Origin of the sequence: Rothia sp. HMSC067H10 (assembly GCF_001810635.1) — a bacterium.
GTDB lineage: Bacteria > Actinomycetota > Actinomycetes > Actinomycetales > Micrococcaceae > Rothia > Rothia dentocariosa.
Genome location: NZ_KV802317.1, coordinates 654,337 through 701,065 on the forward strand (window position 1 = coordinate 654,337; position 46,729 = coordinate 701,065).

Consider the following 46,729-nt stretch of genomic DNA (forward strand, 5'->3'; position numbering starts at 1 on the left):
TTGCAACCACACGGCGCCAAGAAGGAACAAGCTCTTCCATCAGATTCTTGAAGGCGGGTGCGAGAAGCATATTGGCCGGTACCTCGCCCGCATAAGCCGCCATAATATCGCCCAGAAGCTCCGCGCGAATAATGCATCCAGCACGCCAAAGCGATGCGATAGTGTCAAGGTGCAGTTCCCAGCCGTATTCCTGCCCGGCACGAGCGATCATATCCATACCCTGTGCATACGCCACCAGTTTTGAGGCAAAGAGCGCACGGCGCACGTCTTCGACAAATTCGGGATCGCCTGCACCGACTCCGGTGGTCGCGATGAGACCAGCAGGAAGTTCCTGCTGAGCCTGTGCACGCGCCTTAACATCTGAAGAAGACAGGGCACGAGCGAAGACAGATTCAGCGATAGCGGATACTGGAGCTCCCAAGTCAAGAGCAGCCTGAACGGTCCAACGACCGGTACCCTTCTGACCGGCCTGGTCAAGAATAACGTCTACCAACGGTTTACCGGTCTTCGCATCAACCTGTGCCAAGACTTCCGAGGTAATCTCAATCAGATATGAGCTGAGATCGGTCTCATTCCATTTCTTGAAGATTTCAGCCTGCTCGGCGGGTTCAATACCTGCAACAGAACGTAGAATATCGTAGGCTTCGCCAATAACCTGCATATCGGCGTACTCAATTCCGTTATGCACCATTTTGACGAAATGTCCTGCGCCATCGGTAGAGATCCAGGCGCAACAGGGAGAACCATCCTGCGGCGCTTTTGCTGAAATTTTCTCTAACATAGGACCTATGTGCTTGTAGGATTCAGCCGAACCGCCCGGCATAATCGAAGGTCCCCAGAGGGCACCTTCTTCGCCGCCAGAAACGCCGACGCCCACAAAGTGCATACCTTTTTCTGCAAGAGATCGTTCACGGCGAATAGTATCGGGGAAATGAGAGTTACCGCCGTCAATAATAATGTCCCCCTCATCAAGAAGAGGAGTTAACTGCTCAATAACAGCGTCTACGGGGGCACCCGCCTTTACCATAATCAGGATGCGGCGGGGAGATTCGAGCGAGTCAACCAAACCTTGAAGTGACTCGGTGCGGATGAAGTCACCGTCTGCGCCGTGCTCAGAGAGCAAGGCATCAGTCTTCTCAACAGAACGGTTATGCAGTGCTACGGTGTACCCGTTACGTGCCAGGTTGCGCGCTAGGTTAGCGCCCATGACGGCAAGCCCGGTAACACCAATCTGTGCCTTCTTGTTTTCAGTCATGTATACAAGAATACGCTGTTTTACGTTTTATCCGCGTGTATCCAAGGAATTAAGCGTTTGGATTAGACAGGAATAACATTCGGCAGTCTTTGAATAATTATTGTGAGCATTCCACGATATAACCATGATGCGCGGAGAGAGTGGATATAAAGGAAAACCCCGTACCGCCTGTTACGGTACGGGATTTATATGTGGGTCCTACCGGGATCGAACCGATGACATCCACGGTGTAAACGTGGCGCTCTACCAGCTGAGCTAAAGACCCAATTTTCGCTATAAAAACCTTTGTTTTCCTGCGAACAAGGTAATACTATACGGGGTTTCTCATGTACTCGCAACTGAGATGTGCATGTTATATGTCACATCAGAATTAGATAGTGGTTACTACGCCCCCAAAGTCTTCACCCCATGACTATACCCCTCATAAAACCACATAAACACAAATAACAACATGCCTCAAGGTGTCAAATTTTAAGGGGGAAAGCCCCTATATCGGGAAATTTGCACATTTTAGGCAAAAATTCTTACCGCGGAATATCGCACCAACCTGCCCACTTTCATTCATAACCCAAAGCCTCCAACGAAAAAACCTCAAAAACAGTCATCGGAGATCAAAATAAGGTCTAAGATAGTAGAGAAAGAAGTATGCTCCTAGAACACTGTGCGCATGCTTACCAAAGGGTGCCTCGCACCAGCGCCACAAGCGCCTTCACAATTGGATAAGAAGAGAGGTTGGATTAGTTTGGCTAACGTACCGAACGAACACTCCCTGAGTACTCTACTTGACGGACTCAAGGACGTCGACGTTGAGGAGACTCAGGAGTGGACCGAGTCCCTTGAGGACCTCATCAAAACTCACGGCACCGAACGTGCCGAGTACATCCTGCGATCCCTAATTCAGGAAGCAGGCAAGAAAGGCGTTGAGGTACCGGTTCTAACCAAGACCGACTACATTAACACCATTGCAGTCGACCAGCAGCCTGAATACCCCGGCGATGCTGATCTTGAAGAACAATACCGTAACTGGATTCGCTGGAACGCTGCCATTATGGTGCAGCGCGCACAGAAACAGGGCATCGGTGTTGGTGGACACATCTCCACCTATGCAGGTATCGCTGATCTTTATGAAGTTGGGTTCAACAACTTCTTCCGCGGACGCAATCACCCCGGCGGCGGTGACCAGGTATTCTTCCAGGGCCACGCCTCTCCCGGTAACTATGCGCGCGCTTTCGTTGAGGGCCGCCTCAGCGAAGAGGACATGGATGGCTTCCGTCAGGAGAAGACCAAGGGCGAGCATGGCATTCCCTCTTACCCGCACCCCCGGTGCATGCCTGAGTTCTGGCAGTTCCCCACAGTATCGATGGGTCTAGGCCCCCTTAATGCTATTCACCAGGCTTCCTTTAACCGCTACTTGCAGAACCGCGGTATCAAGGACACTTCGCAGCAGCACGTCTGGGCATTCCTCGGCGATGGCGAGATGGATGAGCCCGAATCACGCGGTGCACTGCAGCTCGCGGCTAACGAAAAACTCGATAACCTGACCTTCGTGGTTAACTGCAACCTGCAGCGTCTTGACGGTCCTGTGCGTGGTAATGGCAAGATCATCCAGGAGCTCGAAGGGTTCTTCCGCGGTGCCGGATGGCATGTCATCAAGGTTGTCTGGGGCTCCGAGATGGACGAGCTTCTCGCTAAGGACAAGAGCGGTAAGCTCATCCAACTGCTGAACGAAACCTTGGACGGCGACTACCAGAACTTCCGCGGCGAAGACGGCGGTTACATCCGTGAGCACTTCTATGGCAAGTACCCCGAAACCAAGGAACTTGTTGCTGACCTAACCGATGACGAAATCTGGGCTATTCGCCGCGGCGGTCACGACTACAAGAAGATCTACGCTGCATACAAAGAAGCGCTGGAGACTAAGGGGCGTCCAACCGTTATTCTGGCACAGTCCATTAAGGGCTACGCTCTTGGTCCCTACTTCGAGTCCCGTAACTCGACCCACCAGATCAAGAAGTTCACCATGGAAGCGCTCAAGGGCTTCCGTGACCACCTAAATATCCCAATCTCTGATGAAGAGCTGGAGAAGGACCTCTACAACCCACCGTACTACCGTCCTGGTCAGGACAACCCGGCAATTCAGTACATGCTCAAGCGTCGCGAAGAACTCGGCGGTTTCCTCCCCGGTCGCCCCAATACTCAGCCTGAGATTCAGCTGCCGGACGACAAAGTCTACGCGGGTACCAAGAAGGGGTCAGGCAAGCAGCTTGCCGCATCCACGATGGCATTCGTGCGCCTTATGAAAGACCTAATGCGTGTCAAGGGCTTTGGCCACCGTATTGTGCCTATTACTCCCGATGAGGCACGTACCTTCGGTATGGACGCATTCTTCCCCTCAGCTAAGCTGTACAACCCGAACGGACAGAACTACGTTCCTGTTGACCACGAGCTTATGCTCTCCTACACGGAGTCGCCGCTGGGTCAGATTCTGCACGTGGGTATTAACGAGGCTGGTGCAACCGCAGCATTTATCGCGACCGGTACCTCCTTCGATACACACGGTGAGCCGATGATCCCGATTTACATCTTCTACTCGATGTTCGGCTTCCAGCGCACTGGCGACGCTTTCTGGGCTGCTGCCGACCAGTTGGCACGAGGCTTTATTATCGGCGCTACTGCGGGTCGTACCACGCTTTCCGGCGAGGGTCTGCAGCATATGGATGGTCACTCCCCCATCCTGGCAAGCACCAACCCTGCCGTGAAGTACTACGACCCTGCATACGGCTACGAGATCGGGCACATCGTCAAGCGTGGTCTTGAGCAGATGTACGGTAACCTCGATGAAGATCACGATGTCATGTACTACCTGACCGTGTACAACGAGCCGATCCACCAGCCTGCAGAACCCGAGAACCTGGATGTTGATGGTCTGCTCAAGGGCATCTACAAGCTCAAGGATTCTGAGCTTACCTCCGGACCCAAGACTCAGCTGCTCGCCTCCGGTGTTGCTGTACCGTGGGCTTTGGAAGCTCAGAAACTCTTGGCTGAGGACTGGGGCGTTTCGGCTGATGTATGGTCGGTAACCTCGTGGAACGAGTTGCGCCGCGAAGGTCTTGCTGCTGAGGAAGAAACCTTACTCAACCCCGATAAGCCTGCACGTGTACCCTACGTGACTCAGAAGCTTGCCGGTGCTGAAGGTCCTATTGTGGCGACCTCCGATTACATGTCGGCTATGCCTGACCAGATTCGCCAGTTCCTCCCGAACGATTTTGCAACTCTGGGAGCCGATGGCTTCGGTTTCGCGGATACCCGCCCCGGTGCACGTCGCTTCTTCCACATTGATGCTCAGTCAATGGTAGTTCGTGCCCTGCAGCTGTTGGCAAAGGACGGTAAGGTGCCCGCCGATGCGGCTGCCAAGGCGTTTGCCAAGTACGATCTGAATAACGTTAACGCAATTCAGGCAACACATACCGACGACTAGTTCCATTGTGTTCTAGCCAGGCTTTCAGCGGAAAGCCAAATTAACTGCTTCCCTCGCTCTTGTACGATGCAAGAGCGAGGGAAATTTTTACCCTTGAAAACCGTCCAGTACAACTTCCGAGGGGCTTCTATCACAGGTGGAACTTTATCAAATAAATATGTTTTGATGATATTTTTTACTCCATGTCTCGGTATATAATTGGAAGGTCAGAATCACCACAATCACCAAGGGACTTCAGTGTCTAACAACCTCCAGGCAAACTTTAAAAGTATAGATGCGGAGATTACATCGTCGTGGGCTTTTGGAGAAAGTATCCATGATTCCGAATTTGTATCTTTTTATACTTTTGTCGAGAAAATTAAATCCGCACAACAAAAGAATACTCAAATACTACCGAGTAAACCTTTTAATGGTAGCGTGCAGGTATATTACTCATTTAAATACAACGACACTATCGTTCAAACAGAACATGCTTTCTACGAGAATATTTGGCAAGGTTTTCGGGAAACTCTGCGCATGATCCTTGACGGCCATGACAACCTTCTTCCAGGTGGCATGAACCGTATTATCGATCGTCAAATTAAAGCTGCCGAGAATCAAAATCCTAATATTTCTGCACTCCAGCTTGTGGAGTGCATTCCTCTTTTTAATACCGCAGTACAGGAAGCCCATAAACGTTCACAAGATACCGTAAAAAAGTTTTCCATATACCGCGATATTCGTATTTGCATCTATTTTGGAAATTCTGCCGGAATGCCATATTCTCGAGTTCCTGTACAACTTCAGGATATCATTTCGCAGCATATTAAACCTTTAATCGAAAAACCGCCTACTCAACGAAAAAAACCCACGCCTAAAGATTTTGAGGATACTCTCAATGCTGTTGAAGAAGAAAACGGTAGGTTTTATCCCACTGGACCTGTTGCCAAATCTCTTTTCAAAAATAAATGTGTTGTTCTTGAGGGAGTCGCAGGGTGTGGAAAGTCTTACCAGATCAACACTCTCTCACGTGAGGATACTGGGTACGGCAAGGCCAACATTACAACGGTAGTCTTCCACCCGTCCACGAGTTACGAAGAGTTCGTGAGCGGTCTGCGTCCAAACTTTTCACGCCAAGAAGATGAGCCTGAATTTGTGTCTCACGAAGGTGTATTTCTTCAAGCCTGCCGAAAAGCTGTTGAGAACCCCACGACACCACATCTGCTTTTCATTGACGAGATTAACCGCGCCAATACCTCTCGTGTTTTTGGCGACCTTATGCTCGTTATTGAAACGTCAAAGCGTGTTTCCGGGAAAAAGCTTCAGGATCATCGTGAAAAACTTTACGGTTCAGTATTTGCAGCTGATGCGGATATTCCCCAGGGGTTCACCTATGCGACTTTGCAAACTCCGCTTTATTATCAGGGTAAAATATATAACCGTTTAGTAGTTCCAGATAACCTGCACATTCTGGGAACTATGAATTCTACTGACCGCTCTGTGGGTACCATTGATTTGGCTTTGCGCCGTCGCTTTATCTGGATGGAAATGAATCCTCACAATGAAACAGATTTGCGTACAGAACTTGAAGCTGAACGAGGTGCTATTTCTGAAGAATTAGACATCGTTATAGAACGGTATGCGGATATTAACGCCATTCTAGAATCCGAGGTTGGTCCCGATGCACGTCTGGGACATTCCTATTTCTTCTCTCGAAATTCAACCCCCGAAGACATTGCACGGGCTTTGTTAACCCAGCTTGCGGAAATTGCAGCGACTTTCAATATCAGTTCCGGCATTCTCGAAAAGATCGGTTCTATCAATGGGCTATCCGTCAAGATGGTGGGCCAGCGACTCGGCAGCCGCCCACGCGTGGTTGGTTCATGGAGCGGTCCCGGTCTGCCTTCTGCTCCTAAGCCCGCAGGTCAAATTCCCTGGTTGGAAGTAACGAGTGGTGAGTGAAGTTCGCTTCTTTCAAGCGAGCGCGCGCGGTAACGGTGTCGGCGTTACGATCCTAAAACACACGCATCCTCAGCCGGGTGCCGTGCATACTCTGGTTATCCACGTGTTGCCCAAGCTCTGGTGCAAACAATGGGTATCGGCTGAGCAGCCGGAGGTTATTGCGCCTTTTAATGTGAAAATCGCCTCTGAGGCAGGCGGACAGTTCGCCTCTGTGCAGGATCCTGAGTCTTTACTTTACGAGCATAGCGATGACGGTACGTTATCTCTCTATGTCTATGAGACTGAGATTCTGGCGCTTCCGAAGCCTTGGGCTGGGTATTTAGAGACGGTTTCGGGCTCTGCCCTGCCGCCGCATGATGATGATAATGAGGGCGGTGCCTCAGATCCATTGTGGACAGCGCTGGAGTACCCTGAAAAGCCTGTCTATGTAGTGGCTGCTACGGTTTGTGGACGGGTTTTAGGACCGGCTACGGCCCGTGAGAATATGGACTTTTCGGCAGGTGGTCAAGGTACTGGCTGGCAGAAGGTTTCTTTGTTATGGCGTATGCTGGCAGAGCATCATGAGGAACAGGCAATTATTCAGGGACATCGTGACATTACCCCGCAGGGTTCCGAACTTTTTCCGCATATTCCTTCGCTCAAAGAGGCTATGTACCGCGTTTTTGTTGATTCAAGCGGGCAGGCTTTGGCGCATCGTCGTCCGGTTTTTGAGCCTGAGGTGGATGAATTACTTTTTGTGCGTGGTCGTATGCTTCCGCGCGAGCTTGTAAACCGGCGGATTAACCGACGTATTGGGGTTGTTTGCGAGTTCGATTCTCTAACGACGGATACGCATTTATGGCAAATGATCCGCGCCGGATTACAGCAGGTGGCAACTCATGCCGCCGATAATGAGGTCGTCGACGATGCTTTAGGGTACGAGTCTGTGTTGCGTGATGTGAGCACGCAGAATATTCGTAGTCTGCTGACCGAAACGCTCTCCCCTGCTTTTGCTATGCGATTGCCGGCACAAACTCTGCGCGCTTACCACTATGCGCAATCTATTTTGTCGCAACAATATGGTTTTGGTTTAAGCGATAGCCCGTATGAGGCGGGTGTACTGGCAAATATTAAATTTGATACTTCGTCATTATGGCGAAAAATGTTGGTGCGTGCCCTCACGGATACCGGTTTAGAAGTGCGTGTGGAAAGACCCGTTGGTATGCTTTATCACCGCAATGCTGAGGGCCGCCAACAGGGTATGGCCTTTGCGAAACCAGATATGATGCTGTATTCCCGGGGCATTCTGGTAGCAACCCTTGATGGCAGGTACACCGCATATTGTGAAGATTTAACGCAGCTTCCCGAACATGAACGGTACCGGATGCTGGCGGTCGCGTACCGCACGGGCGCGGATGGTTATAAAGCATATCCAGTAGCTCACGGTCCTGGAACTCTAGGTAATCTCCTGGCGATAGGCGAGCCCGGGGCGTATCCCCAGGTCCCTGTGTCTTCGGAGCACCTTATGACCACCTGCGGGGTGCGTTTCCCTCAGCCTGAGGATGGACGCACTACCGCTGATGCCTCGCATTTGGCGAAGATACTGAGGAAGGTTCCTACTGAGCCTTCATAGAGCGCAAAAGGTCCGCAGGCGTGACTTATGCCGAACTCCTATCGCTTGTGGTGCTGTTGATGTCTCTGTTCTTCTCCCAATACCCATAGGGCGCTTTTAGAAGGCTTCTGCAATAATTTCAGGAATGCGCTCTGGATTCACCAGATCGGGGTGGGTACCGTTCTTCAACGTGACGGTACGGAACGAGCCCGCGTGAGGCTCCCAGCCGTGCGCATCCAGATAGGGTTGATCGTCATGGTTCACTCCAATCAATACGACTTTTCCGCCAAAGTTAAGGTGGTTCGAGCCGCGCATAAGGGCGGCAGAGGCGCGCATTGACTCCAGACACACCCCTAACTTATCTTCGGGTAGATATCCCATAGCCGATCCGGCATCTCGCAGTCGTTCGAGCGTCTGCGGCAGGTCAAGCACGGTCTGCGCCGATACCTCGGAAAGACCGCCCATACGTAAAAGGGCGCGGAAGCTCTCTTGCTCGTCAGGTTCGGGAATCCCCTGCCATTGTTCGGCGGGGTATGCATCCAGGAGCGTGACCTGGTGTACTTCATATTCGGCAGTCTCGGCAAGCGCGGCTACCTCGACGGCGGCAGTACCGCCAACGGACCAGCCCATCAGGGAAAATTGTGATGGAAGCTGACGTTCCTCAAGGGTTTCACGAATACGCGCAAGATACCCCTCGGCGAGTTCACGAAGGCTCTGGGCGTAGCCAGCATTTGGGTTCGTGAATGCCTCATGTTGCAGTGCGTAAACCGACGGATGCCCGGGCAGATAGGGCAGGTAGGCGGCATAGCACCATCCCAGGCCGCCGGCAGGCGGCAGGATAAAGAGCGGTACGGTATTTTTCGATGTTGCGGAGTCCGTCGAGTCCACCTCACGCAGAGGCAGAACCGGGGCAAACTCGATATCAGGAGAATCCTCGTTCAAGACCGCAGCGAGCCCCTTGACCGTGGGATTAGCGAAGAGGGCACCAATACTGAGCGTCTTTCCAAGGTTTTCTTCAATCTTGGCGATGACGGAGAGTGCCGCAAGGGAGTTACCACCCGCTGCGAAGAAGTCTTCGGTTACGCCGAATTGTGAGCGTCCCAGCACACCCGCGATAATCTCGCAAATTTGCTGTTCTAAAAGTCCATGGGGGCCGTCTGCGGTGTTGGTATCAAAGGTAAACTCGATCTGTGCCAGGTTTTTGCGATCTGTCTTGCCTGAGGGGCTAACCGGGAACTCAGCCATGGTGCGCCATAGGCGCGGTACCATATAGTCCGGCAAGGTGTTCTCACAATGTTGGAGAGCTTGAGCAACGATACGGTTGCGTTCTGTTTCAGAAACGTCACCTATCTCTAGGAACGCCGCGAGAGCAGGTTCGGGCATCTTCGTGTAGAGCAAAACGACGGCGCTATGGACTCCCTCAACGTGGGAGAGTGTAGTTTCGATATCGCCAAGCTCTAGACGTTGCCCATGTAATTTTACTTGGTGATCGGCACGACCACGGTAGAGGATGACTCCGCGAGGGTTTTTGTCCAGGGTGCCGGGTTCCTGGTTTGTGGCGGTGAGGTTCCACTCGGCAAGATCGCCAGTACGGTAAAGCCGCTCCCCCGTAGCGTTGTCCAAGATAAAGGCTTGTGCAGTTGCCTCGGGATTGTTCTGATACCCCACAGCAAGCTGTGCACCCGAAAGGTAGAGTTCCCCTACGAATCCGGGCGGTATCGGCTGTAAAGCCTGGTCGAGAATACGGGTTTGGGTGTTCCAAACAGGCTGGCCGATAGGAACAGTACTGCACTCTGGGTTTTGGGAGCTATCCCAGAAGGTAACATCGACGGCGGCTTCCGTAGGCCCATAAAGATTTAAAGGGTAAACACCCATAATATTATGCGCGCTGAGAATCTGATCCTTCTGAAGTGCCTCGCCCGAGCAGATAAGATAGCGCACATGGCGTTGCTGCTCCCCCGATCCAAAACCTGCTTCAGCTAAAGTACGTTGAGCGTAGGGAGACTCTAGGAAAGCGGTGAGCATCGTGGGTACGAAATGCAGACAGGTGACGTTCTGTTCGGCGATAACACGCGCCAGGTAGGCCGGATCTCGGTGCCCATCAGGAGCGGCAATAACGACGGCGGCCCCTTCCTGAAGCGGCCAATAAAGCTCCCACACATGAACATCAAACGAGATAGGCGTTTTATGTAAGATGCGGTCCCCTGTACGGTCTTGTGTGGATGCGCCGACCGGAATCTGTGACTGCTGCCAACGTAACCGGTTATCAATGGAACGATGACTAATCGCAACGCCTTTGGGTCGCCCTGTCGAACCCGAGGTAAACAAGATATACGCGGTATCATCCAGTGCTGTGCCGATACCCGGGAATGTTTTTGCCTCGGGCACATGTGTAAGGTTTAGAGGTTTTCCCACAGGGGCTGTTAGAGCGGTAAATTCAAGTTGCTGCAGCCCGCGCGAGCTCCCTGTATTCGCCGGTTTTAACTCGGCCTCTGCAATAGGGCTCAGCCCGGAACCATACACAAGCGCCGAACACTGCGCATCTTCTATCATGGAGCTCACACGTTCGGCGGGCAGATCCGGCAAAATCGGTACGTAGACAAACCCTGCATAGAGCGCTGCATATAAGGCGATATATTGTTCAAGTCCTCGATGAAAGCGTAGTCCTACAGCAGTTCCAGGGCACACGCCAGCTTCCAGCATCGCCTTTGCTAGGGCGCGGGCTCGCACATCCAGCTCGTGATACGTGAGCACCTGCGAAAACTCATAGGCCTGCGAAGATTGCGGGGACAGCGTACCGTCCTCATCTGGCACGCAGGCGTAGAGTGCGGGTTCGTTCGGGTAGCGTGTGAGCGCATCCTGAAAACGCTGAAGCAAAGTTTTATACTCTATCGGATGCGCGGTAGCGTTAAACGATTCCAGCAGCTCTACTTCATGCGATAACGCAGTCGTCAGGGTATCCATCGACCGCTCCTCAAGGGCAGCCTGGGCCCAAGATTCCAACCAATTTTGCAGATGCTGGGCATGAAATTCTACGCGCTCGCGGGTATAGAGGTTCGGGTTGGCATCGAACTCTACAGAAATTGTGTGACCGCGCCCGGGTATGCCTCGCAGGGTAATGGTCATATCCGCAACTGGCCCCGCAGATATGTTATGAATATATCCCACAGAAGCAGGCGCGTTTTCAGTGGGTGCACCTAGCGGTAAAGCGGCATCAAACGGTATAACATTGATCTGGGCGCCAAAGAGGCGGCTGTTATTGGACTGCACTAAACGTTCTAGGTCTTCTTGTCGAGCAAGCGGATGTGAGGAGTTTCGTGCATACTGGTTCTTTACGCTATCGAGTGCCTGTGCAATACTTCCAATACCTGAAACCTGTACCGGAAGCACGTTCACGGCGGTGGTTCCAGTCTGAGCGCTGGTCTTGCCGAGAGCACGGGTTTCTGCGGGAACCTGGGCCCCAAATATACGGTTCATCTGGGGTATACCAAAAGCAGCGCTTCTATGCCCACCAATACGGGTCAGATAAGACCCTACGGCACCGGTTACAGTAACGGGCCAGGAGGTTCCGTATATTTTGCCAATTTCCAGCATATCCCGCTGTAGTTTATCAGGCAGGGTCAGTACCTCACGCAAGGCCTGTGGCGCCGGTGATGCACTTCGTGCCGCCAGCGATGTATCAGGCTGGCTAAGTACTTCCGCTTGCTCAGAAGTCCACAGGGCCAGGTCCTCTTCTCGGGCATGTTCGGCTGCGTGGTCAGCCTGAAGAAGCTCCATTAGAGAGGCGCGTTTAACGGTAGGCAGAGGTTTTCCGGCGCTCAATGCACGATATATAGCCGCTACACGAGATAGACCATTAAATACTGCAAAGCCGTCTGCCACCACATGGCTAAAGCTGTGGTAAACCCAGAGTTTACCCCCATAGTATGTGGCAGCGGAACGTACCGTAACACCCGCATCGGTCCTCAACGGTTCTCTGATCAGCTCGGATGCCCAGCCACGCACCGCTGCCGGAATGGGATTCTGTTCTTCCGTTTCTTCCTGAGTCGGGAGGGAAATTACCGGAAGTACCTCAAGATTAGTCAAAAACTCATTAAGTGGCACGACTCGTTGCTCTGGACGCCCAGTCTGCACGCGCGTCTGCACCCGGAAACCTTCATTTTCACGATAGAGCTGAATAAAAGCCTCACGCAGGTAATCAAGATTCGTCTCGGGTGGGCATTCCATAATCTCTGCCGTGTTATAGCAGGGATTTTTGGGATCGATAATAGCGGCAAGATAAATACCTTGAGCGCTTTTGGTCAGGGGAATCCAGTCATGCTTGGACCCACTATGCTCGGTGATGCTCATATTCCGGTCTATTCTTTCAGGCGGTGTCGTGTGCTGGTTGGGTGAGTATCGGCCTTATACAGGTACCGATTTCGTCAAAGTTAGCTGATGCGATTGAGCAAAAATTCGACGGTCGGGTTTTCTACCAATTCAGTGAATTCGATAGTAATCCCCTTGCCCGCGAGGTCATCGAGCAGGGCAAAAGCGCCCATTGAGTCCATCCCCAGAGAAAAAAGGTCGGTCGTAGACTCGGAAAAGGCGGTATCCAGCGAATCCGCCTCGTGGATGTACTGAGCAAGCAGGGGGCGAAGAGTAGTCTCTGCGGACATTATGTTCCTCTCTGGCATCATGTCTTATGTATGCGAAAATTTATATACACATAAATTGTAGATTAGGTTACCCTATATGAAAACTATGTAAATCTTTACATAACCGTCATATAGCGGGTGTTGACTACCTATACGTGACTATTATTCTCTGCGCATGCCTCATAGAGCACCTGCTTTTGAGTTAAACTTCCGGGGTAAGAACCTCAAGATTCTTACCCCGGTATTATGGTATCCGCACGCTTATTTAGCCCGCGCTAATGCTTACCTTAGTTACTCTTACTCCTGAGCCAGCATCTCAACTAGTTTAACGCGAAGTTCACGGCGTGAGATCTTACCCACGTTTGTGGTTGGCAGAGAGCTCAATACCTCCACACGTTCGGGGATCTTAAAATCAGCCAGCTTCTTTTCAGTGAAATACTCATACATGGTACGGCGCGGATTCTCACCGAGCGATTTCCCAGCCTGAGGTACAACTATCAAGCAGACGCGCTCACCCACAGCTTCATCGGGCAGGCCAAGGGCTACTGCATCCAAAATATCCGGATGCTCTAACGCCAACTCCTCAATTTCATCCACCGAGATCTTCTCACCGTTACGGTTAATTTGATCTTTAGCGCGTCCAGTAACTTCAAGATACTTTCCAGCGACTATACGCACGATATCGCCCGTGCGGTAGAAACCGTCTTCAGTAAAGCTGAGCTGATTAGCGTTTTCTTCGCGATAATACCCGCGAATCGTATAGGGCCCGCGCGTGAGGAGGTGACCGCTCTGCCCTGGCTCGACCGGGTTATCCTGTTCATCCACTACGCGGATTTCATCAGCCGGGCTGATAGGGTATCCCTGAGTATTCATGCGTATATAGGGTTCATCACGCAGACGAGTGTAATTCACCAAGCCTTCCGCCATGCCGAAAACCTGTTGGATGCTCACACCTAGGGTTGTTTCGAGCTCCCCCGCCACCGTCGGAGCAAGTTTCGATCCGCCCACCTGAAGTACGCGGAGCGAAGGCAGCTGCACGTCACGTTTCTTTACAGACGCCAGCCAGGCCTGCGCCAAGGGCGGTACGAGTGAGGTGAAGGTAACGCCTTCCATCTGAATCAGATTAAGCGCCGTCTGAGGGCTAGGATCAGCAGCAAATACGAGCTTACCTTGCACACACATTACGCCCAGGATTCCGGGCGAACTCATCGTGAAATTATGTGCCGCAGGAAGCACCACCAACATAGTTGTGTTGTTATTCAGCTTGCAGATATCGGCGGAACCACGCACCGAGTACAAGTAGGCTGCGTGAGTGCGCGGAATTAGCTTTGACATACCGGTTGTACCGCCGGAAAGCTGCAAAAACGCGATCTGCTCGCTTGCCAGAATATTCTGGGTATTCTGCACAACACCGGGATGGAACGGCTCAGCCAGCTCCGCCTCGCTCAACGGAGTTACCGGGAGCGCAGCATCAAGGGCAATAGGCGGTTCTAGACCATCAGCACGCATCGTCTGTGCCACATCGTCGGCGAGCGCTGCAAAATCTGCTCCCGGAGTTTTCGAGGAAAATATATGCGCAGCGGCATCAGTGCGGGTTGCAAAATGGACAAGCTCACTCGTGCGGTGCTGTGGCAGACAAAAGACCGGTAAGGCACCTGCCCAAAAAATACCCATGAGATATATCAGGTATTCGGCGATATTTCCCAACTGTAAAAGCACACGATCGCCGGGTTGCACCCCGGCATTCTCTAGGCGACGTGCTGCGGCACGAGCAGCCGCCTCCAGCTCTCCATAGCTCAGTCGAATCTGCTGCGGTTTGCCCTCTGCGTCGCTCTGTGCATGCGAAAATGCTACTAACGCCGGAAAATGTGGTTTAGCACGGCAGGCATCAAGCAGAAACTCGGGTATGGTCTGATCGATCCAGTACCCTTCTTCACGGTAATGCCGTGCGAAATCCTCAGGAATCAGTGGGGTTTCGAGCAGTTCGGAGCGTTCCACAATCTGTTCGGTCATGTTTATGTCTTTCTCGGCTATAAGATTTTAGGGGTTGGGCATAAGAATGCGATTCAGCGCGGGTATGATAGCTCCACGCCAGCAGGCGTAGTCGTGGCCGCCGTTGAATACAGTGTAGTTCAGGTGTGTGTCCACGGATTCGAGTTCCTGAACAAAACGCTGATGCGGCGGCAGCAGAATCCATTCCTGCTCGCCTACCTCGACCTCAAGGTGAAGGTGGGACAACCGGTGCAGTTCATTGGCTTTACGCAGCTGTGAGAGTTTGTCGAAAACCTGGGGCTGCCACAGCGAAGACGACTGGGCAATTGCGGCTCCGAAGGATTCTGGGCGTGAGAAAACCGCCAGCAAAGAAGACAGTCCGCCTAAGGATTGTCCGTTGATGATAATATCCTGTGGCTCTGGCCGCAGCCCGTGATGACGCCTCAAATGAGGAAGCGCTTCTTCCACAATATAGTCGGCTATGGGGCTGTCTCCATTGAGCTCTTGCCAGCGGCGTTCTCGGCCGCCCGAGTGCAGAAAGAAGACATTCATATCTGGAATACGCCCGGCGGCACAGGCTCGGTTGAGCATATGCTCCATACCGTGCCTGTACCAGACTTCACCGTCGAAGAGGATAAAAAGCGGAGAATCGGGACTTGGGTTTCCTACCCGTCCCAACAAATATTGGTGTCCGTCCGCAGTAGTCATCCAGTGCGGTTCAGGAAGGCTGTCGAGTTCCTGCTGGGTGAGCAGAAACTCATGAACCGGCGCATCGGCAAGTTCAATCACACCCATACAACGGCCAATACGGTTGCAGACGGTCTTCGGGTTAAGCGGGTCGCCTTCACCAGAATCGAGAGCGGTGCGCAGTGTCACCTGATCGTCCTCCCCCAGCCAGATCGGGCGTTCTCCTGGCAGCGTGGGAATAAAGTTATAGGAAGCCCGCCAGTCGGTGCGCATCTGGAAGCTCAGCTCCCACCAATTGGTGCCTGGAATACGTTCCATCAGAGACAACGGCAGGTTTTTCTCATCTGTCAGTCTATTGACAAAAATGAGAACCTGCTCTGCCGTGGCATGCTGATACAGGAATGTGACAATGCGTTCGTTCTCATTCGCTGTTCCATCGTCATAGTAAGCCTGCTCGATAAGTGGAGTCCCATCCGCTACGATCTCTGTGATGCGGGCGTTAAGTTCTTGCGCGTCCACGGCTTCGTTTACGATGCGCGTCATAAGCGGGCTGGGTACGCGCGGGGCAGGTGTTGGGCGCGGGGTTTTAGGCGGCATAGGACACGCCATGATCTTTGACTTGAGATTCTGTGTGATTTTATGTGGAAGGGTCTCAAAATCACCCATAAAAGGCTCCTTAGTGACCTTCGCGGGCGGCGGCAATTGCGTCCGCGGCAATAGTAATCTCTTGGTGAGCTGCCGGAACTACCAGTGGTGTTCCGGTACAGGGGTCATCGCATATAACAGATTCTAGGTCGAAAACTTCCTGAATTAGCTCGGCAGTGACAATTTCCTGAGGGTCACCCTGAGCGATAATCCTACCTTCCTTCATGAGCACCGCATGAGTGGCGTATCGGAAAGCCAGGTTCAGATCGTGTAGCACAACCGCAACGGTATGCCCCTCAGAGTGGAGCTTCTTGGTAAGGTTTAGCACCTCAATCTGGTGGGTAATATCCAGGTAAGTGGTTGGCTCGTCCAGCAGAATCAAAGGCGTCTGCTGGGCAAGGGTCATGGCAATCCACACGCGCTGACGCTGACCGCCGGAAAGCGCCTCAATAGGACGTTCGGACAGTTCCAACACGTTCGCGGCTTCCATAGCCTCAACGCAGGCAGCCTCATCTTTCTCAGACCAGGAACGCAGAAGGGATTGATGCGGGTACCGGCCGCGTGCCACAACATCCGCCACGGTCAACCCGGTGGGTGCCTCCGGCGTTTGAGGAAGCATGGCGAGAATCTGCGCGATGGAGCGGGATTTCATCTTTGAAAGCGGCAGACCATCAAGAAAGACCTTTCCGCCTTTGAGAGGATTCACACGCGCCAGAGCTTTGAGCAAGGTAGATTTACCGCAGGCGTTAGGACCCAAAATAACGGTAAGCTCACCCTCAAGCACCTTGAAGTCTATACCACTGAGCACTGTGTGGTCGCCATAGGCTACGACCATGTCTTCGCCTGCGAGTCGGTTTTCGCTAATCTCTGCACGAGCCTTCACTAGCTCTTCTTCCTTTCAAGGTAAATCAGGTAAATCAGATATAAACCGCCCAGGGCTCCGGTAACCACACCGACCTGTAGGGTACGGCCGGGAATTGCAAACCTTCCAATAAGGTCTGAGGCCAGCACCATCAACGCACCCATGAGGGCAGATCCGAAAAGGGTAACGCCGCCGCTTCGCCCTAGGGTTTTCACGATATGCGGGGCAGCAAGTGCCACGAATGCGATGGGACCGGCGGTCGCGGTTGCGAGCGATACGAGAAGCACACCGAGAAAGAGCGCCCATATCCGATAAGCGTTGACATTCACGCCTAGTCCTGACGCCACGCTATCGCCAAACCGAATGGCCCCGAGAGGGCGTACCAGGGCGAGAAGCGCGGGAACTGTGACGATCAGAAAAATCATCAGTGTAATCGTACGCGGCCACGACATATCATCAAGAGAACCGGCAAGCCAGGATGCCGCCGTCTGCGCCTGAGTCAGTGATGCCCGAACTACCAACAACGAGTTGAACGCCGCAAGAGTCGATCCTACGCCAATACCCACAAGCACTAGGCGGAACCCGCGTAAACCTGTATGTCGAGTCAGTAACCACACCGTAATGGATGTTGCAATACCGCCAATGAGGGCACCGATAGCAACTTCTACCGGGCCAGAGTCAAAGACGATAATCTGCAGGAGTGCACCAGTTGCAGCACCGTGTGTAAAGCCGATAATATCTGGTGAGCCCAGCGGATTACCTGAGATTACCTGGAACAGCGCCCCTGAAAGCCCTAGAGCTGCGCCCACAAGCAGAGCCGCCACGATGCGCGCTTCACGCTTCTGTACTAAGACCACTGTGATGCGTTTACCCCGCCCAACGAGAGCATTGATGACGTCCATCGTCGTCACTTTGTAGTCGCCCTGTTGCAGCCCCCACAGGCTAAGTGCCACGATGAGAGCGATCAGCACAATGTACAGCGTCAAAACCCGCCAGGGAACCTGCGCCTGAATGAGTCCGCGTGAGTTAAGAACAAGCCTGCCAGCCAAGTCGTGACCGCGCCGTGCACCTCGAGGGCGCGAAGCTTCCTGCTTCTGAGTCTTGAGGTTCGTCGCCTTAGTCTGTATATCTGTCATCAGAGAGCCTCCACCTTACGACGAGTCATCAGGAATAGGAAGAGGGGTGCCCCTGCAAGGGTAGCGATAATTCCTACCTGAGTTTCCTGCGGGTGCTCCGGGGTCGCCATAATAACACGGGCTAAGACATCGGACATGAGCAGCCAGACAGGACCTAGAAGCGCGGAGCCATAGTTAACCCAACGTACGTCATTACCCATAATGGCACGCACGACGAAGGGAACTGCCAAACCGACGAAGGAGATTGGTCCGATGGCAGCGGTTGCTGCACCTGCAAGAAGCGTTACGGCAAGAAGTGTGAGGTTTTGGGTCCGATATACCCGTACGCCTAGGGATATAGCGGCTTCTTCACCCATACTTAGCGCGTTGATCGAGGGTGCTACAAAAAACGCTAAAAGGAGACCCACGAAGATCACGGGGGCAATAGCCTGTGCGACTGATATATCGCGCCCTTCTAAAGACCCGGTAACCCACACACGAAATTCGTCAAAAGCATCTTGGTTCGAGAGCATAAGTCCCTGTGCTACAGCAGCAAGGGCGGCAGAGATAGCCACACCGGCGAGAGCTAATTTAACAATTGAGCCGTCTCGACCACGCCCGAGGGTATAGACGACAGTGGCGGCTATAGCGCCCCCGATAGCGGCGGCAATCATATACTGCCAGATGCCGAGAACACCGAAAAGTACAACAGTGAGGATGACTGCAACGGCGGCACCGGCGTTGACACCCATCAGACCAGGTTCGGCGAGTGGGTTACGGGTGAGTGACTGCATGAGTGATCCGGCAACTGCGAGGGCCGCCCCGCAGGCTATCCCGATGAGTGTCCGCGGGATGCGCTGCTCAAAGATAATGGCATGACTTTCGGGGGTTGATTGCCCCGCTAAGGTTTCTACGATACTGTCGGGGGAGAGTGATTTTAGCCCAATAGTTAGCGAGGCAAGAATACTCACGCCGAGCAGAACCGCGAAAATAATAAGCCAGGTTATTCGTCGGCCGTTTTTTTCGTTGCGCCCACTTTTCATGGTTCGTGAGGCTCCTGTGCGTTCCAAGGTTACGCTCAACGAGACTCCTTTATTATGTGTGGTCTAAGATACAGTGCTATCAACAACGCTACCGTAAAGATAGCTAAGACTGCCTTATCTCGATACCGTGTCTTGGTCCCTATGGCGCTAGGGTACCTTTGGTTCTTCTCCTGAGCAAGAGTGCCAAACGCGCGTCGCAAAGGAGCGTTATCTCCCCTGCGGCGCGCGCTTATCACCATTGTCTATGGACGCTTCCGAATAATCAGTACAGCAATAGCACCGATAATAGCAACGCCAAGCACAGATACGCCCAGCCATGGGAATTCCTGCCCGTACGTTACTGTTGTGTTGCTGGTTTTATGGCTATCTGCCTGTGTCTTTGCGGAGCTAGAGGCCGACGCGCTGCTCTTCACACTGCTGGATGCAGAGGCGCTGGCGGTCTTCTTCTGTTCGCCCTTGTTAGCGTTCTGGTCGTTTTTCTGATCGGAGGAATCTTTATTCCCGCCCTCGTCAGCCTCAGCGTTCAAACGATCATACTCTTCTTTAGAGATAGGGTTGCCATCAGCATCAAGATAGACGGTCTCTTGCTCAGATGAACCACCGTTCTGTGCCGAGTTACCGCCATGATCTGCGGATCCGTTATTACCTGAATCTTCAGTACCGCCATTATTGCCGCCACCGTTATCAGGTTCTCCAACAGTAAATACAGGGCTCTTATTGGAATACCGTCCACCCGTATTACCTTTATTACGACCGTTGGTATCTTTACCTCCACCTTCTCCCGTTGCAAGGAAGCGAAGCGTATGATCACCGGAGCCTGCGTTAGAGAGCACAAATGAACCGTTTAGGTTCCCCTTGCTATCCGTTGTTTGTCTATGCACGACGCCGTCATCATCTAATTTGACGGTAACCTGGGTGTTTTCGGGGAAGCCTGTCAAAGTGAAGTTAACTACGCCTCCGGGAGTCACATGAGGACTTACAGTTGAGCTAGTTCCGGGAGTATTCTCTGATGCTCCTCCAGGCGGGAGCGCATTCGCAGTTCCCATCCCCAAGCCAAGACTAAGGGATATTGCCGCGCAGGCAGTGAGCGCCTTTGATACTGTCTTTGTGGTTCGCATGAGTTTCCTCTTCTGTGCGACTAGTGGTAGTTTATACCGGTTCCCTCCCCACCAATGGTGTGGGAGGGAACCCTAATGTTTGAGTGTGTATATTTCCTCAGGTGTGAGAGGTGATTACGCCCTCTTGCGGAAGGTTAGTGCAAGCACCAAGATAATCAGGCCCGCGATAGAGAGCAACACGTTATTTGCGTTGTTTGCAAACCAGCGCGAGAAGCCGCTAAGCTCAGCGCCAATGATATTGGGGGCGCTATTGCTGTCGGACTGTGTTGCCGCGGTAGTTGCATTGCCCTGGGTACCGTTTTTACCGGGCGCGGCCTTGGCCGTGCGGGTTTTCTTGGGTGCGCTCTTGGCTTGGGCACCGCTGTTACTACCGTTCTTTGCGGCAGCTTTAGCGCGTGCCTGCACACGGTTGATGAGCGTATCGTTTTCCAGTTCAGCAGCAGCCCCAAGAGAAGCCTGCTTCGTAATGCTGCCTTGACGGGCTGTAAAGTTGATTCCGGAGCTCTGGGTGGGAATAGGTGCCACAGAGCCATATCCTGATCCGTTGTTACCCAACCCTGCGTCATAGCCGCCTGAGCCAGCAATCTTAACGGACAACGTCACCGAATGCTGCTCGTCGCCCTTCTGTAAACTGCCGGTCAGGAACGTGATATCGTGAACGGTGCCCACGCCCCATTTATCGCTATTTGGGAACGGCAAAGTATAGGTAAACTTGCCATCAGCATCAGCCTGAATAATGGCCACAACGCCACGAGACGCATAGTCTTTACCCTTATAGTTCACGGCGTGGTCAAGTTTAATGTCACCGCTATCGTATTTAACGGCGATAACACTGTAGGGGCTCCATCCAGAACCGTTAACGACGATTCCCTGACCGTGGTTCACAGTCTTAGGACCGGTTATGGTAGCCTTACCGTCGGATACAGTCTGGGTCTCAACGACAGGAGCAGGTGCAGTAGGTTGAGGCTCTAGTTTCTTGGTGTCATTAGCTGAAGGGTTACCTGGCTGCTGACCGTTATCCTGCTGACCGTCATCCTTTGGGTCCTCGGCAGTGGCAGGAGCATCACCTATGGTCACGTTGAGAGTTACCGAATGCTTCGCAGCGTCGCCCTTTTGCAAACTGCCGCTTAGGAAGTTAATCTCGTGCTGTGAACCGTCCGTCCACTTCTCAAACCCGGTTGAATTCTCAGCGTTCGGGAACGGCAGCTTTGCGGTGAACGTACCATCAGAATTAGCCGTAACGACGGCTACAACGCCGCGTCCAGCCCAATCATTACCGTCATACGTTACGGGATTCGTAGACTTGACTTCACCGCCGTCGTACTTCACGGCGATCACAGAACCGGTACCGTCGGCATTCTTCCAGCCGGTACCGCTAACCTCGATTTCCTGACCATTTTTCGCGTATTTCACACCGGTCACGGTAACGCCCTTGGACTCAACAGTCTGCGAGTTCTCAGAAGCGGCAGGCGCAGGATTATTTTCTGCCGCTTGAGGATCTGGCTTCTCTTCTGCCTCAGGCTGCTGCTCTGCTTCGTTCTTAGCAGCGTCGTCAACTTTGGGCTGTACCGGAGTTTCCTTAGCTTTAGGGGTCTCTTCTGCCTTCGGAGTATCAGCAGGAGTCTCATTCTTAGCTACCTCATCAGTCTGAGGCTGCTGTGCGGGTGTTTCTTCAGCCTTCGGAGCTTCTGCAGGGGCCTCGTTCTTGGGGGTTTCTTTCACCTGAGGCTGCTCAGGAGTCTCCTCCTTTGGAGTCTCTTCCGCTTTCGGGGCTTCGGCTGCCGGAGCTTCTTCGCCCACGGCTACTGTATGAGTTGCTGAGTGCTGCTCATCGCCCTTCTGTAAGCTGCCGCTCAGAAAGTTAATCTTGTGTTCTGAACCGACGGTCCAGTTAGCTTCAGCAGGGAACGGGATAGTTGTGGTGAAGTTACCGTTCTCGTCTGCGCGAATAACCGCTACAACACCCTTTGCTGAAAGATCCTTACCGTCGTGCTTCACTGGACTTGTGGGTTTAACCTTACCGCCATCATATTTCACAGCGATAACGGCGTTGGCACCCCACCCCGAGCCACTAATCTTAAGGCCCTGACCGTTCTTAATAATTGTGGAGCCTGCAACGGTCGCAGTATTTGTTTTCGCGGCGGGTTGTTCTACCTTACCTTGAGGCATTCTCTCGTTACCTTCACCCGGAACCTTCACAGCAGGATCCTGTGCCTGCACATTATTACCGGCTTGGGTGGGGGTAGCGTCCGGAGTTTGACCCGGATCTTCAACAGCAGTTGCGGGGGTTGTTACGCCGGGTGCAAGCAAAGCACCCGCAAGCGCTACCACGGCACTGTAGCGGGCGGCATGATGTGCGTGCTGTGTCATCGTTATGTTCCGTTTCGTGTATAAGGTTTTCAAGCTCTTTCAAGACAGCCCCAGGGGCATGTTGCTGTCTTTCAAAAGCATTTTGTGTATCTTCAGCGTATTCGTCGTTGAGTATTCAAGAGCCTAGATGCGGCACCTCCTCAAGCGAGGTGCCGCGTCTAAAATCTAATCCTACTGTCCCTGATTATTGTTTTGATTTTCGAGTAGTTTGCTGCGAACATCCGCAACAATACCATTCATCAACAGGGGACCACCGGTCGAGGTCCATTTAGAACCCTCAACCGTAATAATATGTTCGTTCTGGTAGGCTTTCAAATTTGTGAAGCCAGATGTGGCCTCTGCCTTCTTCAAAACTTCTGATGCACCATTGGCGCTAGCATCACCTTGAGCATTCGGATTCTTCTGGCTTGCGCCGCCCAAAGTACCGATAAACATGTAGTCGGCGTCAATATCCGAGAGGTTCTCCAAAGAGACCGGCTCTGAGTGACCCTGCCCTTCACGATCCTGTGCCGGGGGACGCTGCAGCCCCAAATCTGAGAGCACCTGACCGGCTGGGAGTTCCTTCAAGATCAGTGCAGGACCGTTACCCGCCCAACGCACGATCGAGAAGGTTTTATCACCGTATAGAGGTTCTAGTTCCTTCTTGAGCTGCTCAGTAAGTTTTTCGTAGTCTTCCTCAACCTTCTTACCCTGGTCTACCAGGTTAAGAGCATCCGCTACCCGCTCAAAGTTGATGGTCCAGTCGCCGCCAGCGTATCCGGTGTACACCACGGGAGCAATATCCTGCAGAGTCTTGTACGCCTCTGAACGTTTATCCACGCCTGTAGAATCAGCCAGAATAAGGTCGGGCGTGAGGGAGGCAACCTTATCGTAGTTAACCTCAGATACAGAACCGACAAGTGTAACGTCGTCTCCTACCTTATCTTTGAGGTAGTTAGGCACAGTCTGCTGACCGCGACCAGAAATAGCGCCTACGGGCTTAACGCCAAGTGCGAGTACCGCATCCAAAGTAGGTTCTGAGAGAACTACAACGCGCTGCGGTTTAGTAGGTACCGTAATTTCTTCCTCATCTACATTCTTAACGACGCGAATCTCACTTTCAGGAGATTCCGAAGAGTCAGAAGTCGTAGATTCCTGGCTGCATGCTGCAAGTGTAAATGCGGTGCCCGAGGCAAGCGCCATGCCTAGAAAGTTACGGCGATTTACCATGAATTGAGCTAGTGACGCTGGGTGTTCAAAAGACATATTTCTCCTAAGACAAATAAACTCTACCTAACCTTACCGTCATATATGCCCTACTTCAAGGAAAAACTCTCATGGTTAACGTTAAGAATCGTCAATCTTTTTACCGATATGTGGTTTTTTCATTGGAAATACAGGTTTTTATAGTCATTACATAAAGCTATAAAGACATTATGTCATCAAAAATATTTCACGCTTTAACCGTTTACAGCGTCACAATACGCGCACAATGCACTCAAATTTTTAAGAACAACTGCATCCATCAGAGAGATTTATCCCGGTGTGAGGATGTGACCTCCACGTCTTTCGTGCACTCTCCCCTAGAGAACGCAAAGCAGCAATCGCGGCCTGCGGATCTTCTGCCCCATACACCGAGCTGCCTGCAACGAAACATTCCGCTCCGGCTTCCGCAGCTCGCACAATCGTTTCCTCCGTAATCCCGCCATCAACCTGAAGCCGCACCGGGATACCGGACCCTTCAAGCGCTGATGCGGCACGACGGATTTTAGGCAAAGTGACATCAAGGAATTTCTGCCCGCCGAAGCCTGGTTCCACCGTCATAATCAGGAGCATATCTATTTCTGTGAGTAGATCGAGGTATGGTTCTACGGCAGTTGCCGGGCGTAATGCCAACCCAGCTTTTGCCCCGGATTCTCGCAGAGTACGCGCTAGCTTAATAGGTGCGGTAGCCGCCTCCGCGTGAAAGGTTACCGATTCGCTGCCCACGTCGGCATACTGGGGAGCCCAACGATCAGGATCATCAATCATCAAGTGCACGTCAAAAGGGACGGGCGAAACTTCGCGCAGACGCTTAACAACCGGAGGTCCCCACGTCAGATTCGGTACAAAATGGTTATCCATCACGTCAATATGTGCCGCATCCGCAGTCGAAATGCGTTCCAACTCGTGCTGTAAATTTGCAAAGTCGGCAGAGAGTATAGACGGATTAATAGCAACAGACATGAGAAAACCTCCTCAACATGACATACGGATGTTCGGATAACAATAATCGCCGCACTAAAAATACGGTTGTATTGCGCGATTCTAATTCTTACGGAAAAGCGCGAGGAACATAGCATCAGTACCATGAGTATGCGGCCACAGCTGTGCAGTCGTTGATGCTTCATCAAGAATATCTTCCTGACGAACCGAGGAGGATTTTTTAAGGCGTACCTGTGGACGATAGCCGGGAGCCTTATCGCCCGCAAGAGTACTTTGTCCTTCAGCGCTCGGCAGGGCAACGCTTTGAAGTATCGACTGTGTATCCAGCAGACGCACTTTTCCAGTCTCCAGTATCTCCGCAACAATATTTTGAGTCTCAGCAGCATGCGGTGAGCAGGTTACGTACGCGATCACACCGCCAGGCCGCGTAACTTCACACGCAGCCTCCAGAAGCTGACGCTGCAGAGGAAGCAAATCGGCAATATCACGCGGGGATTTACGCCAGCGTGCCTCCGGACGCCTGCGAAGGGCACCTAGCCCCGAGCAGGGAACATCAACCAGCACACGGTCAAATTTCTGTTCCGGCTTGATGCCCTCGGGTAACCGCTCAGCATTTTGTGCAAGCGTTTGGGAGATCTCACGCCCGTCCCCGGTGAGAACAACATACTCGTTGTGAGAAAGCGGCCGTAAAGATTGTGAAACCAGTTTTGCACGATGCGCTGCCGACTCATTTGCCACCACCCGAGCACCACGCTGCGCGCCCAAAGCCGCCAACAGTGCAGCCTTACCGCCCGGACCGGCGCACAGGTCAAGCCACGCAGAGTCTTGCCCTTCAAGAGGAGCTGCAGCAAGCGCGCGAGTAACCAGCTGCGAACCTACATCCTGTGCACGCACGGTACCCTCGCGAACACTTTCCAACCTGCCCAAATCGCCAGCAGAATATAAAGCGGAGTCCTCCACCAGTTCGCCCTCTACCGCGCCTTTCTCGAAGGCTTCCTGCAGGTCGCCTATTCCGGGAAGCGCTATAAGGTTTACCACAGGTGCCTGGTTATCGGCGTCAAGAAGTTCCTGAATTTCGGCCGGAGACCTGCCATGAGCCGCAAGCGCTTGACGCATGGAACGCACAATCCAGGTTGGATGCGATTTTGCGAGCGCAAGTTTTTCGGTGTCGTCCTTAGCATCAGCTTCCAGACGGGCGTACCATTCCTCACGGCTGCGTTCGCTGACGCGACGCAGCACCGCATTCACAAAGTTCGCGGGACCGCCGCCGATCTGTGCGCGGGCTAATGCGACGCTTTGGTTAAGAGCTGCATGGGCGGGCACGCGCATGCTCAAGAGCTGATGAACGCCCATCCGAAGTACGATCAACGTAGTTGTACCGATTTTCTCTAGCGGACGATCCGCACAATGCGCCAAAATGGCGTCGTAGGTGCCTTGGCTACGCAGGGTTCCGTAGGTGAGTTCGGTAGCAAAGCCCGCATCCCGATGATCAAGATGATGGGCACGAATCATGCCGGGCAACACGAGATTTGCGTAGGAGTCGTTTTGCGCTACCGCATTGAGAACCTCAAATGCGACGAGGCGCGCGGGGTCTGCCGAGCGTGAGCGCTGCGAGGGCGCGGTTGCAGAGAAATCACGGGATGAAAGCTGCTTACGGTTGCGCTCATGTCCGCTCTTATTGCGCTTGGAAACACCGCCTCCGCCGCGTTTCATGCCATCGTGGGAGCGCTGGGCGCGTTCGTTTCGGCGTTGTTCGCTGGTCTTACCATCAAATCGTTTCGATGATGCCCCGCGATTTCGCGGATTCCGTGAGCCATTCTTGTCGTTATAACGTCGCTCTGTCATGAGAGCATTACCTTTCCTTCGGCGAGGTTATTACCGAGACCGCGTGCCCAGGCGAGTGCGTCCATCATTTTTTTACCGGCAGGTTGTACACGTACCAGTTCTAAAGCGCCATCCGCCGTACCCACATAGAGTTTTTTACCACGAAGTTCAAGCTGTCCAGGAGCCAGAGTACCGGCCTGATCGCTCAGACGCGCACCGCCGATCTTGAGTCGGTTCCGCGAAAATTCACACCAGGCGCCGGGTTCCGGGGTTACTGCGCGAACTTGAGCAAGAATTTTGTGGGCGCTTTGGGTGAAGTCTATGCGCGCATCGGCGTTGGTCACCTTTGCCGCGTAACTGACGGATTCGTCCTCGTTCTGTGCGGTTCCGTGCTCGCCTGCCTCAAGCCGTACAAAGGTATTCGCCAACAGCTCTCCCCCGCTTTGCGCCAAACGTGTGAGAATGCTCCCGGCAGTATCATCTTCCGTCACCAGCGTGGATTCTTCTTCGAAAACCGCGCCAGTATCCAACCCGGCTTCTAGAAGGAAGGTATTTGAGAAAATCTCGTTTTCTCCCGCCATAAGAGCACGCTGTACGGGTGCGGCCCCTCGCCACGCAGGCAGCTTCGAAAAGTGCAGATTAACCCAGCCGTAGGGAAGCATGTCTAGTGCTTGCTGGGGCAGAATTGCACCATATGCGACCACGGCAGCAGCTTCGGCTCCCAGAGGGGCTATCTGCTGTTGGGTCTCCGGCAACCACCGGTTCGCTTTAACGATAGGCAGCCCGAGCTCTTCAGCGCGTTGTGCTACGGGTGAGGGGGTCAAGATGCGCTTTCGACCTACCGGCGCATCCTCGCGCGTGAGCACTCCAACAACCTGAACCCGGGGGGACTGGACAAGCGTATCGAGAGGATACACGGCGATCTCAGGGGTTCCCGCGTAAAGAATTTTGAGGGTCATTGGTGCCTCCTTAAACCTAGTGGAGTACGGTACATCTATGCGCTGAAACTGCCTAGGGAAGCACCGAAGCTGCCGCCAACCCGCATTGCTCGTTCGGCAGAGGTCTGCGCGGTCACCTGGTTGTAGTCTACGGCTCGGATGGCGCGCATAACCCGTTTACGATCTTCGCCGATAAGGCGGTCAATAAAGAGCTTGCCGTGAAGATGATCGGTTTCGTGTTGGAGCATACGTGCGAATAGTCCTTCCCCTTCAAGCACTAGGGGCTTTCCCGTCTTGTCTACGCCTCTCACTCGTGCCCAGTTCATGCGCGGAGTATCCGATTTCATGCCGGGTACCGACAGGCATCCTTCCCCTCCCTCTTGAGGCTCCGTTCCGGTCTCAAGTACGGGGTTGATAATATATCCTTCGCGGTCGTCAATACCGCCAAAGGTAAAAATTTGTTTGGAGATACCAATCTGAGGCCCAGCCAGCCCGACTCCTTCAACGTCGTACATGGTGTCAAGCATATCGTCGATCAGTTTGGCAAGTTCCCGATCAAAAACGGTGATAGGTTCACATTCGCTGCGAAGAACGGGGTCGCCTACGGTGCGGATACTCAGAATTGTCATATGTCTCCCTGACGCGCTTGTTATGGTACGCAGATATGCTCCGATTAGGGTGAAGGGCTGTCAAATACCAGCATTCTATTGTACCGGCTGAGGTATTCGTCCAAATAGAACACTCGTGATTATTTTGTTTTTCTTCTACCGGGTTTACTAGGCTACCTGTGTGTGATCTCCCGAAGGTGGTTGACCTGCCACGGGAGGCGGAACTACCGGCATGAGCGCGTCGTCCGGGAATTCGTGAACTGTACGGTTATATTCCCAGACCCTCCGCAGTGCACAGAATTTATACCAGTTCTGTTCAAGAATCTTTGGATTTGCCTGATGCGGCACCACCTGCGTTTCGCCCAGCGCCACACCCATCAGGATGGGGGCATCACCGTATTTCCAGGGTTCCCAGGTTCCCGCGACAGGGTCTACCAGCGATTCTTCGGCTTTGAGCCCGGCAACCAGCTGCATAACCACCTTGTCGTCAAGGGGTTTAACACGCCCTCGCCGGTCGGTGCCTTTAGTTTTATAGTCAATAATGCAGGTTCGTCCGGCAATCTGGGCGACAAGGTCCAGCGTTCCGGCGTAACCTACGGACTTATTCCAGATAGTAATTTCTGCGGCGAGTGGTTGAGGGCGAAAAGCGTCCCACCATTCATCGAACCTATCCGCATAGGCTTGTTCGCCGTTGAGGATAAGCTGTTCTCGACATTCTTCGACATTGTGTTCCGCTCCCATGGCGCGTAACGCAATATTCTCGGCGTAATTATGTACCCTGTCACCGCGCTCGGCTGCAGCATCTCGGTACCGTTCGGATGCGGCCGCCGCGTCACGAATAATAGCGTACTTGAGCCCCGAGGATCCGGCAGCACGATAAGCTCTCTGGTCTTCGAGAGCAGCTTTTGCAGCCATATAGCCGTGCCATCCGCTCATATCGGTAGCGTGCTGACCGATAACGGTTGTGATGGAAGGAACTAGCAGCTCTCCGCCGCGTTTACGGGAGTACATGCGGCCGTAATCGGTTGGATTTGCTAGTTCTGGTGCTGTCACCGAGTACCTTCTTGATCTGCGGATAGTGATTGGGGCTGTATACAAAAACCCCCGTTGTGGATGTACAAACGGGGGTGGCTCGTGCGTGATACTGGGTTCGAACCAGTGACCTCTTCGGTGTGAACGAAGCGCGCTACCACTGCGCCAATCACGCCTACAGGTAAACACTATACCGAGTGGGAAGATAGCGCGTCAAATATGGGTTGTTGCCCTTGTTTGAGGTGTCAGAAGGGCATTTGGCGTCCCGTTAAAAGCAACAAAAAATCCCCAGATCTCCGTGATCTGAGGATTATTCCTAGTGTGACCCCAACCGGATTTGAACCGGTGTTGCCGCCGTGAGAGGGCGGAGTACTAGGCCGCTATACGATGGGGCCATAGCATCGAGTGATGCTCGCTGGGGTACCAGGACTCGAACCTAGAATGACGGTACCAGAAACCGTTGTGTTGCCAATTACACCATACCCCACTATTTCATTATGTTGTTCCGGTAAAACCTCAACGATTTTCGCCGCAACGAGTAATAACTATACCGGTGCTTTGTTGCATCATGCAACTTCGTACCTTGAGATGGTCGTCACAAAAGTTATACCCCGCTTCCAGAACCTCCGAATGCACGCCATTCGGGTGAAGGCATCCAAGAGATGCCTTCACCCGACGCATACATGTTATTCAAACGGCAATATAAACTTACCGACTAAGCAACGATAGTTATCTCACCTGCTATGCGCTATTTTGCGGGTGCGGGCACTGAAACCTTCACGGAATCGAAATTACCCATGTAACGCATCATATAGGCTGCCATAGCATCGCGCTTGACCGAGTCATGCGGACGGAACGTACTATCAGGCCAACCGGTGGAGAGCTTCGAGAACTGGAACCACGAAATTTCCTTGGCAAAGGGGTTTCCCGAAACATCCGTAAAGGTTGCTTTCTGCTGAACTTCCGGGGATCCTGCGGCACGATAGAAGAAGGCCGCCATAGCCTCGCGGTTTATTGAGTCTTCAGGACGGAAGGTACCGTCTTCCCAACCTGTCGTAATACCGGTTGCCTTCAGCCACGCAATTTCCTTATAGAAGGGGTGGGTTGTAGGAACATCGCTGAAAGGAGATTCCGCGGGTGCCTCAAATTCGGGAGAACCCGCCAGGCGATATAGGTACGCTGCCATTGCTCCACGTTCGATGCTCTCCAAGGGATGGAATCCGCCATCAGGGTAACCGGTTGTGATGCTCTTCTCCCCCAGCTTGATGATGTCGTTCTCAAAGAGATCGCCAGCAATATCGTTATACGACACGTTGGTCAGGGTCCTGTTGTCGCCGCCCGTCAGAGGGACGGGGTAACCCGCAAAGGTTTCCTGCTGCGGGGTGATCTGCTTGACCTCTACCTCTGGATTTTCCGCTGTCATATTCTCCGGGGTAACCTTCATCTTGGTAATAGAATCAGCAGTTTCTTCTTTGGAGGTTAGAGTTCCCTGGGCGTAATCCATGCCGAAGGGAATGGTCGTATCGGGAGCAAAACCATCCTTATTAGCGATATAGACCTCACCATCAGTACCCAAGGTAATATCGTTGGCGCCCTTAGACGCTGACTGCACTTCTCCAATAAGACGATCAGCGCGACCATCAATCACGCCAACCTTACCGGTAGCAAAATCCGTAACGTATACGAGGTCACGATCTTCATCGTTGACGAGCGAAAGTGCCTGCTTACCGAAAGGAATAGACTTCTTATATTCTCCAGTCTTGAGGTCATACACGGTTACCCCGGAATTACCCTTAGACTCGCCGCTTTGACGGTCATAACTTCCCTGCGCGGAAACGTAGATCTCCTGTTCAGAAACATCAATGGCAATATCGGAAGGAAGAACATCAACGCCTTCGACATCAGCGTGGGTCTGGATTTCCTGCAAAACCTTAAAAGTGCTCGTGTCAATCACATAGACTTTGCCGGTGGTACGCTCGGGAACGTAGAGTTTACCATTATGAATAGTGGTATTCATGCTGATGTAGCGTTTACCTTCTTCGTCTCCACCCACTTTGATCTTCTCGACCTTACGGGTCTTCAGATCAATGGCAGACACAAAGAAACGGCCCGTTACGAATGCTTTGCCGGAGGCAGCATCCACCTTTACCTCACGCGGATGCTCGATCCAATTTTCATCTCCCTCTTGAGCGCCGTAGTTGGTCCACAAGAGATTGAGATTATTTTGGTCGTACACAGACACAGCGTTATCACGAGTATTTGTAACCCAAATGCTGCCATTCTCATCATCCACATCAATACCAAAAGCACCCAAATTCTTATACCCAGCGTTGTATCCGGTACCGGCTCGGGTGATAGGCAGGGTAGCTATAGCTTCTATCTGGAGAGTCTTCTCATCCAGACGCGCAATAGTCGACGTGGACATATCACGGTTAGAGCCAGCAATGAAGATCTTGCCGTTCTTTGAACGGCGAATCTGATACTGCCCCGGAATCCCCTGCACCTGTTGAGCCTGAGCAGCGGTAATCTGTTGCGGAGCGGAAGGTTCTACCGCAAAGGACACGGGCACTGCAAAAGGTGCCCCCATGAGCGACATGGAAAGTGCCCCAACGGTAGCTGCTTTGAAAGGCTTACGCTGAGCTGTAGTTAGCAAAAGAACCATATAAACTCCCTGAGAGAATGACGGACACTAAAAATTAGTTATCCTATAGTTAAAACTTAGGGTAGGGGTACCTAAGAAGGTGTACCCCTATATTCACGTCTTTCCTCCCAAAAAGCAATAGAAATACCATCTATGACGTTTATTTTCTTAGAGACTTATCGTCATCAAAATCTTGGGAACGCAGCATATTCCCCGTTTTTTCTTCGAAGAAGCAGCAAACATATACGCCAGCACGCTTTCATGAGATATACAAAAAGCCCTGAAGATTACTTCAGGGCTTTCTCAGAGCGGTTGACGAGACTTGAACTCGCGACATCCACCTTGGCAAGGTGGTGCTCTACCAACTGAGCTACAACCGCAATATTCTGTTTTCACAAAATAACGAGCCGGAACCTTCATTCATTCCGACGCGCTCACAGGTAAATACTATACTGTACCGTTTGATAACCCGCAACTCTTACACGCATAATTCTTTTCATGATATTCTCCAGCTCACTATTTTCCTCAGACCTACATCATGCTGACTAGGGCTTATAGACATGAGAGCAAGCACGTATATTTTCTATATGATGCCCTTTACAGGCGTTTAGAGCACGCCAATACGCTGCAGAATGTTACAAGTTCGAGGATTCCTGCCGGCGATGATGCTGATGTCCCAGGTGATGCGCATGCTCAGCAGAAGACTCAACGGCAGCATCCGCGATGGATTCCGCACGAGAATTACGTTCGGAACCCGTACCGACCCCAGTGCGGCGCTCCCCTTCGCTGGGCGTTACTCCATCCTCAGTCATCTCATCTACCATGCGGATCAAGAACGACTTCGCATAAATAATGCCAAACCCAAAGAGAAGCGCGGCCAGAACCCAAATGACGAAGGTTACCCAGTCCCAGTGACCGCCCAACCAAACCTTCACGCCTATGTAAACTGCCAATGCTACGGCAGACATGATGGCGGCAAATGTTACATCGCGTCGAGTCATGCTTTATCCTCCTCACCAATTTCCAGCCGCTCTTGGGCGTTTTCTATGGGTTTGTCCCCCACCAGGGCTTCACCTCCCGGCTGGTGGCCGCCTGCTTCGCGTTCACGTGCAATCTGTTCATCATCAAACTTAGCTTCATGATACGCCGCGAAATACGCTAAGGCGCTGGCTAACACAATTATCACAATGGTCCAGATAGATCTCACTGCATCCGCAATAGTGGCAATAAGCAACACAATTGATGCATTCGCAAATGCCATCACGGTTCCTTTGCGCAAAGCACGCACAATGTATTTGTTATGGTTCACCTTCACCTCCCACGATGCACGACCGTATAACCAGCATAAGCCGAGAGCCCTACATTCCTCTAGCGCACAATGTGTAGGCGTCTCTTGCGCGCAGAAAAACCCGGTGGCTCGCGCAAACTCGTGAACCACCGAGTTCTTCTTTTCAAAAAAAGATACGGCTATGCGTTCGGGCTACGCCCCGAGCTCAGCAGCCAAAGCCCGCACACGGTTGAGAGAAGATTCCTTCCCCAGAATCTCCATGGATTCAAAGAGCGGGGGCGAAATACGCTCACCCGAAACGGCGATACGCACCGGCCCGAATGCCAAACGCGGTTTGATCTCAAGCCCCTCCACGATAGCGGAGCGCAGGGCAGATTCGATACTTGCCGCATCCCAAGATTCGAGGGGTTCAAGCGCTTCTAAAGCGGCGGCAAGAACCTGAGGGGCAGATTCTTTGAGCTGTTTACGAGCATCATCGGCAATTGTAATCTCTTCATCAACTTTGAAAAGGAATGCCAGAAGCTTCGGGGCTTCGCCCAAGAGCTGCATACGTTCCTGTACCAAGGGAGCAGCCTCTGTCAGAATCTGCTCTTCACGTGCTGAAAGTTCCTCACCAACAACACCAGCGGCCTGCAGATAGGGCACCAGGCGGTTTCGGAAATCGTCCGCCTCCAAACGACGAATATGATCGCCGTTAATAGCTTCTGCCTTCTTGACGTCAAAACGTGCCGGGTTGCCTACCACATCGTGAATGTCGAAGTGAGCCACTAGGTCATCGACTGAGAAAACGTCCTGATCTGCGGATAGTGACCAGCCCAGCAGAGACAGGTAGTTCAGCAGACCTTCCTTGATAAAACCGGCATCGCGCAGCAGGAAGAGATTCGATTCGGGATCGCGCTTCGACAGTTTCTTATTACCCTGCCCCATCACATAGGGAAGATGCCCAAACTCGGGGATAAATGTGGTAACGCCCGTATCAATCAGTGCCCGGTACAGTGCAATTTGGCGCGGAGTTGAAGACAATAGATCTTCGCCGCGAAGCACGTGGGTTACGCCCATCAAAGCATCGTCCACAGGGTTCACGAAGGTATACAGGGGGTCACCGCTAGAACGCACTACGACGTAGTCCGGGACAGACCCGGCTTTGAAGGTAATCTCACCACGCACAAGGTCGTTGAACGTAATATCCTCATCGGGCATACGCAAACGCCATACGGGTTTACGGCCTTCGGCGCGGAAAGCCTCTTTCTGCTCATCGCTCAGGTGACGATCATAGTTATCGTAGCCGAGCTGAGGATCCTGCCCCGCTGCTTTACGGCGTTCCCGCACCTCATCGGGGGTCGAGAAATCCTCATAGACATACCCGCCCTCAATGAGCTTCTCAAAAACCTTTTGGTAAATGTCCTCACGTTTACGCTCAGACTGACGATACGGTTCATGAGGGCCGCCTACGCCCACGCCTTCGTCCCAGTTAATGCCCAGCCAGTGCAGACTGTCGAGCACTTGGTTGAACGATTCTTCCGAATCTCGTGCCGCATCGGTATCCTCAATACGGAAAATGAGCTTACCGCCGGTATGGCGCGCATAAGCCCAGTTAAACAGGGCTGTACGTACCATGCCCACGTGCGGGGTTCCGGTCGGTGAAGGGCAAAAGCGTACGCGAGTTTCGCGTGGATCGTGCAGATTGGGACCGGGATATTCGGTCATAGTAAGTTTTCTCCTGAACTTGTGTATCTCAAAATCATGCTGCTGTGCGGCCTATAGCGCTGAGGAATCTATGTTTAGCACTCTCAGCCTAAACTGGGCTCTAACTGCGGATACGGGTTACCAGAGACCCGACGCCTTCAATCTCGACCTCAGCCTCATGACCATCGCGAAGAACGCTGGTACCCGCAGGGGTTCCGGCCAAGATAATATCTCCTGGAAGAAGCGTAAAGATCTCAGATGCGGCGGACACGAGCTCCGCCACCGAGTAGTGCATATCAGAGGTGTTGCCTTCCTGCACCACGTCACCATCAACCCAGCTCGTGATATTCAGCGAGTCGGTATCAAGCTCCGTTTCGATCCAGGGCCCCAGTGGGGTTGAGCCGTCAAAGCTTTTCGCACGAGTCCACTGCGTGTCCGCCTCCATAACGTCACGTGCCGTCAGATCGTTGGCTACGGTGTATCCAAAAACGACCTCATGCACACGTTCCAGCGGCACCGACTTTGCAATACGACCGATAATAACCGCCAGCTCGCCTTCAACGCTGACCGCCTCAGAATACTCGGGGAGAGTCACTGGATCACCAGGGCCGACTACCGTCGTATTTGGCTTGATGAAAAACTGTGGGGCAGCAGGAGCCGGGGTACCCGCCCAATTAGCAAGAGCACCAATCACCTTGGAGCGTGGAATGATGGGGGCAAGCAGGCGAACGTCCTCAAGCTGATAAGTCTTCGAGGTGGTTTCAACACCGGAGTAAAACGGATCGCCCGCGAGAACATGCAAAACTTCGCTGCCCTCCTCTCCTTCAACCACACCATAATGAAGATCGTTATCTACGGTAAATCGTGCAATACGCATACCTTCTAGAGTACCAGTCATTCATACCCCTCTCGATACGCAAAAAGTGACTTTCCGATTGAAAAGTAGAGCTTATCGTCGGAAAGTCACTCTCTGCACGTTTTACGGATGCGCCCGGGGCAGTACCGGGTGGTTATTAGACGAGGCGGGTCAGCCAGCCATGACGGTCTTCTACCGTACCGGTCTGAATGCCCACGAGTTCTTCACGCAGGCTCTTGGAAATCTCACCAAATCCTTCGGAAGCCGCTGGAATCTCAAAATCAGCAGCCTTGAGCTTTCCGATAGGGGCGATGACCGCTGCGGTACCGCAGGCACACACCTCTGTAATATCGCCGGATGCCACACCGTCACGCCACTCGCTGAGGGTGATGGGGCGTTCCTCAACAGTCATTCCGCGATCCTTCGCCAGCTGCAAAATTGAGGAACGGGTAACGCCCTCTAGAATAGTTCCGGTAAGTTCGGGGGTTACCAACTTATTCTCTTTACCGTAGATGAAGAATACGTTCATGCCGCCCAGCTCTTCAAGAGCATCGTTGCGGTGCGGGTCTTTGAAGATCACCTGTTTACAGCCGTTTTCTTCACCTTCAAGCTGGGCGATCATGGCGGCAGCATAGTTACCGCCGCATTTTGCGGTGCCAGTGCCGCCTTCACCAGCGCGGGCGTACTTCGTGGACAGCCAGATATCCACCGGCTCGGGGGTGCCAAAGTAGTTACCGGCAGGCGACCCAATCACATGATATTCCACGTGACGAGCAGGGCGAACCCCCAGATATGCCTCAGTCGCAATCATAAACGGACGGAAATAGAACGCTTCTCCCTCACCGCTGGGAACCCATTTTTCATCCGCCTGCACCAGCTGTTTCAGGGATTCGATAAAGGTCTCTTCGGGCAGCTGAGGCAACGCCATACGATGCGCCGAGCGGTTTAGGCGCGCCGCATTCTTCTCGGGTCGGAATGTCCACACTGACCCATCCGAATGACGGTAGCCTTTAATACCCTCGAAGATTTCCTGGCCATAGTGAAAAACCGCAGCGGCGGGATCTAAACTGAGCGGACCGTAGGCGTGCACCCGCGCATTCGACCATTCACCGCCGGTTTTATAATCACCGTTCCAGTCGATGCTGACCATATGATCCGTAAAATAGTCGCCAAACCCGGGGTCGGCAAGAATCTCGGCTCGTCGTTCGTCACTCGCGGGGGCGGGGTTCTTTTCACGGCTAAATTCAAGTGCCATGGTGTAATCCTATTCTGTCAATTCTCTCTGCCAATAGCATCGGCGGCGCGAACCTCAAGGTGGGAGGCAGAAGCGGCATCGCTTACGAAGCTCATCAGTGCGGCTTGTGACCACGCCAGTGGACGACGGGGAGGATGTGCCCGTTGCACATGTTTTAGAGTACCTGATGAATAGGCACAACGCACACGCAACTCACCGCCGCCCATATCGTGAAAATCGAGGGGGTGTAAGCTGCCTCAGCCTTAACTAGCTTAGGAACCCTAAGACATCGTTACCAACTTCGTCGGTGCCTCGGGTGCGGGTGCCGTTGGCGCGCATATCAGCCTCGACCGCTTCCTCAATACGGACTGCCGTTGACTCATAGCCTAAGTGCCGCAGAAGCATTGCTCCCGCGAGGATTGCGGCGGTTGGGTTTGCTTTGTTCTGCCCCGCGATGTCGGGGGCTGAACCATGCACGGGCTCAAACATTGAGGGGAACTCCCCTACCGCGTTGATATTGCCTGAGGCCGCGTAGCCAATACCTCCGGTCACTGCACCCGCCTGATCGGTCAGGATGTCGCCAAACAGGTTATCGGTTACGATCACGTCGAAACGTGAGGGATCGGTGGTCATGAAAATTGTTGCCGCATCAACATGCAGGTAATCGGTTTGCACTTCGGGGAATTCGCGCCCGATCTCTTCAAAAAGACGGGTGTACAAACGACCAGCGTGTACGAGCACATTTGTTTTGTGGATGAGGGTCAGCTTCTTACGGCGAGACCGTGCCAGTTCAAAGGCGTACCGGATTAGCCGACGAACACCGTGTGCGGTATTGATGGATACTTCGGTTGCGATTTCGGCATCGGTGCCACCGCGAATAGTTCCTCCATTACCCACGTAGGGCCCTTCGGTACCTTCGCGTACCACCACGAAGTCGATCTCTCCGGGGTTGCTCAGCGGCGACACTGCCCCCGGGTAAAGCCGTGCGGGACGCAGGTTAATGTAATGGTCAAAAGAGAAGCGCAGCTTCAAAAGCATTTCACGTTCGATCAGCCCTGAGGGAATCTTACCGCTGCGCGGATCGGCACCAATAGCGCCGAAAAGAATCGCATCGTGCTGTTTGAGAGACTCCATCGTACTCTCGGGTAGGGTCTCGCCGGTTTTAAGCCAGTGCTCGGCACCCAGTTTATAGTCGGTGGAATCTACGCGAATAGAATCAAGCTCGCAGGCGCGTTGAAGCACACGCTGCGCCTCGGTAATAATTTCAGGTCCGATGCCGTCGCCAGCGATCACGGCAAGGTTGATAGAACGTTCAGTAGTCATACCTCTACCCTACTGCTGGCACGAACAATTGCGCAGATTTTAGGCCATGATTCTCAGAGTATGGGCATATATATTCCCGCATAATCTCACAGTTTTGAGAGACCTCATTCCAGATTTCGTAGCCTCATGAATTACACGAGTACGCGCAGAATTCATCCTTTCGAGTGATTACCTGTTTTGAGGGCGAACGTTACACTTAACCCATGGATCTAACGAGCCGAATTAACAACTACATAGATAGGAACTACCGCTGGTTTAATATCACGGTAGTTGCTTTCATGCAGATGTTTGTTCTGCTCATAGCTCTTGCAATGTCCTATAAGGATAGCGGCATTACTTTTTTCATTGCATGCATCAATACGACCGCCCTTTATTTTCGGTACCGGCATCCTTATGGGTCAATCTGGTTTGTTCTCGTCTCCACCGCTCTCACTCTATTTATTCCGGATGTTTTGCCCGTTCACCTGTATTTTCCGGTAGGCGTAGCGGCTTATCATATCGGCAGGCACTGGAAGAAGAAGCTGCGGGTCCGCATGTTTATTGCGGGCTGGATTGGTGCCTTTGCGGTAGGGGTTCAGCTTTTTATTATGCTGCTTCCGCGGGGCGAACAATTTGCCGCTGTTATAAGCTCGATTATCATTACAACCTTATGCGGTGCGATTTATTCCGTGCTCTGGTTTATCGGTGATTCAAGGCGTACCCGCATTATTCGCCAGGATGAGCTTCGAGAGCGAGCGATGCGCCTCGAATTTGAGCAAGAACAGGAACGGCGTCTTGCGGCACAGGATGAACGCACCCGCATCGCCCGAGAAATGCACGATATTGTGGCGCATTCGCTCTCCAGCATCATCACGCAGGCTGACGGTGCCAGGTATGCCGCAGCCGCGATACGGACCACGACGACTCAGCCCGCCGAAGCGACTAACCTTCAGGAGCATAACGCCTCTATCGCGGAGCAGACGCTCGAAACTATTGCGGTCACCGCACGCGATTCTCTCACACAGATGCGTTCCCTCCTGGGGGTTCTTCGTACCGACGAAGACACCATGTACGCCCCAGCGCCTACAATTCACGAAATTCCCGCTCTGGTTGCGCAGGCTCGCAGGTCGGGAGTTAATATCGACTTTGCTGGCATTACCGGTACCATAAACGGCGCCCTCCCTCAGGGAGCTGATCTAGCGGCATATCGTGTAATCCAGGAAGCGCTCACCAATATCGTTAAACACGCCCGCGATGCTGAGATCGTTACTCTCTCGGCTACGTGGAAACGAGATGGCCTGTATTTGGACGTGTACAACAGCGCTCCGGCCCATCACAATAGCTCGGATGCTCCATATTCCTTCGTGCCGGGCAGCGGTAACGGTCTCTTGGGCATGCGCGAGCGCATCACAATGTATGACGGAACCCTGCATTACGGCCCGGATCTGCAGGGTGGTTTTAGCGTGAAGGCTTGGCTGCCGTACCGCGAAACGTAACAGGAAGCCAGTATTGTAAAAGTGACAGAACATATTGAAGGAAATCCTATGAACGAACAGATTACCGTGATGCTGGTTGATGACCAGCAGCTTGTACGCGGCGGTTTGAAGATGCTTATCAATTCTCAGCCCGATCTGCAGGTTGTTCTCGAAGCTGATGACGGCGCAGCGGCGGTTGATAGCTATACTCGTATGGCTGAAGAAGGTACTGCCCCTCAGGTGGTTCTTATGGATGTTCGTATGCCTATTATGGACGGGTTGGAGGCTGCAAAAAGCATTCTAGAGCTCAACGTTCCTGATTCCAGGGTTATTATGCTGACTACCTTCGACGTCGACGAATATGTCTATGCGGCGGTACGTGCCGGGGCAAGCGGTTTTTTGCTGAAGGATGCACCTCCCGAAGAACTTCTGGGGGCGATTCGAACAATACACCGCGGTGATGCGGTGATCGCCCCTTCCGCTACACGCCGCCTGCTGGAACATATGATTCCGGTGTTGGAGGTTCATTCGGAACAGGATTCTGCCAGTGTTGCCCCCACTTCTCAGGAGGAGCCGCAGCTTCTGCACCAGGAACTCATGCAGACTCTTTCTCCGCGTGAGCATGAGGTACTTCGTCTGATTGCGCAGGGTCTTTCCAATGTGGAGATCAGCCGCGCGCTCGTGCTGTCAGAGGCCACAATTAAGACCCACGTCTCCCATGTTCTGGCAAAACTTGATGCTCGCGATAGGGTTCAGGCCGTGATTATGGCCTATGAGGCTGGGATCGTATCGTAGGCTCCTTGTGTCTACATCTACCGTTGAGGACAGAACCTGTGAAAAGGCTGAAAAATCATTCTTGGGAATGATGAATATCCGTCAAGCCACCATTTACGGTTATATAGTAGACCGATATTTATGATGTAATACGCCACAGGATTTTTTACATGATCTCCTCTCTGCTCTCGTTGATATACGCAAATCTTCGTGCGTCCTGGCGTAAATATATTTTGACGGGACTGGGTATTGCGGTTGCAGCTTTTTCTTGAGCGCAGTGCTTCTTCTCAACACAATTATTTCCGCCACATATATGGCACACTATGGCAATCAGGTACGTAACAGCGATGCGGTGGTTGCTACCAATATCTCGGGGCAAGCCAAGGAGAACCCGTCGGGCGCTCTCTCGGTTGAGGAAATCGAAGATATCCGTCATAACCCCCAGGTAGCTGGTATCCGGGAAGACTCGGTAGTTTCAGCTATGTATCATGACGCACCGGGCGAACCTGTGCCCTATGCGCTTTCTCAAGCTCCCACTGACCCGGATTTGTTTCCTTATCAGATACAGGGGCGAATGCCAGAGAATGATCATGAAATTCTGCTCCCAGAGTCTCTTCGTGAGTCTTTGCATCTCAATATAGGCGATAAATTTCACGGCATTGACCCGGTCGCAACAATAAAGCTGCCCACTCCCACATCCATTACAAATTTTGAGGGCGGCACACTATCTTTAGAAGATTCCTTGCCCACCAAGGAATATACGATCACTGGTACTTTCCACTCTCCGCCCCTGGGGTCTGAAGATTCAATAACAGTTTTTGCCGGTGGCACTATGCTAACAACGACATCTAAAATTGCTCATCGCGAGCATAAAACAAATATTGTTCATGATGCGCATATAGTTGCTGTCAAGCTCCGTGAGGGTGTTTCGGTTGAAGATTTTAAGCGGGAATTTACCGCGCACCACGGCGATCATGGGTATGTAGTGCCAGCGTATGAATACACCCACAACGTAGAGCCAGACATAGGTTTTGCCAATGATCTGCTCACCGCAGCCCTTTTAGGCCTGGCAGCGTTAGCCCTCATGGTCTCTGCTTTTGTTATTACCAATACATTCAGCGTGTTGCTTTCTCAGCGCACCCGCGAGCTTGCTCTTTTACGCACTTTAGGAGCCAGCCGCTCCAATCTTCTCACTATAGTGCTGGCAGAATCTACGGTTTTGGGAGTTCTTGCAGCTTCTTTAGGTATTACACTTGCCTATGCTCTTTGGGTGGTTATCACGTCGTGGGCTGCTCATACATTGGTTTTCACTTTTTCCCTGGTCCCTTTGGGAGTTACTCTGCCAGTGTGTGTTGCCGTCACCTGGATCGCCGCTCTTAAACCTGCCTATGCAGCATCAAAAGTCTCACCAGTTCAGGCGCTTCGAGAAGACTGAGTCTGTGCAGATTCTATGCAGCATATAAAAAATTACTGTACTATACCAAGTATTTAATAGAACATATTCCTATTCATATATATTACCTTCACATACATTCCTGAGAAAGTACTCTATTTATAATATTGCCTGTAATTTCACTAACTTTACCTTGAAAATAGTTACGGTTATTTTAGAGACAGGACTCCAGAAATCACCCAAAAGTATGATAAAACCTCCCACAGGTTTTCATTCTAGTTTGGGATAATTGGTGTTATGACTACTACATTAGATACTTCTGTCAAACCAGCTGTTACCACCCAAAACCTGAGCAAGACTTACGGCACAGGTGAGGCGACGGTACATGCCCTCAATAACGTAACAGTTTCTTTTGAACAGGGTAAATTTACCGCTATTATGGGGCCTTCCGGTTCCGGTAAATCTACCCTTATGCAAACTTTGGCCACCCTAGATACCCCGGATGTTAACCCCAACACCAGCATCAAAATTGCCGATACCGAGCTATACGGTCGGCGGGATAAAGAGTTAACCGAGTTTCGTCGCGAACATATCGGCTTTATTTTCCAGGCCTTCAACCTGGTACCCACCCTCACCGCCGGGCAGAATATCGACTTACCGCTTGGCCTGGCAGGCAAAAAGCCTGATCCTATTTGGCGCGATTATCTTGTGGAGACTTTGGGTCTAACAAAACGGCTCAGCCACCGTCCCGAACAACTCTCCGGCGGTCAACAGCAACGCGTTGCTATTGTGCGCGCACTACTCTCCCGCCCGGACGTCGTCTTCGCCGACGAGCCCACCGGCAACCTCGATTCAAACTCTGGCACCGAAGTACTCAAGCTCCTGCGAACCGCAGCAACCGAGCACCAGCAAACCATCCTCATGGTGACCCACGATGCACACGCCGCATCCTACGCAGACCGCGTAGTCTTCCTCAAAGACGGTACCTTAGCTGGCGAAATGCTCAAACCTACCCACGATGCTGTTCTAAACGCCATGGGACAGTTGGAAGGTGAATAACATTGGCTACAACGCTTAATACGGTGGGACGCGCTAATTTACGCGCGTCTAAAGGAAAATATATTCTTACTGGAATCGGTATCGCAATTTCTTCATTTTTTATTGCTGCCGTTATTGTATTAGTCAGCTCTTTGCAGGGAACTCTAAATGCATCGGTAAATGGCATTCTTTCCAAAGCAGATAACGTTGTTGTCTCTTCCTATGCGCGCGATAACTCTAACACTGAAGCAAATATCTATCTGGATGAAGAGAGCATCAAAAATATTCAGAATGATGATTCAGTCGATCAGTCGTGGATTGTCTACCAGGGCCGGGGTAAGTTTGGTCCCGATAAAACTCAAGTTTCTTATACCCAAGCGCCTAACAGTGCAGATCTTTTTCCCTTCGACTTTGAAGGTAAATTGCCGACCTCAGACACCGAGCTGATGGTCTCGAAAGATTTTGCACAAAAGCATAATCTTCAACTTAATTCTAAGGTCAATTCCCCCGATATAGTCGCGTCGATCTCTGACCCAAATACAGGAACTACGCGCGAGTACACCATCACTGGTATTTTTGATGTCGGATTCTCAGGCTCCGATACGAATAACGCTATGTTTATTGGCGGAACTTCCTATGGGGAGGCAGCTAACAAGGCACTCAAAAATGCTGGGGGTGCTTCTTCTGCAAACTACGCCGTTCCCGGTGCCAGCATGGCATATGTCAAGTTCAAAGGAACGGACGACGCTGCTGCTCGCGTAGAGCTGCAGAAGAAACTCAACACGGGTGACAAAAAAACTGAGCCTTCTGTTATGTCTGGTCCTGAGTACATGGAGGTTGTGAAGAAACAGCTCTCCACGATATTCGCGTTCCTCGGTGTCATCTTGGGGGCCTTTGCCGCACTAGCGCTGCTGGTTTCTTCGTTCGTTATCTCGAATACCTTTGCGGTTCTCGTGGGACAGCGCATCCGCGAACTGGCGTTGTTACGTACTCTAGGGGCACAGGGCTCATCCTTGGTGCGTATGCTTGTGGTTGAATCGCTTGTTGTGGGCATCATTTTCTCCACTATCGGCGCGGTTCTCGTGTATCCGATCGCGGCACTGCTGAGTGCGCTATCCAATAATAGTTTCATGGTTTCTTACGATCCGATGGCTTTTGTTGTCGGTGTTGTACTGTGCACCTTGGTCACGGTTATTGCCTCGCTCGCTCCAGCACGTACCGCTTTGAAGATTTCTCCCATCAGCGCGATGGGCGAAACTACGGCTCAGGCGGTCAAGAAGCCGAACATCGCAGGCCTTATTGCGGGTCTTATTATCGGTGCCGGCGGCGGTGCACTCATGATCCTTGCGTTCAATACCATCACGCAGAATAACGATAGCTCAAATGCAGGGACCTCTGTTCTTCTCGTTATGATTGCCGCGCTTCTGCTGGGCATTGCGGTCTTTATGCTGACCCCGTGGCTTCTTCTGCCCCTTGTTCGTGTCCTGGGATCGGTCTTCCGCAACCAGACCGGAAAATTGGCGGTAGCAAATGCATTGCGTTCCCCGAAACGTACCGTTTCGACCGGGCGCGCGGTCTTGGTAGGCGCGCTTGTCGTCACCGCAGTACTGACCGGATATTCCATCATGACATCCACCGTGGCGAACGCGATGGATAAGCTATACCCGATCTCTGCGGCAGCCACCTACGGTACCGGACCTACAGCAGGATCTGAGAGCGTCAATAAGGCGCGCTCTGTCGCTGATAAAGTTCGCGGTTTGGAAAACGTCGATAGTGTTGCTGTGGCTTCTGCAGCGGGTACCGTTGATTTCACGGTCCCTCCGAAAGACGGTGGCGAAGCACAGAATCGCACCGAGAATCTGGTAGCACTCAACCACGACGATCTCACAAAGGTCATTCCGACTGAAGGGTCACATCAGCTTGAAGATGATACCGTGCTTGTCTCGGCTGCCTTTTATGATAATGCCCACTTCAATGACTCCACTCGCCTTAAAGCACGTGGTCCCTTGGGGACGGTAGAGTTAAAACCCATCAAGTCCACCAGCAGCAATATGTCGCTATATATTGTGAATCCCACGACCGGTACCAAGCTGCAGAACGCCTCAGATCCAAAGCCTCTGCTGGATTCATCACAGGCTCCTGAAAACGCTCAGGTTCCTGCAGAAGCTGCCCCAGATGCTGGGGAGCAGAGCTCTGCTGCATCATCGACAAGTGGTGCTACCGGTGCCCAGACTATGGTGCTCGTTCACGCCAAGTCACCGCTTTCCTCAAGTGCAAACTCGACTCTTCAGGAACAGCTCACCAAGGCTAATGACGGTAACGAATTCACCGGTGGTTTGCAGGGACGCCAGCAATTTGATCAGATTATGATGATCATGCTGATCTTCACATTAGTTCTTCTTGCCCTGGCCGTAGTCATCTCGATTATCGGTGTAGCCAATACGATGACTTTGTCGGTGAACGAGCGTCGCCGCGAGAATGCGATGCTTCGTTCACTGGGTCTCTCCCGCAAACAGCTGCGTCGCATGATTTCAGCCGAGGCAATTCTGATTACCTTAGGAGCCGTGATCCTAGGCATCCTCGCGGGTGTTGGAATTGGTATTGCCGCCGCTAAAGTTGTGATTGCAGGTACCAGTTCTTCTACCGAAGTCGTCATTGATCTTCCTTACCTTGGATTGTTCTTTGTTCTGCTGGTAGGTCTGGTATCGGCGTTCGTTGCCTCGATATTACCAGCGGCCCGATCGGCCCGTCTCTCCCCTGTGGAGGGCATGCGAGGCTAGTCGATTGGCAAAATAACCTGCATCGAAAAGGGCGAACTCCCCACATTAGGGAGTTTGCCCTTTTTATGTGGTTCGTGTTCCCGAGTTATTTTTACGTGTAGAAGTCCCGGATATAAAACTTAGAAAACCCACTTTTATAGGTCTAAATTATCTATATATTCTTACTTTCTAGGAATCAAAATACCGTCCATAATTATTGCATAGACTCTAAAATTTTATTTTAATTATTTTTTCTTTTTCGTGGGTACTTCATCCTTACGGAGGCTTGCTTTTTTCAATCTCTAGTATTTCTCATCCAAAAGTATGAGTGCCATTTATTTTGCCTTCAAGAATTTCAGCTCAAAGGATGACAAATGTCAGGGGATATATTTTTGCAATCTTGAAACAATTAAATCATGAGCACATCAACAATTCCCGCATACGAACCTGCGGTAGCTACACGTAATCTGTCCAAGACCTACGGCACGGGCGAAGCCATCGTTCATGCCCTTAACAATGTGAACATCGACTTCGAGTACGGCAAGTTCACCGCCATCATGGGACCTTCCGGTTCTGGTAAATCAACCCTGATGCAAACTCTCGCCACGCTCGATACTCCTGATCGTAATCCAGAGACGATTATTCGCATCGGCGATACCGACCTCTACGGCCAAAAAGATAATCAACTTACCGAATTCCGCCGCGAGCATGTCGGGTTCATTTTCCAAGCCTTCAACCTAGTTCCAACCCTTACCGCCGGGCAGAACATCGATTTGCCGCTCGGCTTGGCCGGCAAAAAACCGGACCCTATTTGGCGCGAATATCTTGTGGAGACCTTGGGACTGCAAAAACGTCTGGATCACCGCCCCGAACAGCTCTCCGGCGGTCAGCAACAACGCGTCGCCATTGTGCGTGCGTTGCTCTCCCGTCCGGACGTCGTCTTCGCCGACGAGCCCACCGGCA

Annotated in this window: 32 protein-coding genes and 5 tRNA genes (1 of these 37 cut by a window edge); 9 read left to right on the forward strand and 28 right to left on the reverse strand. The window is 52.3% G+C overall.

Annotated elements, in window-relative coordinates; all coding sequences use genetic code 11:
- A protein-coding gene (gndA, locus tag HMPREF2756_RS09825) for an NADP-dependent phosphogluconate dehydrogenase (protein WP_070620752.1) crosses the window boundary here: on the reverse strand, nt 1-1,255 show its 5' portion. It extends 218 nt beyond the left edge of the window; the window shows 1,255 of its 1,473 coding nt (coding positions 1-1,255); the start codon lies at nt 1,253-1,255; its stop codon lies beyond the left edge, outside the window.
- Between the two features lie 192 nt (nt 1,256-1,447).
- Nucleotides 1,448-1,520, reverse strand: a tRNA-Val gene (locus HMPREF2756_RS09830).
- A gap of 477 nt (nt 1,521-1,997) precedes the next feature.
- Here HMPREF2756_RS09830 and aceE point away from each other — a divergent pair.
- The 3 genes from aceE to HMPREF2756_RS09845 all read left to right on the forward strand — a co-directional run bounded on the left by aceE (nt 1,998) and on the right by HMPREF2756_RS09845 (nt 8,286).
- On the forward strand, nt 1,998-4,733 hold the full coding sequence (gene aceE / locus HMPREF2756_RS09835) for a pyruvate dehydrogenase (acetyl-transferring), homodimeric type (protein ID WP_070620755.1): 2,736 nt from the start codon (nt 1,998-2,000) through the stop codon (nt 4,731-4,733).
- A gap of 237 nt (nt 4,734-4,970) precedes the next feature.
- Nucleotides 4,971-6,674: an McrB family protein gene (locus HMPREF2756_RS09840; RefSeq protein ID WP_070620758.1), complete on the forward strand. Its 1,704-nt coding sequence runs from the start codon at nt 4,971-4,973 to the stop codon at nt 6,672-6,674.
- Complete coding sequence (locus HMPREF2756_RS09845; RefSeq protein WP_246825917.1) at nt 6,667-8,286, forward strand: McrC family protein; 1,620 nt, start codon at nt 6,667-6,669, stop codon at nt 8,284-8,286. Before HMPREF2756_RS09840 ends, HMPREF2756_RS09845 begins: the two co-directional genes overlap by 8 nt.
- Before the next feature lie 96 nt (nt 8,287-8,382).
- On the opposite strand, the gene HMPREF2756_RS09850 is transcribed toward HMPREF2756_RS09845, so the two are convergent.
- From HMPREF2756_RS09850 to HMPREF2756_RS09975, 26 genes are all read right to left on the reverse strand, one after another.
- Nucleotides 8,383-12,615, reverse strand: coding sequence for a non-ribosomal peptide synthetase (locus tag HMPREF2756_RS09850; RefSeq protein WP_070620763.1), 4,233 nt, complete (start codon nt 12,613-12,615; stop codon nt 8,383-8,385).
- An 80-nt stretch (nt 12,616-12,695) separates the two neighbouring features.
- Nucleotides 12,696-12,923 carry a phosphopantetheine-binding protein gene (locus tag HMPREF2756_RS09855; RefSeq protein ID WP_246825398.1) on the reverse strand — a complete coding sequence of 76 codons (228 nt, stop codon included), beginning with the start codon at nt 12,921-12,923 and terminating at the stop codon, nt 12,696-12,698.
- Nucleotides 12,924-13,199: 276 nt separating this feature from the next.
- Complete coding sequence (locus HMPREF2756_RS09860; protein ID WP_070620769.1) at nt 13,200-14,915, reverse strand: (2,3-dihydroxybenzoyl)adenylate synthase; 1,716 nt, start codon at nt 14,913-14,915, stop codon at nt 13,200-13,202.
- Nucleotides 14,916-14,942: 27 nt separating this feature from the next.
- Complete coding sequence (locus HMPREF2756_RS09865; RefSeq protein ID WP_070620771.1) at nt 14,943-16,247, reverse strand: enterochelin esterase domain-containing protein; 1,305 nt, start codon at nt 16,245-16,247, stop codon at nt 14,943-14,945.
- Between the two features lie 10 nt (nt 16,248-16,257).
- Complete coding sequence (locus HMPREF2756_RS09870; RefSeq protein WP_070620774.1) at nt 16,258-17,109, reverse strand: ABC transporter ATP-binding protein; 852 nt, start codon at nt 17,107-17,109, stop codon at nt 16,258-16,260.
- Nucleotides 17,109-18,224 (reverse strand): FecCD family ABC transporter permease, encoded by a 1,116-nt coding sequence (locus HMPREF2756_RS09875; RefSeq protein ID WP_070620777.1) that lies wholly within the window; start codon nt 18,222-18,224, stop codon nt 17,109-17,111. Before HMPREF2756_RS09875 ends, HMPREF2756_RS09870 begins: the two co-directional genes overlap by 1 nt.
- Nucleotides 18,224-19,285, reverse strand: a complete 1,062-nt coding sequence (locus tag HMPREF2756_RS09880; RefSeq protein ID WP_238789005.1) for a FecCD family ABC transporter permease — start codon at nt 19,283-19,285, stop codon at nt 18,224-18,226. The genes HMPREF2756_RS09875 and HMPREF2756_RS09880 overlap by 1 nt, the downstream gene beginning before the upstream one ends.
- A gap of 203 nt (nt 19,286-19,488) precedes the next feature.
- Nucleotides 19,489-20,364 carry a hypothetical protein gene (locus tag HMPREF2756_RS09885; protein ID WP_070620781.1) on the reverse strand — a complete coding sequence of 292 codons (876 nt, stop codon included), beginning with the start codon at nt 20,362-20,364 and terminating at the stop codon, nt 19,489-19,491.
- Between the two features lie 114 nt (nt 20,365-20,478).
- On the reverse strand, nt 20,479-22,734 hold the full coding sequence (locus HMPREF2756_RS09890) for a hypothetical protein (protein ID WP_070620784.1): 2,256 nt from the start codon (nt 22,732-22,734) through the stop codon (nt 20,479-20,481).
- 171 nt (nt 22,735-22,905) lie between these two features.
- Nucleotides 22,906-23,979, reverse strand: a complete 1,074-nt coding sequence (locus HMPREF2756_RS09895) for an ABC transporter substrate-binding protein (protein ID WP_070620787.1) — start codon at nt 23,977-23,979, stop codon at nt 22,906-22,908.
- A 240-nt stretch (nt 23,980-24,219) separates the two neighbouring features.
- Nucleotides 24,220-24,939, reverse strand: a complete 720-nt coding sequence (rpe, locus tag HMPREF2756_RS09900) for a ribulose-phosphate 3-epimerase (RefSeq protein WP_070620790.1) — start codon at nt 24,937-24,939, stop codon at nt 24,220-24,222.
- Nucleotides 24,940-25,020: 81 nt separating this feature from the next.
- Entirely contained in the window at nt 25,021-26,763 is a 1,743-nt protein-coding gene (locus tag HMPREF2756_RS09905) for an RsmB/NOP family class I SAM-dependent RNA methyltransferase (RefSeq protein WP_070620792.1), read from the reverse strand.
- On the reverse strand, nt 26,760-27,701 hold the full coding sequence (fmt, locus tag HMPREF2756_RS09910; RefSeq protein WP_070620795.1) for a methionyl-tRNA formyltransferase: 942 nt from the start codon (nt 27,699-27,701) through the stop codon (nt 26,760-26,762). Before fmt ends, HMPREF2756_RS09905 begins: the two co-directional genes overlap by 4 nt.
- Before the next feature lie 35 nt (nt 27,702-27,736).
- Nucleotides 27,737-28,309 carry a peptide deformylase gene (gene def / locus HMPREF2756_RS09915; protein WP_070620798.1) on the reverse strand — a complete coding sequence of 191 codons (573 nt, stop codon included), beginning with the start codon at nt 28,307-28,309 and terminating at the stop codon, nt 27,737-27,739.
- A gap of 147 nt (nt 28,310-28,456) precedes the next feature.
- Entirely contained in the window at nt 28,457-29,341 is an 885-nt protein-coding gene (locus HMPREF2756_RS09920; RefSeq protein ID WP_048778248.1) for a cytochrome P450, read from the reverse strand.
- Nucleotides 29,342-29,423: 82 nt separating this feature from the next.
- Nucleotides 29,424-29,495: transfer RNA gene (locus HMPREF2756_RS09925), tRNA-Val, on the reverse strand.
- Between the two features lie 147 nt (nt 29,496-29,642).
- Nucleotides 29,643-29,715: transfer RNA gene (locus HMPREF2756_RS09930), tRNA-Glu, on the reverse strand.
- 20 nt (nt 29,716-29,735) lie between these two features.
- Nucleotides 29,736-29,807: transfer RNA gene (locus tag HMPREF2756_RS09935), tRNA-Gln, on the reverse strand.
- 261 nt (nt 29,808-30,068) lie between these two features.
- Nucleotides 30,069-31,982, reverse strand: coding sequence for an S-layer homology domain-containing protein (locus tag HMPREF2756_RS09940; protein WP_070620801.1), 1,914 nt, complete (start codon nt 31,980-31,982; stop codon nt 30,069-30,071).
- A gap of 286 nt (nt 31,983-32,268) precedes the next feature.
- A tRNA-Gly gene (locus tag HMPREF2756_RS09945) sits at nt 32,269-32,341 on the reverse strand.
- 255 nt (nt 32,342-32,596) lie between these two features.
- Nucleotides 32,597-32,962 carry a hypothetical protein gene (locus HMPREF2756_RS09950; RefSeq protein ID WP_070448530.1) on the reverse strand — a complete coding sequence of 122 codons (366 nt, stop codon included), beginning with the start codon at nt 32,960-32,962 and terminating at the stop codon, nt 32,597-32,599.
- Complete coding sequence (locus HMPREF2756_RS09955) at nt 32,959-33,270, reverse strand: hypothetical protein (protein ID WP_246825918.1); 312 nt, start codon at nt 33,268-33,270, stop codon at nt 32,959-32,961. Before HMPREF2756_RS09955 ends, HMPREF2756_RS09950 begins: the two co-directional genes overlap by 4 nt.
- A gap of 171 nt (nt 33,271-33,441) precedes the next feature.
- Nucleotides 33,442-34,956 (reverse strand): glutamate--tRNA ligase, encoded by a 1,515-nt coding sequence (gene gltX, locus HMPREF2756_RS09960; protein ID WP_048778995.1) that lies wholly within the window; start codon nt 34,954-34,956, stop codon nt 33,442-33,444.
- A 100-nt stretch (nt 34,957-35,056) separates the two neighbouring features.
- Entirely contained in the window at nt 35,057-35,812 is a 756-nt protein-coding gene (locus HMPREF2756_RS09965) for a fumarylacetoacetate hydrolase family protein (RefSeq protein WP_070621088.1), read from the reverse strand.
- 136 nt (nt 35,813-35,948) lie between these two features.
- The gene (locus HMPREF2756_RS09970; RefSeq protein WP_070620807.1) at nt 35,949-37,046 is read right to left on the reverse strand and encodes a branched-chain amino acid aminotransferase; all 1,098 of its coding nucleotides are present in this window, start codon (nt 37,044-37,046) and stop codon (nt 35,949-35,951) included.
- A gap of 246 nt (nt 37,047-37,292) precedes the next feature.
- Nucleotides 37,293-38,348: a 3-isopropylmalate dehydrogenase gene (locus HMPREF2756_RS09975; protein ID WP_070620810.1), complete on the reverse strand. Its 1,056-nt coding sequence runs from the start codon at nt 38,346-38,348 to the stop codon at nt 37,293-37,295.
- Nucleotides 38,349-38,626: 278 nt separating this feature from the next.
- Between HMPREF2756_RS09975 and HMPREF2756_RS09980 the strand changes: the two genes are divergently transcribed.
- The 6 genes from HMPREF2756_RS09980 to HMPREF2756_RS10005 all read left to right on the forward strand — a co-directional run.
- Nucleotides 38,627-39,823 carry a sensor histidine kinase gene (locus tag HMPREF2756_RS09980; protein ID WP_246825919.1) on the forward strand — a complete coding sequence of 399 codons (1,197 nt, stop codon included), beginning with the start codon at nt 38,627-38,629 and terminating at the stop codon, nt 39,821-39,823.
- 48 nt (nt 39,824-39,871) lie between these two features.
- Nucleotides 39,872-40,597, forward strand: coding sequence for a response regulator (locus HMPREF2756_RS09985; protein ID WP_070620817.1), 726 nt, complete (start codon nt 39,872-39,874; stop codon nt 40,595-40,597).
- 256 nt (nt 40,598-40,853) lie between these two features.
- On the forward strand, nt 40,854-42,011 hold the full coding sequence (locus tag HMPREF2756_RS09990) for an ABC transporter permease (RefSeq protein ID WP_371440709.1): 1,158 nt from the start codon (nt 40,854-40,856) through the stop codon (nt 42,009-42,011).
- Nucleotides 42,012-42,266: 255 nt separating this feature from the next.
- Nucleotides 42,267-43,028 carry an ABC transporter ATP-binding protein gene (locus HMPREF2756_RS09995; protein WP_070620820.1) on the forward strand — a complete coding sequence of 254 codons (762 nt, stop codon included), beginning with the start codon at nt 42,267-42,269 and terminating at the stop codon, nt 43,026-43,028.
- A gap of 2 nt (nt 43,029-43,030) precedes the next feature.
- A complete protein-coding gene (locus HMPREF2756_RS10000; RefSeq protein WP_070620823.1) occupies nt 43,031-45,787 on the forward strand; it encodes an ABC transporter permease in 2,757 nt (918 codons plus the stop codon).
- Nucleotides 45,788-46,182: 395 nt separating this feature from the next.
- On the forward strand, nt 46,183-46,729 hold a 547-nt coding region (locus HMPREF2756_RS10005), incomplete at its 3' end, for an ABC transporter ATP-binding protein (RefSeq protein WP_070620826.1).

What these genes read in the sequence shown, in the direction of transcription:
- HMPREF2756_RS09850 (WP_070620763.1), bottom strand. Translation starts at nt 12,615, where the DNA reads ATGAGCATCACCGAGCATAGTGGGTCCAAGCATGACTGGATTCCCCTG.
- HMPREF2756_RS09855 (WP_246825398.1), bottom strand. Translation starts at nt 12,923, where the DNA reads ATGTCCGCAGAGACTACTCTTCGCCCCCTGCTTGCTCAGTACATCCAC.
- HMPREF2756_RS09860 (WP_070620769.1), bottom strand. Translation starts at nt 14,915, where the DNA reads ATGACCGAACAGATTGTGGAACGCTCCGAACTGCTCGAAACCCCACTG.
- HMPREF2756_RS09865 (WP_070620771.1), bottom strand. Translation starts at nt 16,247, where the DNA reads ATGGGTGATTTTGAGACCCTTCCACATAAAATCACACAGAATCTCAAG.
- HMPREF2756_RS09875 (WP_070620777.1), bottom strand. Translation starts at nt 18,224, where the DNA reads ATGACAGATATACAGACTAAGGCGACGAACCTCAAGACTCAGAAGCAG.
- HMPREF2756_RS09885 (WP_070620781.1), bottom strand. Translation starts at nt 20,364, where the DNA reads ATGCGAACCACAAAGACAGTATCAAAGGCGCTCACTGCCTGCGCGGCA.
- HMPREF2756_RS09890 (WP_070620784.1), bottom strand. Translation starts at nt 22,734, where the DNA reads ATGACACAGCACGCACATCATGCCGCCCGCTACAGTGCCGTGGTAGCG.
- HMPREF2756_RS09895 (WP_070620787.1), bottom strand. Translation starts at nt 23,979, where the DNA reads ATGTCTTTTGAACACCCAGCGTCACTAGCTCAATTCATGGTAAATCGC.
- rpe (WP_070620790.1), bottom strand. Translation starts at nt 24,939, where the DNA reads ATGTCTGTTGCTATTAATCCGTCTATACTCTCTGCCGACTTTGCAAAT.
- HMPREF2756_RS09905 (WP_070620792.1), bottom strand. Translation starts at nt 26,763, where the DNA reads ATGACAGAGCGACGTTATAACGACAAGAATGGCTCACGGAATCCGCGA.
- fmt (WP_070620795.1), bottom strand. Translation starts at nt 27,701, where the DNA reads ATGACCCTCAAAATTCTTTACGCGGGAACCCCTGAGATCGCCGTGTAT.
- def (WP_070620798.1), bottom strand. Translation starts at nt 28,309, where the DNA reads ATGACAATTCTGAGTATCCGCACCGTAGGCGACCCCGTTCTTCGCAGC.
- HMPREF2756_RS09940 (WP_070620801.1), bottom strand. Translation starts at nt 31,982, where the DNA reads ATGGTTCTTTTGCTAACTACAGCTCAGCGTAAGCCTTTCAAAGCAGCT.
- HMPREF2756_RS09950 (WP_070448530.1), bottom strand. Translation starts at nt 32,962, where the DNA reads ATGACTCGACGCGATGTAACATTTGCCGCCATCATGTCTGCCGTAGCA.
- gltX (WP_048778995.1), bottom strand. Translation starts at nt 34,956, where the DNA reads ATGACCGAATATCCCGGTCCCAATCTGCACGATCCACGCGAAACTCGC.
- HMPREF2756_RS09965 (WP_070621088.1), bottom strand. Translation starts at nt 35,812, where the DNA reads ATGCGTATTGCACGATTTACCGTAGATAACGATCTTCATTATGGTGTG.
- HMPREF2756_RS09970 (WP_070620807.1), bottom strand. Translation starts at nt 37,046, where the DNA reads ATGGCACTTGAATTTAGCCGTGAAAAGAACCCCGCCCCCGCGAGTGAC.
- HMPREF2756_RS09975 (WP_070620810.1), bottom strand. Translation starts at nt 38,348, where the DNA reads ATGACTACTGAACGTTCTATCAACCTTGCCGTGATCGCTGGCGACGGC.
- HMPREF2756_RS09980 (WP_246825919.1), top strand. Translation starts at nt 38,627, where the DNA reads ATGCAGATGTTTGTTCTGCTCATAGCTCTTGCAATGTCCTATAAGGAT.
- HMPREF2756_RS09985 (WP_070620817.1), top strand. Translation starts at nt 39,872, where the DNA reads ATGAACGAACAGATTACCGTGATGCTGGTTGATGACCAGCAGCTTGTA.
- HMPREF2756_RS09995 (WP_070620820.1), top strand. Translation starts at nt 42,267, where the DNA reads ATGACTACTACATTAGATACTTCTGTCAAACCAGCTGTTACCACCCAA.